Source organism: Lentilactobacillus hilgardii DSM 20176 = ATCC 8290 (genome assembly GCF_000159315.1).
Taxonomy (GTDB): Bacteria; Bacillota; Bacilli; order Lactobacillales; family Lactobacillaceae; genus Lentilactobacillus; species Lentilactobacillus hilgardii.
In genome coordinates, this window is the sequence record NZ_GG669996.1 from 3,431 (window position 1) to 48,617 (window position 45,187).

At 38.7% G+C, this 45,187-nt stretch carries 47 protein-coding genes, 3 tRNA genes and 1 other annotated feature; of the genes, 43 read left to right on the top strand and 7 right to left on the bottom strand.

What is annotated here, in order from left to right; genetic code table 11:
* The first annotated feature begins 203 nt into the window (after positions 1-203).
* The 6 genes from HMPREF0519_RS10620 (at position 204) to HMPREF0519_RS10645 (ending at position 3,649) form a co-directional block, all read left to right on the top strand.
* Positions 204-521, top strand: a complete 318-nt coding sequence (locus HMPREF0519_RS10620) for a PTS sugar transporter subunit IIB (protein ID WP_003561132.1) — start codon at positions 204-206, stop codon at positions 519-521.
* Between the two features lie 55 nt (positions 522-576).
* On the top strand, positions 577-834 hold the full coding sequence (locus HMPREF0519_RS10625; protein WP_003636126.1) for a PTS lactose/cellobiose transporter subunit IIA: 258 nt from the start codon (positions 577-579) through the stop codon (positions 832-834).
* A gap of 203 nt (positions 835-1,037) precedes the next feature.
* The gene (locus tag HMPREF0519_RS10630) at positions 1,038-2,528 is read left to right on the top strand and encodes a peptide MFS transporter (RefSeq protein ID WP_003636128.1); all 1,491 of its coding nucleotides are present in this window, start codon (positions 1,038-1,040) and stop codon (positions 2,526-2,528) included.
* Between the two features lie 64 nt (positions 2,529-2,592).
* The gene (locus HMPREF0519_RS10635) at positions 2,593-3,414 is read left to right on the top strand and encodes a metallophosphoesterase (protein ID WP_003561126.1); all 822 of its coding nucleotides are present in this window, start codon (positions 2,593-2,595) and stop codon (positions 3,412-3,414) included.
* Positions 3,415-3,485: 71 nt separating this feature from the next.
* Positions 3,486-3,568, top strand: a tRNA-Tyr gene (locus HMPREF0519_RS10640).
* A gap of 9 nt (positions 3,569-3,577) precedes the next feature.
* Positions 3,578-3,649: transfer RNA gene (locus HMPREF0519_RS10645), tRNA-Gln, on the top strand.
* Positions 3,650-4,235: 586 nt separating this feature from the next.
* On the opposite strand, the gene HMPREF0519_RS10650 is transcribed toward HMPREF0519_RS10645, so the two are convergent.
* Complete coding sequence (locus HMPREF0519_RS10650; RefSeq protein WP_003554768.1) at positions 4,236-4,607, bottom strand: DUF805 domain-containing protein; 372 nt, start codon at positions 4,605-4,607, stop codon at positions 4,236-4,238.
* 662 nt (positions 4,608-5,269) lie between these two features.
* Between HMPREF0519_RS10650 and HMPREF0519_RS10660 the strand changes: the two genes are divergently transcribed.
* The 4 genes from HMPREF0519_RS10660 to HMPREF0519_RS10675 all read left to right on the top strand — a co-directional run bounded on the left by HMPREF0519_RS10660 (position 5,270) and on the right by HMPREF0519_RS10675 (position 8,659).
* Positions 5,270-5,827, top strand: coding sequence for a VanZ family protein (locus HMPREF0519_RS10660; RefSeq protein ID WP_003636130.1), 558 nt, complete (start codon positions 5,270-5,272; stop codon positions 5,825-5,827).
* 156 nt (positions 5,828-5,983) lie between these two features.
* Positions 5,984-6,784, top strand: a complete 801-nt coding sequence (gene proC, locus HMPREF0519_RS10665; protein ID WP_225428953.1) for a pyrroline-5-carboxylate reductase — start codon at positions 5,984-5,986, stop codon at positions 6,782-6,784.
* A 22-nt stretch (positions 6,785-6,806) separates the two neighbouring features.
* Positions 6,807-7,925: an N-acetylglucosamine-6-phosphate deacetylase gene (gene nagA, locus HMPREF0519_RS10670; RefSeq protein WP_003636132.1), complete on the top strand. Its 1,119-nt coding sequence runs from the start codon at positions 6,807-6,809 to the stop codon at positions 7,923-7,925.
* Positions 7,926-7,954: 29 nt separating this feature from the next.
* Positions 7,955-8,659: a GntR family transcriptional regulator gene (locus HMPREF0519_RS10675; protein ID WP_003554758.1), complete on the top strand. Its 705-nt coding sequence runs from the start codon at positions 7,955-7,957 to the stop codon at positions 8,657-8,659.
* 246 nt (positions 8,660-8,905) lie between these two features.
* On the opposite strand, the gene HMPREF0519_RS10680 is transcribed toward HMPREF0519_RS10675, so the two are convergent.
* Positions 8,906-9,646 (bottom strand): WecB/TagA/CpsF family glycosyltransferase, encoded by a 741-nt coding sequence (locus HMPREF0519_RS10680; protein WP_003636134.1) that lies wholly within the window; start codon positions 9,644-9,646, stop codon positions 8,906-8,908.
* Between the two features lie 121 nt (positions 9,647-9,767).
* Here HMPREF0519_RS10680 and HMPREF0519_RS10685 point away from each other — a divergent pair, with 121 nt between their 5' ends.
* The 13 genes from HMPREF0519_RS10685 to HMPREF0519_RS10745 all read left to right on the top strand — a co-directional run bounded on the left by HMPREF0519_RS10685 (position 9,768) and on the right by HMPREF0519_RS10745 (position 23,174).
* Positions 9,768-11,225: a nicotinate phosphoribosyltransferase gene (locus HMPREF0519_RS10685; RefSeq protein ID WP_003561112.1), complete on the top strand. Its 1,458-nt coding sequence runs from the start codon at positions 9,768-9,770 to the stop codon at positions 11,223-11,225.
* A gap of 18 nt (positions 11,226-11,243) precedes the next feature.
* Entirely contained in the window at positions 11,244-12,071 is an 828-nt protein-coding gene (nadE, locus tag HMPREF0519_RS10690; protein WP_040472803.1) for an NAD(+) synthase, read from the top strand.
* A 189-nt stretch (positions 12,072-12,260) separates the two neighbouring features.
* Complete coding sequence (locus HMPREF0519_RS10695) at positions 12,261-14,927, top strand: calcium-translocating P-type ATPase, PMCA-type (protein ID WP_040472804.1); 2,667 nt, start codon at positions 12,261-12,263, stop codon at positions 14,925-14,927.
* A 23-nt stretch (positions 14,928-14,950) separates the two neighbouring features.
* Positions 14,951-15,382 (top strand): hypothetical protein, encoded by a 432-nt coding sequence (locus HMPREF0519_RS10700; RefSeq protein ID WP_003561105.1) that lies wholly within the window; start codon positions 14,951-14,953, stop codon positions 15,380-15,382.
* A 443-nt stretch (positions 15,383-15,825) separates the two neighbouring features.
* Positions 15,826-17,994, top strand: coding sequence for a Tex family protein (locus tag HMPREF0519_RS10705; RefSeq protein ID WP_003636139.1), 2,169 nt, complete (start codon positions 15,826-15,828; stop codon positions 17,992-17,994).
* A 27-nt stretch (positions 17,995-18,021) separates the two neighbouring features.
* On the top strand, positions 18,022-18,483 hold the full coding sequence (locus HMPREF0519_RS10710) for a SprT family protein (RefSeq protein WP_003636141.1): 462 nt from the start codon (positions 18,022-18,024) through the stop codon (positions 18,481-18,483).
* A gap of 64 nt (positions 18,484-18,547) precedes the next feature.
* A complete protein-coding gene (gene thrB, locus HMPREF0519_RS10715; RefSeq protein ID WP_003636143.1) occupies positions 18,548-19,426 on the top strand; it encodes a homoserine kinase in 879 nt (292 codons plus the stop codon).
* A 104-nt stretch (positions 19,427-19,530) separates the two neighbouring features.
* A tRNA-Leu gene (locus tag HMPREF0519_RS10720) sits at positions 19,531-19,616 on the top strand.
* A gap of 235 nt (positions 19,617-19,851) precedes the next feature.
* The gene (locus HMPREF0519_RS10725) at positions 19,852-20,481 is read left to right on the top strand and encodes an HAD family hydrolase (protein ID WP_003561097.1); all 630 of its coding nucleotides are present in this window, start codon (positions 19,852-19,854) and stop codon (positions 20,479-20,481) included.
* A gap of 98 nt (positions 20,482-20,579) precedes the next feature.
* A complete protein-coding gene (locus tag HMPREF0519_RS10730; protein WP_003636145.1) occupies positions 20,580-20,999 on the top strand; it encodes a PTS sugar transporter subunit IIA in 420 nt (139 codons plus the stop codon).
* Positions 20,996-21,508 carry a PTS sugar transporter subunit IIB gene (locus HMPREF0519_RS10735; protein WP_003554733.1) on the top strand — a complete coding sequence of 171 codons (513 nt, stop codon included), beginning with the start codon at positions 20,996-20,998 and terminating at the stop codon, positions 21,506-21,508. The genes HMPREF0519_RS10730 and HMPREF0519_RS10735 overlap by 4 nt, the downstream gene beginning before the upstream one ends.
* A gap of 11 nt (positions 21,509-21,519) precedes the next feature.
* Positions 21,520-22,320, top strand: a complete 801-nt coding sequence (locus HMPREF0519_RS10740; RefSeq protein ID WP_003561093.1) for a PTS sugar transporter subunit IIC — start codon at positions 21,520-21,522, stop codon at positions 22,318-22,320.
* A 17-nt stretch (positions 22,321-22,337) separates the two neighbouring features.
* Positions 22,338-23,174 carry a PTS system mannose/fructose/sorbose family transporter subunit IID gene (locus HMPREF0519_RS10745; protein WP_003636147.1) on the top strand — a complete coding sequence of 279 codons (837 nt, stop codon included), beginning with the start codon at positions 22,338-22,340 and terminating at the stop codon, positions 23,172-23,174.
* Positions 23,175-23,240: 66 nt separating this feature from the next.
* Here HMPREF0519_RS10745 and HMPREF0519_RS10750 read toward each other — a convergent pair whose 3' ends face one another.
* Complete coding sequence (locus HMPREF0519_RS10750) at positions 23,241-24,353, bottom strand: LCP family protein (RefSeq protein WP_003636149.1); 1,113 nt, start codon at positions 24,351-24,353, stop codon at positions 23,241-23,243.
* Positions 24,354-24,648: 295 nt separating this feature from the next.
* Between HMPREF0519_RS10750 and HMPREF0519_RS10755 the strand changes: the two genes are divergently transcribed.
* The 3 genes from HMPREF0519_RS10755 (at position 24,649) to HMPREF0519_RS10765 (ending at position 27,442) form a co-directional block, all read left to right on the top strand.
* The gene (locus HMPREF0519_RS10755; protein WP_003554726.1) at positions 24,649-25,596 is read left to right on the top strand and encodes an AEC family transporter; all 948 of its coding nucleotides are present in this window, start codon (positions 24,649-24,651) and stop codon (positions 25,594-25,596) included.
* 10 nt (positions 25,597-25,606) lie between these two features.
* Positions 25,607-26,650 carry a DMT family transporter gene (locus HMPREF0519_RS10760; RefSeq protein ID WP_003561089.1) on the top strand — a complete coding sequence of 348 codons (1,044 nt, stop codon included), beginning with the start codon at positions 25,607-25,609 and terminating at the stop codon, positions 26,648-26,650.
* A 114-nt stretch (positions 26,651-26,764) separates the two neighbouring features.
* Entirely contained in the window at positions 26,765-27,442 is a 678-nt protein-coding gene (locus tag HMPREF0519_RS10765; protein WP_035462914.1) for a 2,3-bisphosphoglycerate-dependent phosphoglycerate mutase, read from the top strand.
* Positions 27,443-27,625: 183 nt separating this feature from the next.
* Here HMPREF0519_RS10765 and HMPREF0519_RS10770 read toward each other — a convergent pair whose 3' ends face one another.
* Both HMPREF0519_RS10770 and rpiA read right to left on the bottom strand, forming a co-directional pair.
* Positions 27,626-28,960 carry a C1 family peptidase gene (locus tag HMPREF0519_RS10770; RefSeq protein WP_040472809.1) on the bottom strand — a complete coding sequence of 445 codons (1,335 nt, stop codon included), beginning with the start codon at positions 28,958-28,960 and terminating at the stop codon, positions 27,626-27,628.
* Between the two features lie 251 nt (positions 28,961-29,211).
* On the bottom strand, positions 29,212-29,895 hold the full coding sequence (rpiA, locus tag HMPREF0519_RS10775; protein ID WP_003561082.1) for a ribose-5-phosphate isomerase RpiA: 684 nt from the start codon (positions 29,893-29,895) through the stop codon (positions 29,212-29,214).
* Positions 29,896-30,043: 148 nt separating this feature from the next.
* Here rpiA and HMPREF0519_RS10780 point away from each other — a divergent pair, with 148 nt between their 5' ends.
* The 17 genes from HMPREF0519_RS10780 (at position 30,044) to rplL (ending at position 43,382) form a co-directional block, all read left to right on the top strand.
* Positions 30,044-30,583 carry a dCTP deaminase/dUTPase family protein gene (locus HMPREF0519_RS10780; protein WP_003561080.1) on the top strand — a complete coding sequence of 180 codons (540 nt, stop codon included), beginning with the start codon at positions 30,044-30,046 and terminating at the stop codon, positions 30,581-30,583.
* A 107-nt stretch (positions 30,584-30,690) separates the two neighbouring features.
* Positions 30,691-32,064, top strand: a complete 1,374-nt coding sequence (gene radA / locus HMPREF0519_RS10785) for a DNA repair protein RadA (protein ID WP_003554714.1) — start codon at positions 30,691-30,693, stop codon at positions 32,062-32,064.
* A 24-nt stretch (positions 32,065-32,088) separates the two neighbouring features.
* Positions 32,089-33,282: a PIN/TRAM domain-containing protein gene (locus HMPREF0519_RS10790; RefSeq protein ID WP_003636158.1), complete on the top strand. Its 1,194-nt coding sequence runs from the start codon at positions 32,089-32,091 to the stop codon at positions 33,280-33,282.
* A 197-nt stretch (positions 33,283-33,479) separates the two neighbouring features.
* On the top strand, positions 33,480-34,970 hold the full coding sequence (gene gltX / locus HMPREF0519_RS10795; protein WP_003636159.1) for a glutamate--tRNA ligase: 1,491 nt from the start codon (positions 33,480-33,482) through the stop codon (positions 34,968-34,970).
* Between the two features lie 148 nt (positions 34,971-35,118).
* Positions 35,119-36,525 carry a cysteine--tRNA ligase gene (gene cysS, locus HMPREF0519_RS10800; RefSeq protein ID WP_003561074.1) on the top strand — a complete coding sequence of 469 codons (1,407 nt, stop codon included), beginning with the start codon at positions 35,119-35,121 and terminating at the stop codon, positions 36,523-36,525.
* A gap of 8 nt (positions 36,526-36,533) precedes the next feature.
* Positions 36,534-36,944, top strand: coding sequence for a Mini-ribonuclease 3 (locus HMPREF0519_RS10805; protein WP_003636161.1), 411 nt, complete (start codon positions 36,534-36,536; stop codon positions 36,942-36,944).
* Entirely contained in the window at positions 36,934-37,701 is a 768-nt protein-coding gene (rlmB, locus tag HMPREF0519_RS10810) for a 23S rRNA (guanosine(2251)-2'-O)-methyltransferase RlmB (protein ID WP_003636162.1), read from the top strand. Before HMPREF0519_RS10805 ends, rlmB begins: the two co-directional genes overlap by 11 nt.
* Before the next feature lie 15 nt (positions 37,702-37,716).
* The gene (locus tag HMPREF0519_RS10815; RefSeq protein WP_003554700.1) at positions 37,717-38,253 is read left to right on the top strand and encodes an NYN domain-containing protein; all 537 of its coding nucleotides are present in this window, start codon (positions 37,717-37,719) and stop codon (positions 38,251-38,253) included.
* Positions 38,254-38,388: 135 nt separating this feature from the next.
* Entirely contained in the window at positions 38,389-38,952 is a 564-nt protein-coding gene (locus HMPREF0519_RS10820; RefSeq protein ID WP_003561068.1) for an RNA polymerase sigma factor, read from the top strand.
* Positions 38,953-38,989: 37 nt separating this feature from the next.
* On the top strand, positions 38,990-39,139 hold the full coding sequence (gene rpmG, locus HMPREF0519_RS10825; RefSeq protein WP_003561067.1) for a 50S ribosomal protein L33: 150 nt from the start codon (positions 38,990-38,992) through the stop codon (positions 39,137-39,139).
* A gap of 25 nt (positions 39,140-39,164) precedes the next feature.
* Positions 39,165-39,341: a preprotein translocase subunit SecE gene (gene secE, locus HMPREF0519_RS10830; protein WP_003561065.1), complete on the top strand. Its 177-nt coding sequence runs from the start codon at positions 39,165-39,167 to the stop codon at positions 39,339-39,341.
* 110 nt (positions 39,342-39,451) lie between these two features.
* Positions 39,452-40,003, top strand: coding sequence for a transcription termination/antitermination protein NusG (gene nusG, locus HMPREF0519_RS10835; RefSeq protein ID WP_003636165.1), 552 nt, complete (start codon positions 39,452-39,454; stop codon positions 40,001-40,003).
* 54 nt (positions 40,004-40,057) lie between these two features.
* On the top strand, positions 40,058-40,906 hold the full coding sequence (locus tag HMPREF0519_RS10840) for an alpha/beta hydrolase (protein WP_225429193.1): 849 nt from the start codon (positions 40,058-40,060) through the stop codon (positions 40,904-40,906).
* Between the two features lie 130 nt (positions 40,907-41,036).
* Complete coding sequence (gene rplK / locus HMPREF0519_RS10845; protein WP_003554687.1) at positions 41,037-41,462, top strand: 50S ribosomal protein L11; 426 nt, start codon at positions 41,037-41,039, stop codon at positions 41,460-41,462.
* A 106-nt stretch (positions 41,463-41,568) separates the two neighbouring features.
* Positions 41,569-42,264 carry a 50S ribosomal protein L1 gene (gene rplA / locus HMPREF0519_RS10850; protein WP_003561059.1) on the top strand — a complete coding sequence of 232 codons (696 nt, stop codon included), beginning with the start codon at positions 41,569-41,571 and terminating at the stop codon, positions 42,262-42,264.
* 58 nt (positions 42,265-42,322) lie between these two features.
* Positions 42,323-42,434, top strand: a sequence feature (ribosomal protein L10 leader region).
* 27 nt (positions 42,435-42,461) lie between these two features.
* Positions 42,462-42,977: a 50S ribosomal protein L10 gene (gene rplJ, locus HMPREF0519_RS10855; protein WP_190870467.1), complete on the top strand. Its 516-nt coding sequence runs from the start codon at positions 42,462-42,464 to the stop codon at positions 42,975-42,977.
* A 39-nt stretch (positions 42,978-43,016) separates the two neighbouring features.
* Positions 43,017-43,382 carry a 50S ribosomal protein L7/L12 gene (rplL, locus tag HMPREF0519_RS10860; RefSeq protein ID WP_003554682.1) on the top strand — a complete coding sequence of 122 codons (366 nt, stop codon included), beginning with the start codon at positions 43,017-43,019 and terminating at the stop codon, positions 43,380-43,382.
* Positions 43,383-43,565: 183 nt separating this feature from the next.
* On the opposite strand, the gene HMPREF0519_RS13100 is transcribed toward rplL, so the two are convergent.
* Complete coding sequence (locus tag HMPREF0519_RS13100; RefSeq protein ID WP_225428952.1) at positions 43,566-43,931, bottom strand: tyrosine-type recombinase/integrase; 366 nt, start codon at positions 43,929-43,931, stop codon at positions 43,566-43,568.
* A gap of 79 nt (positions 43,932-44,010) precedes the next feature.
* Complete coding sequence (locus HMPREF0519_RS13105) at positions 44,011-44,775, bottom strand: tyrosine-type recombinase/integrase (protein ID WP_003636172.1); 765 nt, start codon at positions 44,773-44,775, stop codon at positions 44,011-44,013.
* Between the last annotated feature and the right edge of the window lie 412 nt (positions 44,776-45,187).

The window sequence follows — 45,187 nt, forward strand, 5'->3', positions numbered from 1 at the left end:
ATAAATGAACATATTCTTCTGGGATAAGTCTTTAAAAATAAATTGGTATAGATTGGTAATAAAAATTGGTATATACATTAATATGAAATTAAACGCCTATATAAAGGGATTACTAACGGATTTACTTATATTGGTACTTGCCAAAAATTGGACGATGTGATAATCTGTATAAGCAAGATAAATAGTTAAAGGGGATCTTTTAAATGAAAAATGTATTATTAATTTGTGAAAACGGTATTTCAAGTAACTTCCTTTTAAAATCTGCTAAGTCATTTATGGAAGTCTATGACGTTCAATTTAACCTGATTTCTACAGATTATACCAAAGCAGATACATATTTGGATAGCAATATTGATTTAGTTTTAATTGCTCCTCAGGCGTCATATCATGATAAAGAAATCAAAATGATTGATGGCAGAGCCAAGGTGAAGACAATTCCAGATGATGTTTATGGATGGGCCAATGGAGAAAAGTTAGTTAAATTTATTATGAATGAGTTCACACCAGCAGAGGCAATGTAAGTGAATGATGATGAACTTAATCAAATTGCAATGTCGATGTTAATGTATTCGGGACATGCAAAGAAAATATTATCTGAGATATTGGATCAATTATCAAATTCAGTTAGAAAAACAAGATCATACTGAAAATTTATCAACGGCTTATAATTGGCTTAAAAAAGCGCACATTGAACAAAATAAAATAATGCAGCATGCGCAACAACTACAATATTCAGTTTTATTAACGCATGCTCAGGATACATTAATGAACACTGAGACTATCTATTTTATAGTCAAGCGTTTCATTCCGATAATCTTAAATTCCAAAAAATAAATTACTAAAGAAAAATCAGCGATGTAAAGGCATTTGCCTGTCTAGACAGCTTTATTAGAGGATAGGGTTTGTTGAATTCGTTGTGTATCTAGCTTATAATTATTTTTATGATTTATTCTTTAAACGAGAGTAATTTTAAATAAAGATCTAATCCCACTAACAATCTGTTAAACGGATTAGATTTATTTTTTGGAGGGTGTCACATGCAACAACAAGGTCAAAGTGACCAGGAGAAGCGTGCAGATACGTCATTCTTCGGCCAACCTCGTGGGCTTTCTACATTGTTCTTTACAGAAATGTGGGAGCGGTTCAGTTACTACGGGATGCGCGCAATTCTTCTTTACTACATGTATTGGAGTGTGGCTAAGGGTGGACTTGGTTTTGAGCCCGGCTTGGCTGCGTCAATCATGTCAATTTACGGGTCACTTGTTTATTTGTCATCAGTTGTCGGCGGATTTATTAGTGACCGAATTTTAGGTAGTCGAAGAACTGTTTTTTATGGTGGTATATTGATCATGTTTGGTCATATTGCACTATCAATGCCACTAGGTTCGATTGCTTTGTTTGTCTCAATCGTTTTAATCACGTTGGGAACCGGTTTATTAAAACCTAATATCTCTGAAATGGTTGGCGATTTATATACTGAATACGACAATCGACGAGATTCTGGTTTTACAATTTTCGTCTTTGGTATTAACTTTGGTTCCTTTATTTCACCAATTCTTGTTGGGTATCTCGGGCAGCATGTTAATTTCCATTTAGGCTTTTCACTAGCTGCTATTGGTATGTTTTTTGGATTACTTCAGTATATCCGTGGTGGAAAGAAGCATCTTCCAAGCTCAAGTTTGTACGCTTCCGATCCATTGGAACCTGAAGATGTCAAAAAATTGTCCGTCAAGGTTGGACTTGGTGTCGTTGTCTTTGCGTTGATATTACTCTTAATGAACGTTATGGGTGCTTTAAACATTGGTAACTTTATCACCTTGTTAAGTGTTATTGCCGTTGCAACACCAATTATCTATTTCATTATCATCATCACCAGCAAGAAGATCACCAGTACAGAACGCTCGCGTGTCATTGCTTACATTCCATTATTTATTGCTGCTGCTATTTTTTGGGCAATTGAGGAGCAAGGATCAAGTGTTTTAGCGCTTTTTGCAGCTAACCAAACTAATAATAGTTTATTTGGTTTCCAGATTCCCGCAAGCTGGTATCAGTCATTGAACCCATTCTTTATTATGCTTTATACGCCATTCTTTGCATGGCTTTGGATTAAGCTGGGTAAGAAACAGCCAAGTTCGCCAAGTAAATTTTCACTTGGTCTTATGATAGCAGGACTTTCATACCTCTTTATGGTCATTCCCGTTGCGTTGTTTGGCAGCTCTGCCAAAGTAAGTCCATTTTGGTTAATCGGAAGCTGGGCAATCGTCGAAGTTGCTGAATTGCTTATTTCACCAATTGGGCTTTCTGTGACAACCAAGTTGGCGCCGAAATCGTTTGAATCGCAAATGATGAGCATGTGGTTCCTAGCTGATTCCGCAGCTCAAGCTGTTAATTCTCAAATCGTTAAATACTATACGCCAGACAATGAAGTCAGGTACTTTACGATGGTTGCAATTGCTGCAGTTATCGTGGGTATTCTATTAGCCTTTTTAATTAAACCAATTAAGAAATTAATGGAAGGCGTCAATTAGTTTTAAATCGCATAAAATGTGTTATCCTACTTGGGATAGCACATTTTTTATGAGGAGATAAAAGATGATTCGAATAGCAGCCTCTAGTGACAACCACTTGGATTTGAATAAAGTACCAACTGACGGTATCATTCATCAGCAAGCTCAATATTTAACTGAAAATAAAATTGATTATTATTTAGTAGCAGGTGATTTGTTTAACGATTTCCACGAAACTGTCAGTTATATTCAGCAATTGTCAGGACAACTATCTATTACTCAAGTGTTGTTTATCGCAGGCAATCACGATATGATACGAAACGTGACCTATGATCAATTGGAAAATGGACATTGGCCGGGTTATTTAAATAATCACTATTTTGATATTCCGGAGACAAATTATCGAATTATAGGGCTAAATGGTTGGTATGACTATTCATTTGCAAAGAACACCGGCAAAACAGAAGTACAATTTCACCAATGGAAAATGGCCTATTGGATAGATAGCCTTATTAAGCAGCCTATGAGCGATCCACAACGAGAGGGAATAGTTATTGACAAATTAAAAGAGCAGCTTGAGATGGCCCAAAAGGCGCAAAAAAAGGTTATTTTAATGACACACTTTGTACCAAACCAATTGTTTATTCGATATACAGGTGATAATCGATTTTGGAACATGGCTAATGCAATGCTCGGTAGTGTGAAAGTCGGGCAACTGATTGACGAATATGCTGTTCCCATTGTTATTTTTGGACACATTCATGATCATATGAATCCCAGGAAAATTGGAAACACATGGTATTATAACGGTGCAGTTGGATACCATAATCATCACCATAATGAATGGCAGACCAATACCTTTTATAGTGAGTGGCTAAAGCAGTTAAAAACAATTCAACTTTTTTAATAATTTTGCTTGACGAAATAGCGATAATTTTGTATTATTATATTCGTTGGTTTGATACCGACACAGATTGCGGAGGGGTAGCGAAGTCTGGCTAAACGCGGCGGACTGTAAATCCGCTCCTTCGGGTTCGGTGGTTCGAATCCACTCCCCTCCATTTTATTCTTGGGCTATAGCCAAGAGGTAAGGCAACGGGTTTTGATCCCGTGATGCGCTGGTTCGAACCCAGCTAGCCCAATAATTGATTATTTCCCGTTTTCATAGGTTATTAAAGGCCTGTGGAGACGGGATTTTTTGTGTCTCCCATTTCTTTGACTATCACTCATGGGTCAGCAAAAAGCTAGCCATTCTTAGATTAAAGGGTTTAGAAGCTAAAATACCTTCTTGCTTTTTTTATCAGTCTGGTAAAATTGGGGCTGTTTTGACATCTATACAAGCCGTTCGACGGTTTCGGGCGAGTCCTGAGCCCCTTGGTCATCCAACGGTTCCCAACACCCTATGATGACGCTGTTTGACGCTGAAAAAGTTGTTTTTTAAAATAGTATCGTTCCATTTTAAGACCAACAGTTCCGATTCTTGCATGCAGAAAGAATAGTTGAAGGGCTTGATTATCATCTTTGAGGTATCCAATGAAATGCCGCAATTTTTCTCTATCATAAATAGTTTTTAATATTTTGGCCTATATGTCGTCTATTTGTTTGGAGGAGACGATTTTCACTTCTTTTTATCTGAATCAATAGCTAATTCATTTAGTCAGATGATGTTTTGTTTAGATACAAAAAAGGTTGATATCTTACGGCATCAACCCCTAAAATAAAAAACGATTATCTCTTATCCCAACGGTTAGCCTTGCTGGGAAATACCATTAAAATAAAGAACCAGATTGTTCCAATTAATGGTACTAAATCAATTAAAATCCACCAACCAACATGATCAGAATCATGTAATCGACGTATCTTAACTGTAAATGTAGCAATCCAAACGATCAAGCCGACTGTTCGAACGGTGGAATCCACTGCTAAATCTTTCAAATTTCTGATCGAATCAAATGAGTACCCAGTGACATGGCTAATAATAATGACAGCGATAATACCTAAAACGTAATTGATAATAATAGGCCACCAATAATCTGAACGACTGGCGGTACCAGAAACGTTAAAAATATTTTTCCAAAAACGTTTATACGATGTAATCATAGTCAAGACCCTCTCTCTTAAATATCAGCTTTTAATGACATCAGTGTTTGGTCAAAATAAATTCTGATCGATTAAAATCTCTACTGTGTTACTGGTATTACTTTTTTCATCGTGATGTCCAATATGAGCTGTTTTATAACCAATTCATAGCGATATCGGCCTAAAAATAAGAATTGCATCATCTTTTGTTTAAACCTAAAACTCCTTTTTCTTTGGATGATGTAGGGGCTCATTCTCTGTAGATTGAGTTTACGTTTTTTACATATTTTTATTTCGTCACTTGTTGACAATACAAGCCTTTCCAAAACATAACGAAGAAATATAACAAGCATGCTTTAAAAACAATTTTAGAATGACATCACACAAATGATTATAAACTTATCAAGTAATTCTGTAATTGAAAACATCGTAAACACAACGATGCTTTGGTTCCGAATAAACATGATGAACGCCAATGTGCATTAATTTGTGCTTAGGCAGAAACTACATCTATTATTTCTTAGATCGCCACGGTAAATTAAGTCTCTTTTTTGATCAGAAGTTATGTTTTTTTAAAACCTTTCGTCGTTATAAAAAGATTTAAGCTTCACTTAACCCACCATCTTTAAGCTTATTGCAACAATCAAAAACAGTAATAGTTAAATTAAGGGAAGGTGAGCGTTATGGTTAAATGGATTCCGTATTTTATTGATGTGACCAGTGTTCTAATCTGGCTGAAAATTCAATCAAGTCAGATTGCGAAACTTTCACGGTGGCAGTTAACAACAATTTTATCAGCAGTTATTTACGTGATCACTGTCAGTTATCTAACACTGGCACCTACTTCATATGCATTTGTCGGGACACAACAAGTTGCACCGTTAATGGTTGGTAATGTCCCTGTGAATCTAATTCCTTTTTGGAGTACAACATCGGACTTTTATCAAAATGTATTAATGATGTTACCTATGGGTGTTTACATTGCGTTGTTAAGACCGGATTTTAAAGCCAAGCGCACGGTTCTTTTAGGGTTGGTCGTAAGCGTTGGCATTGAAACATTACAATTTATTTTGGATTGGAGTGTTGGGTTATCCAGATGGGTAGATATTAACGATGTTTTAACAAATACATTTGGTGTCCTTGTCGGATGGGTACTGGTCATTAGTCTACAACATACTTTTTTAAAACGTTTAATCAAGAAGTTTACGATTGATTTTTCATTTATTTATCATCATAAATAGAGTGAATCAACGTAATCATGTTATATATAATGACAATGGATTAATATGTTTTTTTGCTATTCTACAAATTTAGTAGTTGCAATCTGCTTAAAATTCCGCTATTGTCGAATTAAAGAAAGATTGGAATAGTCCGATATAACTGTTAGGAGAATGAATATGAAAATTGGCTTTATTGGTGTTGGCGCAATGGCCCAAGCAATTATTCAGGGCTTACTTAGAGCAAAATTTGTGCCAGCAAAAGACATTTTGGTCCATAGTGCACACCAGGCTCGTTATGAACAATATGCAGACCAATATGGATTAACGGCACAGAAAACAAATGCGGAACTCACCCAGAACAGTGATTTGGTTGTATTAGCTGTTGTTCCTGGAATTGTGGCAGACGTTTTAAATGAAATAAACGGTGAATTAAAATCTAACAAAACGCTTATTTCGATTGTATCTGGCATTGGTCTCAATCGACTGGAAGAGTTAACCGATTATAATCTGCCAATTTTACGAAGTCTGCCAAACATTAACTCGGAATACGGACAGGGCATGACGGCTATTGCTACTAATGAAAATTTAGTAGGCGAGCAAAAGAAGACAGCGGTCTCGCTGTTTGAGGCAACGGGTGAGATTAGTGAACTTCCTGAAGACCAATTTGCCATTTTTAGTGCTATTTCCGGTAGCGCGGTGGCTTATGTGGATTTCTTTATCGATTGTTTAAGTCGCGCCGGTGTGAAATATGGATTCAATAAAGAAACTGCTACTAAAATTGCTGCCCAAACCGCACTTGGATCCGCACAATCTTTATTAGCTTCTAAACAAACACCTGCTGAGATGATTGACAAAGTTTGTTCTCCGGGTGGTGATACCATTGCCGGCATTCTCGCGATGGAACAGGCTGGCCTTTTGAACTCTGTTATTAAAGGAATTGATGCAACAATTGATAAATCAATCGGAAATTCAAAATAAAAGGAATTGAAATTTTACTGAGATGTCAAAAGTTTTGACGAATGGTCATATTTATACTGGTCGGCGTGAAATCAAGTGTGGATTTATCAGATTTTCCGATAAGGTTAATGCAATTGGCTCCATGCAGGATTTTCATCTTCAACGGGATGATGATGTTAATGATTTGAAAGGGAAGTTAGTTGTTCCCGGGTTTATAGATGTGCATGTTCATGGCGGTTATGGGATCGACTCGATGACAGGAGATAGCAGTCACATTAGCCAGATGGTATCTAAAATGAAATCTGAGGGTGTTACAGCGCTTTTACTAACAACGATGACTCAATCTCCCTCAAAGATCTCACATGCTATGGTGGCGATTAGAGAGGCTACTCTAATCAACCCAGTAATTGTTGGTATTCATTTGGAAGGCCCGTTTGTGTCAAAAAAATTTAATGGTGCCCAGCCAATTGATCAGATTCAATCAGTCAATGTCAGCGACTTATCACGCTGGAATCAATTATCCGGTGGGTTGGTTCGTCTGATAACCTACGCGCCAGAGGTAAATGATCATCGATCTCTGGAGGCATATTGTAATGCCCACCAAATTAGAATTTCTGTGGGGCATAGTGATGCTACGTACAAAAAATTGCAACAATGTCAGGTTGACCACATAACCCATCTTTTCAATGCTCAGCGAGGACTTCATCAAAGAGAACCGGGCGTCGTTGGTTTTTCAATGCTATCTGACATGCCAGTGGAACTTATCTGTGACGGGTATCATGTTGTTTCTCCGGTTGTAAAATTAGCTTATCGAATCATCGGATCAGATCGACTTGAACTTGTAACGGATGCAATGGAAGCAAAAGGGATGGTTGATGGAGATTATCAGCTTGGCGGTCAGCACGTTTTGGTTACAAAAAACCGGGCAATTCTTGGAAACGGGAAACTTGCAGGTTCTGTGCTCAAGTTTGATCAGGCATTTAGGAATGTGATTCAATTTACCGGCTGCTCGATTGGTGATGCGGTAAAAATGAGCTCGACCAATCAAGCCAAAGAATTCAATTTGAAAGGGAAGGGATCCCTTGAAATTGGAAGCGATGCGGACATCAATGTGTTTGACAACCAACTAGACCTTATGGCAACGTATAGTTATGGTAAATAATTTACACAAATTTAAAGTAGGTGGTAACAATGGGTTTACCAATATATATTCAAATTCATAATGATATTAAGCGAAATATTGAAGCCGAGAAATGGAAAATCGGTGATCGAATTCCTTCAGAGCGGGAATTATCAACGGAGTTTGGCGTTAGTCGAATGACACTTCGCCAAGCAATCCAAACATTAGTTGATGAAGGGATCTTGGAACGACGGGTTGGTTCTGGAACGTTTGTTGCCAACCAAAAGGTTCAGGAACGAATGTCGGGGGTAACCGGTTTTACCGATTTAATGTTGGCGCAAGGCAAGAAACCTTCCAGCAAAACAATTTCATATCATACGATGGAACCGTCTTTGAGTGAAATGGAGAAATTAAAGATTACCCAAGATCAATCGGTGTTGCGAATGGAACGAATTCGATACGGGGATAATATTCCAATTTGTTTTGAAGTCGCAACCGTTCCGGAAAATATCGTTGCCGGTTTGGAAAAGTCCGAAGTCACGAGTTCGCTATACAGGGCCTTGGAGCAAAAAAAGAATTTAAGCCTTGGAAAGGCACAGCAGACTGTTTCTGCGATGCTGGCTTCTGAAAGAATTGCAGAATATCTTGATATTAAGCGTGGAGACGCAATTTTAAGACTTCGACAGATTACATATTTGCAGGATGGTCGACCGTTTGAGTACGTTAGAACACAGTACGTTGGTGATCGTTTTGAATTTTATCTGGAAAAGGGTTAGTAGGTTGAACTCAAATTAAATAAACCGGATACCCACATTTAAGGTGTGAGTACCCGGTTTATTGTTTATTTAGATTATTTCTTGACGGAATTGTCGACAGAAAGGGCACCTTATCGAATAAAAATTAGTTTGTCATCATAATTTTAAGACAATCATCCCTAATAAAAGCACGAGGGATCAGATCATTCACAAAACGAGCTGAAGTCGTTTTAAATGATGCCCACATTTCATGATGGATCCTTCTAATTATCTTCCCGACAAGCGTTCCTTTAGAACCGCCATCAAATATCTTGGCAATACCGATAGTCGGGAAATCCGGCTTGGTTCTTTCACAACTCGATATAACCATTCTAGATGCATTTTTTGCCAGCTCTTTGGCGCACGTTTAACTGTTCCGGTTAGAACATCGAAAGAACCACCAATGCCCATCCAAAGACTATCAGATATTTGTCGATTCTTATCGATAAACGCTTCCTGTTTTGGAAATCCGGTTGCCACAAATACCATGTCGGGTTGTGTTCTGGCAATGTCGCCGACAATATTGCGATCATCACCAAAATAACCGTTATGAGTACCGGCAATTTTTAGGCCGGTATATTTTTGAGTCACGATTTCTCTTAGTTTGTTGATAACCTCGGTTTTGGCACCAACAAAATAAGCTGACTTATGATTTTGACTTCCCCATTCCAAGAGGCTCACAAATAAATCATAGCCTGCAATTCTTTCTTGAAGGGGATCCTTCAACAGTTTTGCGCCAATGATAATGCCAATGCCATCTGCAATGATATAGTCCGCCTTTTTTATTAAGACCTCGTATGGTCTGTTCTGCCGAGCATACATCACAATTTCAGGGTTTGCAGTAACAACAAACGTATTTTTATGATGATCAATGCGTTGCTTTAGCAGGCTTTCAAATTGTTCTTGGTTGGTGTTTTCAAAAGGAATGCCCAGAATTGAAACGGGCTTTTTTTGACTTTGCTTCTCCATAAAATCTCCCTGTTTCTAATTGTATTAATTTGAAATAATTGCATAATTCTTTTCAATATTCAGAATAATGATAGAATTAAACTAATTATATAACATTTATCTGGGAGGATAATTTAATAAAATGCCAAAATTTGACAACTTAACCCTCCATACTGATTTCTATGAAATTAATATGATGGCCACTTACTTTGAAAAACACATGCAAAATCGGCATGCGGTCTTTGAGGTGTTCTTTCGTAAACTGCCTTTTGGAAACGGATACGCTGTTTTTGCCGGCCTTCAACATGTCATTGAGTACATTCAAGACTTGAATTTTACTGATGACGATATTGATTATTTAAAAGAAGTGACCAACTATCCAACAGATTTTTTAGACTATCTTCGTCATTTTAAATTCAAAGGAACCATTAGATCTGCTCTTGAAGGTGATTTGGTATTTGCTAATGAACCCATCCTTCAAGTTGAAGGAACGCTTTGTGAGTGCCAACTTGTTGAGACAGCTATTTTAAACATGGTCAATTATCAAACGTTAATTGCAACCAAGGCTTCGCGAATTCGAACGGTTGTTGGCGATGATCCACTAATGGAATTTGGAACCAGAAGAGCTCAAGAAGTTTCTGCTGCTTTGTGGGGAACCCGTGCCGCAATTATTGGCGGTTTTGATTCAACCTCAAATGTTTTAGCCGGTAAGGCGTTTGGAATTCCCATCAGCGGCACGCATGCCCATTCATTGGTTGAATCCTTTGGAAATGACTATGATGCCTTTAAAGCATACGCCCAAACCCATCATGATTGTGTTTTTTTGGTCGACACTTACGATACACTTAAGAGTGGTGTGCCGAGTGCAATCAAAGTTGCTGACGAAATGGGAGATAAAATCAAATTTGCCGGTGTTCGGTTGGATTCGGGCGATATGGCTTATTTGTCCAAGCGGGTTCGAGAATTACTTGATAATGCCGGCTATGAGGATACAAAGATTTTTGCTTCAAATGATATGGACGAAACAACAATTGCCAGCTTGAAAATGCAACATGCCAAGATAGATGTTTGGGGTATTGGTACAAAAGTGATTACCGCCTTTGATCAACCCGCGTTGGGTGCGGTTTACAAGATGGTGTCAGTTGAGCATTCTGACGGTAGGATGAAAGATACAATCAAGATTTCAGGAAATGCAGAAAAAGTGTCAACGCCTGGCAAAAAGCAGGTGTGGCGAATTACAGATGCTCGGGATGGTAAATCGGAAGGCGATTATATTACCTTGTCTGATGAGGATCCCCGTCAGGAAAAATCAATTTTTATGTTTCACCCGAATTACACGTATATTAACAAAACGGTTGAAAACTTTAATGCACAACCGCTTCTTCAACCGATTTTTGAAAAGGGAAAATTGGTCTACCAAGTACCTGATTTAAAAGAAATTTCTCATTATGCTAAAAAGCAGGTCGCGTCATTGTGGCCTGAATATAAGCGTGAACTTAATCCGCAAAAATATCCTGTTGACCTATCGCAAAAGTGCTGGGACAATAAACGTGACATTATTGAAAAGGTCCGTAACTACGTACAGCAAATTAATTTTTAAGTTAAAGGATGGATGACCATGCGAGAAAAGCAACAAGAAATTATTGATGCGTTAAGGGTTCAACCAACGATTGATCCAAAAGTGGAAATTAGAAGAAGTGTTGATTTTTTAAAATCTTATTTGAAAAAATACGATTTTTTTAAATCACTCGTTTTGGGAATTTCCGGTGGTCAGGATTCGACATTAGCCGGGAAGTTGTCACAGATGGCAGTTTCAGAGTTACGCGATGAGACGGGTGACAATCGTTATCAATTTATTGCTGTTCGATTACCGTATGGTGTGCAGGCAGACGAATCTGACGCATTGGCAGCAATTAAGTATATTCAGGCGGATCAGACGTTTAGAGTTGATATTCAATCTGCAGTTGATGCGGCTGTTGAATCCGTGGAAGCAAATGACGTCAACGTCAGTGATTTTAATAAGGGCAATATTAAAGCCCGCCAACGAATGATCGCCCAATATGCAATTGCCGGTAGTACAAATGGCGTTGTGGTCGGTACAGATCATGCGGCAGAAGCTGTGACCGGTTTTTACACAAAGTTTGGTGATGGTGCCGCTGATATCACACCGCTTTGGCGGCTGGATAAACGTCAGGAAAAGCAGTTGCTTGAAGTGTTGGATGCTCCTAAGCATCTGTACCAAAAGACGCCTACAGCCGATTTGGAAGATAATCGACCAGCGTTGCCTGATGAAGTTGCACTTGGGGTGACCTATCAAGATATTGATGATTATCTGGAAGGCAGAGAAGTTTCTCAAAAGTCAGCTGAAACGATTGAAAGCTGGTATCGAAAGACTGAGCATAAGCGTCACACACCAATTAATGTTTATGATACATTTTGGAAGTAGTATTAGGTGACAAAACATGAATATTTAGGTATAATATTCTCAAATAAAGGGAGTAACCAGCAATAGTAATTGCGAATATCTCGTCAACGTGTAATCTTGTATTTCCGGGATATTTCTTAAATGGTGAGACTTATGAATTCTTTTCACAAGAGTTTATGGGTCTCTTTTTCTTTAAAAAGGAGGAAATTAATGAAGCAGCAGGGAAAATTATTTTATCAACAATCCGTTAATGACGTCATGCAGCAAATGAAAGCGAATCCTGAAGGGTTATCGGACCAGTCTGTTGAACAGCGGCGGGCACAATTTGGTTATAATCGACTTCAGGCAAAGCGTCGGACAACGTTATTTGAAAAATTTATCGCACAATTTAAAGATTTAATGATTATCATTTTGATTATTGCAGCAATTATTGCGGGGATTGCCGGAGAACATATTGATGCTGCAATTATTATTGCTGTGGTCATTTTAAATGCGGTCTTCGGCGTCTTTCAAGAGTCAAAGGCAGAAAATGCAATTGATTCGTTGAAACAGATGTCGGCTCCAATGGCTACAGTGCTGAGAAATGGCCGTGAGACAACGGTTAAAAGTGAAGAGATTGTTCCTGGAGATATTGTTCTTCTTGAAGCAGGAGATGTTGTGCCTGCTGATATTCGATTGATCGAAACAAATACTTTAAAAATTGAAGAAGCAGCTTTAACAGGGGAATCGGTGCCGGTTAATAAGCAGGTTGAGACAATTAATGACACAGATCTGCCACTTGGTGATCGTAAGAATCTTGGCTTTATGAACAGCAATGTAACCTCCGGACGCGGAGTCGGGGTGGTTACCGGCACCGGGATGAACACTGAGGTTGGTAAGATTGCCCATATGTTAAACACAACGGAAGAAGCAACAACGCCTCTTCAAGAAAATCTCAATAAGCTTGGTAAGGTATTAACAATTCTGATTTTAGTTATTGCAGTTATTGTCTTTGGTGTTGGTATGTGGCGAGGCGAGGAAAGCCTGATTAATATGCTGTTAACAGCCATTTCTTTAGCGGTTGCGGCTATTCCGGAAGGCCTGCCTGCTATTGTGACTGTTACTTTGGCAATTGGTACGCAACAAATGGCCCGCCACCGTGCGCTGATTCGAAAATTACAAGCTGTGGAAACATTGGGAAGTACGGATATTATTGCATCGGATAAAACCGGAACGTTGACCCAGAATAAGATGACCGTTGAAAAAGTTTATTTGGATGGTCAACTAAAAGACTCTGGCGAAACGAAGCAGTTATTATCAGACAAATTACCACAGATTATGATTTTAAATAACGATACAAAATTTTTGGAAGACGGATTAGGTGGTGATCCAACCGAAACAGCTTTGATTTCGTTTTATTTAAATCATGATTTGCCGGTTCAGGAATTCATTAAAAAGTATCAGCGTGTGGCTGAGATTCCGTTTGATTCTGAACGAAAATTGATGTCAACCTATAACAAAGTTGATGACGGCCAAATCATGATGACGATGAAAGGTGCACCGGACCAACTACTGGCTCGCGTTACCCAAATTCTTGATCATGGTCAAGTTCGGCAAATCACAGATGAAGATAAGCAAAAGATCAGCGAAACAAATCATGAGTTAGCTACGCAAGCATTAAGGGTACTGGCTTTTGCATATCGAATGGTTGATAAAGTACCAACAGAATTAACGAGTGATGCCCAGGAACATGACATGATCTTTACAGGGTTGATCGGCATGATTGATCCCGAGAGGCCTGAAGTAGCGCAAGCAGTTGCAGAAGCAAAGACTGCGGGAATTAAATCTGTCATGATTACCGGAGACCATCAGGATACGGCTCAGGCGATTGCCAAGCGACTCGGAATTCTAGAGAGATCCGATCATTCAACTGATAGGGTCATTAACGGGGCGCAACTGGATGAATTATCAGACAGCCAGTTTGAGAACCAGGTTGAAAACATTGCCGTTTATGCCAGAGTTGCACCGGAACACAAGGTTAGAATTGTGAATGCCTGGCAAAAGAAGGGTAAAGTCGTTGCGATGACCGGTGACGGTGTTAATGATGCACCGGCGTTAAAAGCGGCTGACATTGGTGTCGGAATGGGAATTACAGGTACTGAAGTTTCGAAAGAAGCCAGCGATATGGTTCTGGCCGATGACAATTTTGCAACAATTGTAACGGCAGTTAAAGCAGGGCGAAAAGTATTTGCCAATATTCAAAAGTCACTTCAATATCTGTTGTCTGCCAACCTAGGGGAGGTTTTGACATTGTTTGTCATGACCATGATGGGTTGGGAGATTTTGGCACCGGTTCAAATTCTTTGGATTAATCTGGTGACAGATACTTTTCCAGCTATTGCATTAGGTGTTGAACTGGCAGAGCCGGGAATTATGAAACGTAAACCGCGTGGACGCTCGTCAAATTTCCTGTCGGGCGGAATTATGAGTAATATTCTTTATCAAGGATTCTTTGAAGGCTTTATTACTTTAAGTGTATACGCGTTTGCCATCTTGAATCCAGTTCATTCGTCAGAAGCATTAATTCATGCGGATGCATTGACAATGGCCTATGCAACTCTTGGGTTGATTCAATTATTCCACGCATTTAATTCGAAAACGATCCATCAATCCATTTTCAAGGTGGGGCTTTTCAAGAATAAATTCTTTAATTGGGCACTTTTGGGTTCTACATTACTACTGGTGCTCACAATTGTTGTACCTGGATTTAATGATATGTTCCATGTCACTGAATTAGGCCCTTCACAATGGATTGTTGTGATTATTGGCGGATTTATGATCGTTGTTATCTCAGAAGTAGTAAAATATGTACAGCGTCATTTCTTCAATCAACAATAATTTTTAGATGGGGGTCATTCTTTTTGAAACCACAAGACTTAAGAAGATATGCCAAAATTGTTTCCGATATTATCGATTCAACACAATCAAACGGTGAAGATTTAAATGCAGACTACGAAGTGTTGAGAAAATCAATTGATGATAAGACCGTTTCTGACCTTGGTTCAGATAGATTAACACAAATTAAAACGCATTTTCAGTCTGGAACTGATAAGTATCAAGACAATGTAAATAAGCTTGAACAGGCGCCGGTACCGGTTAAAATACTGGGTAAACATAAAATATTAGTCAGAGCCTATGCGGATTATGCGAATGCATGTCAGGATATGACAGACAGCTTAAATCCTGAAGATGCATCGATTGATGCCAAAAAATTCAATCGATCTGAAAAAGACCAGGAAAATCACATTGCAAAAGTTTCTGACGTTACGACAAGAATTATGGGAATGTTATAAAAAGTGTGAAAATCTAGTCTGGGATAACTCGGAATGTAAGCCAGCGGGAAGCAAATTCCTGTTTTGGGGATTTGACGGTTGTTGGTTTACATGCAGGTTTATGATTAGAGGAACAGTCCTAAAAAAGTGTGCGAATCAAAGCGGTTAACATCTGGAGCATAAGGCGTCAAATTGGGAAATCCCGAACTTGGATTTTTTAATTTGATCCCTTATGAGGAGCGATGTTGCTTTGAGGAACAGTCCTAAAAAAGTGTGCGAATCAAAGCGGTTAGTAGTCGATTTTAGGCCGTAATGAGCATTTCTTTATAGTACCGTCTGATTTTGAGAACCTTTTTCTTCTCCCAAATATGGGGCTTGAAGAAGGTTCTCTTTTTGGTTCAACTTATTTTGACCATTTGGCATGATATAATGAAAGCTAGATTAATAATGAGGTGGGTTATTTCATGGACATAACGCTTGCTGAGAAAATACAGCATGATTTACCGAAGATTCGCGTAAAACAAATAGCTGAAACGCTGAAAATGCTTGAAGAAGGGGATACGGTTCCTTTTATTGCCCGTTATCGAAAAGAACGGACATCAAACTTGGATGAAGTTGAAATTCGAGATATTCAAGCCTCGGCTCATAGAATCCAAACGTTGGATAAACGTAAGGATGAGGTTATTAAGATTATTGAAGAGCAAAAGGCATTAACGCCTAAACTCAAAAAACAAATTGAGACGGCAACCGTTCTTCAACAGGTTGAAGATCTTTATTTGCCGTACAAGCAGAAACGGCGTACAAAAGCGACCATTGCCAAAGAAAAGGGACTTTTACCCTTGGCAAAGGCGGCAACTAGTTTTGACAATGAACTTGATAACAAAATTAGTCAGGCAATTGATCCTGATAAAGACCTTTCCGATCGAGAAACGGTTATTTCTGGAATCCATGAAATCATTGCCGAAGAAGTTGGGGACAGCGCTAATTTTCGAAAGTGGATTCGGCAAAACACAAATCGTTATGGGGTCATGACAACGAAAGTTAAGCGTGGCGCTAAAGAAAAGGATGAGACCGGCACTTACCAACAGTATTATGATTTTACCCAGTCTGTCAGAGAAATACCGTCCTATCGAACGTTAGCAATTAACCGTGGTGAAAAAGAAGGTATTTTAAATGTCAAAATCACAGTTAACGAAACACCGATTAATTGGTATCTGACATCAAACATGATTGGAAAGCATTCGGGATTGGCAGCTGACATTGTTAAAGATGCAACCTTGGACGGGTATCAGCGATTCATTGGACCCGCAATTGAACGTGAGATTCGAAGGGAATTGAGCGAAAAAGCGGCTGAGCATGCCATTGATATTTTTGGTAAAAATTTATATAACCTGCTGATGCAGGCACCCTTAAAAGGACGGGTCGTAATGGGATTTGATCCTGCGTATCGTACTGGATGCAAATTGGCTGTCGTTGATTCAAATGGCAAATATCTGGATAAGACAGTGATCTACCCGCATAAGCCAGCCAGTGAGGCAAAACGAAAGGCTGCTGAAGGGTTATTTATTGATTTCATTAATAAAAACCACGTTGAAATGATTGCAATCGGAAACGGGACTGCCAGCCGGGAGTCGGAACAATTTGTAGCGAATGCAATTAAGAAACTAGATACACCGGTTTATTACGTCATTGTTAATGAAGCGGGTGCATCCGTATATTCTGCCAGCAGGGTTGCTCGTGAGGAGTTTCCGGATTTCAGTGTTGAACAGCGGTCTGCTGTCAGCATTGCTAGAAGAATTCAGGATCCATTGGCAGAACTGGTTAAAATTGATCCCCAAGCAATTGGAGTTGGTCAATATCAACACGATGTCCCTCAAAAACAACTTGGTGAAAAACTGGATCAGGTTGTTGAAACCGCGGTTAATCAAGTTGGTGTTAATTTGAACACCGCAAGTCCGGACCTTTTGGTTCATATTTCAGGATTAACTAAGTCAACGGCTAATAATATCGTGAAATTTCGGAACGAATCAGGAAAGTTTAGCAATCGAACGGATTTAAAAAAGGTTCCAAGATTAGGTCCTAAAGCATTTGAACAATCAGTTGGATTTTTAAGGATTATTAATGGCAGTAATCCGCTTGATAATACGGATATTCATCCTGAGAGTTATTCAGCTGCAACAAAATTACTTTCACAATATGACCTAACAATTAATGATTTAGGGAAACCGATTGTGGCTGAAAAATTAGTCCATTTGGATTTACCTGTGGTTGCGCAAACAATTGATGTTGGAGAAGAAACTTTAAGGGACATCGTTAAAGGAATTGAGACACCAGGCAGGGATTTACGGGATGATATGCCGACACCCCTGTTAAAAAAAGATGTTTTGACCATGGAAGACCTCAAGCCCGGAATGAAGCTTCAGGGAACGGTTCGAAACGTTGTCGACTTTGGTGCTTTTGTGGATATTGGCGTTAAGCAGGATGGCTTGGTGCATATTTCGAAAATGAGCAAAACATTTGTTAGAGATCCCAGTAAGCTGGTTTCAGTAGGTGATATTGTAACGGTTTGGATAGATTCAGTAGATGTTAATCGGCATCGAATTCAATTGTCAATGATTGAACCTGCTGATTAGGTTCAGAGGTTTAGAAAGGATTTTCTCGTGACAGATCAACAATTACAGCGTTTAGTGGAAAAAGTATCACTTCAATTTTTTGCTAAACCTTTTAATCACCACGCTTATTTTAATCATCGCTTGAAAACAACGGGCGGTCGGTATCACTTGGACTCGCATGATATTGATATTAATCCTAAAATGGGTGATCACAGCACCCATGATGTTTTAATCGGGATCATTAAGCATGAGTTATGCCACTACCACCTACATTTAGCAGGCTATTCAGGAAAACATAACACAAAAGAGTTCAAACAATTGTTAAAAGCGGTCGGGGGATCCAGATATGCACCTAGGCTGTCGGAAAATGAAAGAAGAACCCCGTTTAGGTACTTTTATCGATGCCCTCATTGTGGCTTAGAGTATCATAGAAAGAGAAAGATTGACTTGAAGCGGTATGTTTGTGGAAGATGTCGAAGTCAGTTACGCTTGATTTCAGAAAGTGCTTAGTCATTAATAGGTAATAGATAAGATTCTGTTTGGATAAATCATTGTGATTAGGGAGATGTGTTCGATGGCAAAAATTATTATTCGAGTTCCGGCCACTTCTGCTAATGTCGGTTCAGGAATGGATTCTGTTGGAATTGCACTTCATATGTACTATACCGTTATCGTGGAGGAAGAAACCGATCACTGGAAAGTCAATCATGCATTGGGGAGCGATATCCCCACTGATGAGCGTAATTTAATTGTGCAAACTGTTTTGAAAGTTGACCCTGATATTCATCCTCATCAGTTAACTGTTATTTCTGATGTTCCGATTGCTCATGGATTGGGATCAAGTACGACAGCTGTGGTTGCCGGAATAAAGATTGCAAACGCGCTGGGAAGTTTAGAGTTACCACTGGACGATCAGATAACGATGGGGGCAAAATTTGAAACTCATCCTGAAAACGTTGCTGCCGCAATGTTGGGTGGGCTAGCTGTCTCAACATTTGATGGAAAGCACGCGGTTGCAACAAAGCTGGAATTACCCGACCTTTATGCATTAGTTTATATCCGACCGGATGGTTTAAGTGAAGCTCAAAGTCGCAAGAAACTTCCTCAAACAATTGATTACCAAACTGCGGTTAGGGCAAGCAGTAAGGAAAATGTATTTATTGCACTGGTAGGGCAAGGGAAATTTGATAAGGCGGTCTCTTTAATTGAAGATGACCAGTTCCACGAACCCTATCGTAAAGACTTAGTTCCCGAAATGGCTGTGATTAAAGAGACAGCTCATGAGTTGGGCATTCACAGCACCTATTTATCTGGAGCAGGGCCGACAGTTGCAACACTTGGCGAAAAATCAGCATTAACGCAATTGAGAATTGAATTACAGGAAAAAAATTTAAATGGCAGTTTGAGATTATTGGAAGTCGATGAACAAGGTGCAACTGTTCGCGGCGAATAGGGTTTGTGTGACTTGAAAAGCGAATAAAATGAGGTTAATCGTGAATATTTTTTAAAAATAGATTGTCATCCTACGAAATCTTTGTTATAATTTTATTCGTTGATGCGGCCATGGCGGAATTGGCAGACGCGCAAGATTAAGGATCTTGTCGGGAATTATCCCGGTGGAAGTTCGAATCTTCTTGGCCGCATATCTAAGTTCGAGTCATTACTTTTAGTAGTGGTTCGGACTTTTTTCATGCAAAATTTTGTGAGAAAATTTCAAGATGGTTCATGTTAATCCGATCTTTCAGAAAGTAAGCGATAAAGTATTGTGAAGAAAAATGGGATTAGTTACTGAATATGATTGCCGATTTGACAGGATCGAGTTATGTTGGAAGTAGAAGAAGCAAAAGATAATGAGTCTTAAAGGAGATCTGAACAAAGATGAATGATTATATTTTTGATGTTGATGGCACATTAATTGATACAGAAAAAATGTACTTGTTGCCGCTTCACAAAACGTTACGGGCCAATGGCTATAACGTTAGTTATGATGATGTCAAAAAGGTATTTGGGATTACGGCTTCGGATGCACTTAAAATCTTAGGCGTTAAAGACGTTGAAGCTGTGCGAAAACAATGGTTTGATCAAATTAAAAATTATAAGGATGATGCTAAGGTATACGATGGCATTATCGATAGCTTGGCGAAACTTCATGCTGATAAAAATAATCGTCTTGCAATTGCAACTTCAAAAATAGAAGATGAGTTTCATCGCGATGTGACAAGATTTGGATTGGATGATTATTTTGACGCATTTGTCTTTTCAAATGAAATCAAACACGGCAAACCGGCTCCCGATTTAATTCTTAAGGGCATTGAAAAGTTAAACGCAGATCCTAAAGCAACCATTTATATTGGTGATACGATCTATGATCTGCAGGCAGCACATGCAGCTCACGTTGCTTTTGGACTTGCAGGCTGGCGAACCAAAAAAACCGCTGATTTTGCTAACAGTGATTATTATTTTGAAACACCGGCGGATTTGTTAACGATTGGAACTTTGGCTGAATGAGCTTTAATGGTAGCCGTGTTATATTTGATTTAACAATTGATGAAGGTTCAGTAGTGTTCAACTGTTTTTAAGTTGATTTGGAAGGGACAGTGAAATAAGTGATTTCAATTATCGTTGCCAGCCATGGCGAATTTGCAGAAGCACTAATTCATACTTCAGAAATGATTGCCGGCAAACAGCAGAATGTAGCCGCGGTAACATTGGTACCAAGTGATGGCATTGATGCGCTGGAAAGTAAATTTAAGGATGTTTTTAAAAAGTTGCCAAGAAATGATATATTGATTCTAACCGATTTATGGGGCGGCTCACCTTTTAATGCTGCCTCCAAGTTCGTGGCTGAAGATCCGGCACACAATGCTTTAATTGCCGGTGTGAATTTACCTTTATTATTGGAAGCTTATATGATCAAAGATCAGAGCTTATCAAAGGTAGTTGATCATTTAACCAACGTTGCTGCAAGTTCTATTAAACAGTTTGAATTGCCGGATCAAAGTGATGGAGAGGATGACTTGCTATGACAATGGATATTCGTTTAGCCAGAGTTGACAGCCGACTTCTGCATGGTCAGGTTGCAACTTTCTGGACGAGATATGTAAAGCCTAATCGGATTATGGTTGTTTCGGACACTGTTGCAAAAGACAATCTGAGGAAAACATTGATTACGCAGGTGGCACCGCCTGGTGTTCGGGCAAATGTTGTTTCCGTGAATAAAATGATTCGAGCCTATTTTGATGCTCGGTTTGATTCATTTAATACATTGCTTCTAACAGAAAATGTCAAAGACATGCTACGATTAGCTGAAGGTGGAGTAAATTTCAGTAAAATTGGTATCAACGTTGGTAGTATTGCTTACGAAGACGGGATGACAATGATTACCGATGCAGTTGCCATGAATGATGATATTGCAAAACAGATCCAGACACTGACAAATGACTTTCACTTGGAAGTAACGGCTCAAAAAATCCCCGCTGATAAAAAAATTAATTTAGTGAATTTAATCAAAAAAAAGAATTTTAAGGTCGATTAGAAGGTAAAATAATGGGAATCATTTCTGGGGTACTTGTCTTATTAGTAGCTTTTTTTGTGGGAATGGATGATATTTTGGATGAATGGCAACTTTTTCAACCAATGGTTGCCTGTACATTAGTCGGAGCGGCAACTGGGAACATAAGCGTGGGAATTTTTCTTGGCGCAACCTTGCAGATGATTACGATTGGCTGGATGAATGTTGGTGCTGCGGTAGCGCCTGATATAGGACTGCCTGCTGTCATTTCCGCTTTGCTGGTTTGTGGACCGGCAGCTATTAGTATTAAACACGGGATTGCTTTTACGATTCCATTTGCCGTTGTCGGACAACTATTAAATGTCTTCATTCGTAAGCGAATGGCAATGTTGATTCATCGAGCAGATCAAGCGGCCGAAGAGGGTAATTTGGCTTGGCTGGATCGAATTCATCTTTTGAGTTTGGGCCTTCAAGGACTAAGAGTTGTTGTACCAACATTTTTAGTCATGTTGATCAGTCCTCGTTATCTTCATTCTCTTACCAATCGAATTCCTAGTGTCATTACCAACGGAATTGACGTTTCGATAGGGATGATTGCAGCAGTTGGATTCGCTATTATTATGAATATGACTATTGATAAAAATCTTTGGTGGTGGTTATTGGCCGGCTTTTTATTAGCGGTTTTATCTGGTCTTAATATTTTTATTCTGACTATAGTCGGAATTATCTTAACGATTATTTATATTTGGTTTTCCAATCAACATCCCAATTCGTCCGAGGATAGCAGTGATATTGACGAGCAGGATAATTTTGATAAGGAATTAGATGATTTATAGAGGATTGGTAATTAACGATGGGTCAGGATTTTAATAATAAGCAAAATAAATTAAATAATCAGCCTAAACTTCAAACCAAAGACTTTATCAGTATTTTTTGGCGTTCAGGGTTCGAGCAGGCTTCGTGGAATTATGAACGCATGCAAAACCTTGGCTTTGCCTTTATCTTATCGCCGGCAATAAAACGGCTATATCCAGAAAAAAAAGATCGGGTTGCGGCAATGAAACGCCACCTGCTCTTTTTCAATACGTCACCTATTATGCAATCGCTGGTTACTGGAGTTGTGTTGAACATGGAAGAGAAAAAGGCTGATGGTCAGCCAATCAGTGCAAATGAAATCACTTCTGTTAAAACGGCAATGATGGGTCCACTGGGTGGCATTGGAGATCCTGTATGGAATGGGACAATTCGACCTGTTTTATCTGCATTAGCATCAAGTGTTGTGATGAGTGGCTTTGGTATTTGGGGACCTATTCTTTTTTTTGCAGCTTGGAATGTGTTGCGGCTAGGGTTCCGTTATAAGGCTCAACAGATAGGTTATCGTCACGGAACAGATATTATAGACCTATTTGGGTCAGGCATTTTAAAGACTGTTACAAGAGCTTCTGCGGTCTTTGGCATGTTTATGACAGGTATTTTTATTGCCAAGTGGGTAAAAGTTGATTTTGACTTAACAAGGATAGTGATATTTCGACATATTGAATGGATCAATTCTCTATTTTCAGCGATTGCTGCGTTATTGCTGACAATCAGTTGTATTTGGTTGATTCGTCACCGGATATCTCCAATTTGGGTGATTTTGCTTTTATTTCTTTTAGGCATTTTAGGATATGCCGGTGGCGTATTTGTGTGACCGGAATAAAAAGGCAGTTTAGACAACATCAATTAGATGTTATCCAAACTGCCTTTTTTGAATAAATTAGTAACCGTTATAAGCTGATGACTGACCAGTTGTGCTTGAGTAACCGCCCGTTGAGTATCCGGTAGTTGAATCGGTTTGGGACTGTTGTGCTTTAAGTTTACTTGATTCAGACAATCCGAGTGTTTTTCGAATATCATTAGAAACACGGAGTAATTCATTGTCCGGTACGACCTGATATGACAGCCCGTCAATCATTGCATTTTGACCTTGTAAGGTCTGGGATTTGATATGATGGGTTGCATCTCCGTACTTTGCTCTGACAGCAATCATATCATCAAAAGTCATATCAGTTTTTAGATTACCGTTTAGTGATGAAAGAATGGACTTATATCTCGGCAGGGAAGTAATTCCCAGTCCTTTCATGACCAAATGCTTGATAACCTGTCTTTGGCGAGCTTGACGGCCATAATCCCCCAACGGGTCATCATCTCTCATTCGTGAATAATCTAAGGCTTGGCGACCGTTTAAATGAGTCTTACGCCCCTTTACGACATGAGCATAGCCATAATTAAAGGTAAGGGGGGGCTTCGCATCGACACCGCCAACGGCATTGACCATTTTTTCCAAACCACCCATGTTAATAATGGCGTAGAAATCAATTGGAATGTCCAAGAGATTCTGAACAGTTTTGACCGCTGTTCCAGCACCACCAATTGTGTAGGCAGCGTTAATCTTTTCATATGGTTGGGTATCACCAGGGACAACAACCTTTGTATCCCGAGCAATACTGGTTAAATGAATCGTTTTCTTCTTGGCATTAACGGTGGCAACGATCATTGTATCAGTTCGCCCGGTATCATGACGTCCCAGCGCACCGGTATCGGTGCCAAGTAACAGAATTGAAAGTGGCTTTCCTTGTTTGATAACGGATGAAACATTTCGCTCTTTTTGAACGTTGGTAGAGTCATAGGTTTGCTTAAAAGTTTTTTTGGCGCTCTTATACGCATCATAACCCCAAAGTAGTCCTCCTCCAACAATCAGCAGCAGTACTGCAAAAATGCTCCAGCCGACAATCCGTCGCCTTCGTCGATTCTTTTTCTTATAATGTGGCTTTTTATCAGCCCTACGTGAATATACGGGTTCAAAATCCCGTTTCTTGTCTGATGGCATATTGACTCCTCATTTACAAAAAATTCTTACAAAAGTATATTGCACTTTACAGGTTGATTGCACAAATACTTCGTTATTTAAACATAATTTAACAATTCTTGTCTAGTTTGAAGCAAAAGTTAGTGATTACCAACTTTTGTTCTTAAGATAACGAACCATTCTTAAAACTGACAACTTCAATATTAACGCAAAATTGATCTTTTTTCTGCTGTATAAAATTACAGAAGAATGTGGATTCTAATTGTGCTATAATAATAACTCGTTACAGTTTTAAAAATTGAGGTGAGAAATTAATATGGGTGTTTTTGTTTCAGCAATTTCTGGGGTGCTGATCATTTTAATTATGATTGCATTGGGATTCATTTTAGCCAGAAATGACTGGTTTGATAGCAAGATGACGAGCATGATTGCTAGGCTTGTTACCCAGATAGCGTTGCCTGCTTACATGGTATCGACCATAATGGAAAAGTTTACAGCCAAGAAGCTTTTAACAACACTTCCTGACATTTTATTTCCCTTTGTTTCAATGTTTTTACTATACATAGTGTCGATAGTAATCGTCAAATTATTTAAGATCCCGAAGATTCATTCTGGGTTGTTCCAGTCAATGTTTTCTAACTCCAATACAGTTTTTGTTGGGCTTCCAGTGAACATGGCATTGTTTCATAGTCCCAGTCTACCGTTTGTTTTGGTCTATTACATGGTTAACACAACTTTCTTTTGGACGTTAGGTGTATATTTGATTCAAAAGGACGGTGTAGGCAGCGAGGCTGCTGTTAATTGGAAAAAAACGTTAAAAAAGGTTTTTTCTCCACCACTTCTGGGGTTTGTGGTAGGCGTTATTTTGGTACTATTACATGCCAAGCTACCAAACTTTATTATGCAGGATTTAAATTACGTTGGTGGCCTAACAATTCCGTTATCAATGATTTTTATTGGGATTTCAATTAATAGCGTTGATTTGAGTAATATTCATTTTGATCGAAGCAATTTTTTGATTTTATTTGGCCGGTTTTTGCTTGCACCTGCAGTGATGTCACTTTTGGTTATTCCAACGGGGATGCCAACTCTTATGAAACAGGTCTTCATTATGCAGTCCGCTATGCCGATCATGACCAATGCACCAGTTGTTTCCCGGTTGTATCATGCTGATTCGGAATATGCATCAATTATGGTTGCAGAGACCACTTTACTTAGTTTGATTGTTATTCCGATTTTGATGGTTTTGGTTCAAAAAATATAGGGAGGCAAAAATGAGAAAATCATTATTGTGTGTGTTGATTTCAACTTTAATGTTTAGTTCTATGGAAATTGTGCTAAAAGCGGTTAGCAATCAATTTAGTCCCATTCAATTAAATTTGATTCGTTTCTTTATTGGCGGATTAGTATTGTTGCCGTTGGCGAATCATCATCTTAAGCGGGCAGGTCAAAAATTAATGCTTTCGGATTGGCTGGTTTTTGCCTTGACGGGTTTTCTTTGTATTATTGTCAGCATGACACTTTATCAGTTAGCAATTGTTTACGGTAAACCTGCTACAATAGCTGTTTTGTTTAGTTGCAATCCCGTGTTTGCCTTGATTTTTGCCTTTCTGATTCTTCATGAAAAGTTGAATCGGGCATCGATGATTTCGCTGGTTATTTCCGTTATCGGTCTATTGATTATCGTTAATCCAGCTAATTTGACAAATCCGGTGGGCACCGTTCTTGGCATTTTATCAGCTTTAACGTTCGGTCTCTACAGTATTATTTCTCGATGGGGATCGATTCTTGAGGGCTTTGACGGTATCACAATGACAGCTTATACATTCATAGCCGGGGCTGCAGAGTTGTTTGTTTTAGTTTTACTGACACATGTTCGTTTTATTTCGAATGCTATGAATTCAATCAGTTGGATGAAACAATTTGCGAATATTCCAGTTTTAACAAATGTTAATTTAGCACATTTCGGGGTTCTCTTTTTCATTGGAGTATGTGTAACCGGTGGGGGATTTGCTTTTTATTTCTTAGCGATGGAGCTTGATGGTGTTTCGATTGCCTCTTTGGTGTTTTTTATCAAACCGGCTTTAGCACCTATCCTTGCGATGATAACCATTCATGAAAAAATGACAACACCAATGTTGGTTGGAATTGTTGTTATTTTGATAGGGTCCGTTGTAACATTTATTGGTAACCGTGTTTCTGATAAGGAACTTAAAAATTCGGGAGCAGTTCCCGAACCATTGATTGAAAATGATAAAGCCGTTAAGAATGATAAAGTACAATCCGATTCATCTTTTAAAAGAGTTGAGAAAATTTGATCATTTTTTCACTATCATCTGGTGTTTAACTTTGAGGATATGTTAGACTAACATTATTAACTGTTTTCATTGTTTTTCAGTACTCTTGAATATTTTGCAAAAGAAGATGAAATTGTGCCAACTTTGGTAATTATGCGCCATGGCGAAAGTCAGGCAAACCGCGATAATATTTTTACAGGTTGGTCTGATGTTGCCCTGACGGAAAAGGGGATTTCTCAGGCACATCAGGCTGGAAAAATTATTTCTAAATCGGACATTCAGTTCAATGATGTCCACACGTCATTTTTAAAGCGAGCCATCATTACAACAAACATTGTCTTAAATGAAATTAACCAGAACTTTATTCCTGAACATAAGTCTTGGCGTCTGAACGAGCGTCATTATGGCGGATTACGTGGAAAAAACAAATTGGCTGTCAAAGCAAAGGTCGGTGCCAAACAACTAAAAGTTTGGCGGAGGAGCTTTTCGGTTGTACCACCTTTGCTGAAAAATCGGGATGAAGATCCCAGGTATGATCGATATGGTGTTAAAATCCCACTTGGTGAAAGTCTCCAGATGGCACAGGAACGGTTGATCCCATATTGGGTTGATCAAGTTGCGCCACGCCTTCTTGACGGAAAGAATCAATTAATTGTGGCTCACGGGAGCACATTAAGGGCATTAATTAAATACTTGGAGGATATTTCTGACGAAGAAATTCCGAATGTAGAAGTACCAAACGGTAAGCCAATTCGTTATGATTTTGATGACCACTTAAATATCGTTCATAAGCAGTTCATGACTGATAAATAAGCGAAAAGACTTTTATAATATGGAACAATGGTTAAAATGAAACAATTTTAGTATTGCGGAAATTAATCACGTAATCTATGGATACATCATAAAGTAATGATGTGATAAAACGGATTAAACAAAAATACGACAAACCGAGAAGAAACATCTTGGTTTGTCGTATTTATTAATATAGATAATTAATTAAGCCAAAGCACCCATTGGATCCCATGGATTTAAAACGGTTGGTTCCTGCTTTTGCGCAGTAAGCTGGTCCGTGGTTAAGTAGGCTTTGTTAATGACAAATTGGTAAACAAATTGGTCCATCCACTCATCGCTCATGACGAAGTAGCCTTTAGTACCAACCTTTTCACCCCAGCTATTTTCAACTTTCCATTTAGTTGGTTTACCGTCAACAAGATCTACACCGGTGATAACCATTGCATGAGTCATTAAACTCTCACCGTAGTCTAGTCGTTCTGCTTTTGATAGTGATAAATCGGCATCGAAAAGTTCATCTGGAACGTAAAGACTAGTGTCCATGATGCCCTTCTTGGTGTTGGAACTTTGGCCAACATCACTACCAAACCAAACTGATTCGCCATTTTGAAGCTGTTTAATGGCAAGTTTCTTCAGTTCTGACATTTCAAGATTTAAATGTTTAACTTGGCGACCATTTACAACATTACCCAACATTTCGATGGTATAAGTTTTATTAAAAGGCTTATCAGCGGTCGGTGAATTGATTAAAGACACGTAATCTTCCAAGTTAAGGTTAATGTATTTCTTAAAGAAATCCTGAGGTGTAATGTCTTTATCGATATGATAGTTATTATCTTTGTCCCGATACTCAAAGTTAAATGAAGTGGTTGGTTCACCCAGTGCATAAACCAGCATTCGATAAATTTCATTTAACATGGTTTCCTTTGTTTCAGCAATTTTGGCGTCGGAAGCTTTATCGGCAACCAGTTCACGTAAGGCAACAGCATCATGACGAAGTTTCAAATTAAGGAACTTGTTAATCTGAGCTGATTTTTCACTATTAAAAGTTTCTGGCATTGCATATTTAGGAACAATGCCGTATTTTTCAATAAGTGCGCAAAGCATGTCCCATTGACCGCCATCCTGTTGAGGGGTGGTCATTAACCAGGAAACTTTTCTAGAATCAAGAGGCTGATCGGCTGTCTTAAGAACATTTTCTAAAAAGTAATTAGACTTTTCAAACTTATCCCAAAAGTTGGTGTAATTTTGAGAAAGTTCGAAACCGTCTGATACTTTAAAGGTGTTCATTAAGCGAATTCGCATGGTATTGAGTGCGGCAAACATCCAACAACGTCCGCTTTGCTTTTGATCGGCAACATTTCCAGTTGAGAGATCAATTGAAAATACCGGGTGCATTTTACTTTCTGCAGTGAAATCTTCACTGCTTGCTAAAATGCCTTGATGTGAAACGGCTCGTTCAACAACTTTTGAATCCTTTCGGTTATCAAGATTCTGTTGAAACTTGTTGATTTGGTTTAATTTAATTTCTGATGTCAACAAAAATCACTCTCCTTAATAATTTAATAGTTTACTCTCATCGACTAAAAAGAGCTAGTGAAGAGGTGATGTTGGGATGAATGTACATCCATTAAAAATATTAATTGCGTTTTGCTTTATCTGTACCTAAACAAAAAAGTGAGACAAGTGGCGATTAACTTTGAGAGCGTAATAGTCGTGATGAAATTAAAAGGGACTGGACAAAATGACTTTTGTCTCGGTCCCTTACAAATAAAAGTTGTATTTAGATATTACCTAGCTTGAAGTACCTTTGGCCCATCGTCTTCTCCAACAATGACAGTGTTCACAATGTTCAAGAAAAGACCATGTTCCACAATTCCGGTCATTTGGTCAAGTGTAAGTGCCAATTCCTTGGGATTATCGATTTTGTGAAGATGTAGGTCAATAAGATAATTGTTGGAATCGGTCGTGACATAATTATTATTTTTCATTCGAAAAACCGGATTAAATCCTTGTTTTTCCAAGCGCTTAAATAATTGTTGACTGCCGTACGGGATGACTTCAAGTGGTAATGGAAAAGAACCGAGTTGGTCAACCATTTTGCTTTTATCAACGATCCACATATTTTTTGTAGAATTAATTGCAACAATTTTCTCCCAAAGATGAGCGGCACCGCCGCCTTTAATACCTTGAAAATTTTTATCAATTTGATCGGCGCCGTCAATCGTTAAGTCGATGTGATCCACTTCATCGAGCCCTTTTGTTGGAATGCCAAGGCCGGCAGCTTGTTCTTTAGTTCTCTGGGAAGTTGGGACACCAACGATTGATAGTTGTTCGTCAGCGACTCGTTTACCGAGTGCGTCAACCATGAATTTAACAGTAGAACCTGTTCCCAGGCCAACAATCATCCCATCTTCAATAAACTTAACTGCTTCTTGGCCAACTAGTTGTTTAAGTTCATCTTGTTTTGTCATCACAAATTTCCTTTCATCTTTTTACTGCTTAAAGGTTTTACTAACACATATTTTGGCTTTTTTTTGTTAATTTGTCAATCTATCGTTTTAGCGCTAAATATAGTTTATGCTGTAACAAGCAAATTTTGTAAAAGGAGTTTTTTTTATTATGAAACGTGGATTCGAAATTGTGTCAAAGTACAAGGACCAAAAACTAACAGTTCCTTACCGAACGACTGTGAATGCGGCGGGTTATGATTTTGAAAGTGCTGTTGATATGACAATCCCGTCTATTTGGAAGTTAAATTTTTTAAAGATTTTGTGGGCCATTAAGCATGGAAAAGAAGCATCCCCTGAAAAAATTGATCATGCAAAGAAAATTTTAAAACCATTTTTGATTCCAACCGGGATTAAAGCGTATATGCAACCTGATGAAGTTTTAATTATTGCCAATCGTTCGAGTAATCCGTTGAAAAGAGGATTAGCAGTTCCGAATGGGATTGGTGTTATTGATGCTGATTATTACAATAATAGTGGTAACGAAGGTGAAATTTTTGTTCAAATCATTAATTTTGGAATAACCGACATTAAAATTTCTAAGGGTGAAAGAATTGCTCAGGGAATCTTTATGCCATATCTTTTAGCCGATCAGGATGATCATTCGAAGCAGAAAACCCGTCATGGTGGTTTCGGTTCTTCGGGTCGTTAATTCGCTTTGTAAAGTATAAGAAGCGTTTAAACCCGGTGTTTGTTTAGTAAATGAATGGTATTAAGTGATAAAATTAATTGATAACTTAGGTAAAGAGGAGAATTCGATTGGCGAAAGTTAAAACCCAATTTGTATGTCAAAACTGCGGTTATATTTCACCGCGATATCTTGGACGGTGTCCTAACTGTAACGAATGGAATACTTTGGTTGAAGAAACGATTGCGCCAAAGTCCAATTCAACCCGAACTGCCGGACTAAGAAGGACGGGTGTCGATGAGGTTAAGCCCGAACCACTCAGTAGTGTCACATTTCAAAGTGAGCCCCGTTTTAAGACTGGCATGGAAGAACTCAATCGGGTGCTTGGCGGTGGTGTTGTTCCCGGATCATTAATCTTAATTGGCGGGGATCCTGGAATCGGCAAATCAACGTTGATGCTTCAAGTGTCAGGCCAATTGAGCAGATCGGGTAAAATTTTATATGTTTCCGGTGAGGAAAGTGCCAGCCAGATAAAAATGCGTGCAGATCGATTAGATGTTGACAGTAAACAGCTGTACGTCTTTCCTGAGACCGATATGAATGTCATTAAAAGTACAATCAGCGATATGAAACCGGATGCCGTTGTCATTGATTCTGTTCAAACGATGCAGATTCCTGAGTTGCAGTCGGCAACTGGTTCGGTTGCCCAAATTCGGGAAGTAACAGCTGATCTTATGAATATTGCAAAGGGTCAAGGAATTACGGTTTTTGTTGTCGGTCATGTAACCAAGGGTGGCGCCATTGCCGGTCCTAAAATCTTGGAGCATATGGTTGACACGGTTCTTTATTTCGAAGGAGATCTCCATCACTCATATAGAATTTTGAGAACGGTTAAAAATCGGTTTGGGTCTACAAATGAGCTGGGCGTTTTTGAAATGATGACGGATGGCCTTCACGAAGTGACAAACCCTTCCGAAATCTTTTTGGAAGAGCGTCTTAAAGATGCCACCGGATCTGCAATCGTGGTGTCTATGGAGGGTACCCGTCCTATACTGGTTGAAATTCAAGCCCTGGTGACAGCTTCTGTTTTTGGAAATGCGACTAGGACTGCTACTGGATTAGATCGGAACCGGGTGTCATTAATTATGGCGGTTCTTGAAAAACGTGCCGGTCTTCTTTTGCAAAATCAGGATGCCTATTTGAAAGCAGCTGGCGGTGTAAAACTGGATGAACCCGCCATCGATCTTGCGATTGCTGTTAGTATTGCTTCATCATATAAAAATCGTGGTACAAGTCCAACCGAATGTTACGTTGGGGAATTGGGACTAACTGGAGAGGTTCGCCGAGTTACTCGGATTGAGCAACGTGTTTCCGAAGCCCAAAAGTTAGGCTTTAAACGGGTTTTAGTTCCTGCAAATAACTTGCAGGGATGGACACCGCCAAAAGGAATTGACGTTGTTGGTGTATCAACCTTATCGCAGGCGCTTAAGCTGGCATTGGGTTAAAATAATAAATGTAAAGAGGGTGAGATGTTGAAAAGAAAGAGAATAGTCCGAATTGTTTTGACACTTGCAGGAGCGGCAATCGGTGCGAGTTACTTCCCGCTCCTATGGCTTATTTTTCAAATTGCGTATGGAACACTTTTCAATAATGTTATTACCAATGCAATTTTAGGTGCAATTATTTTTTATATTATTTCGTTACTTACTGGAAATTATGTTCTAAAGGCCATTGATCGTGTTGAATCCCGGTTGACAAGCCAGAGTCCAATCTCGCTGCTTTTTGGTACTTTAGGGCTGATTGTTGGGTTAGTACTTGCTGTGTTAATTTCAATTGTTTTTTTCAAGGCAGATACGTTTTTCCTAAATACCATGATCCCAATTATTTTAATGTTGGTACTTGGTTATTTCGGCTTCAGACTTGGGAACACACAAAGTGATCGATGGCGTAAGGTATTTCAATTCCGACGTAAGACTGAGACACCCAGGACACCGGGTGAAAAAATCATTGACAAGCCCGTTGACGATAATTACAGTCATTATAAAATTTTGGATACCAACATCCTGATCGATGGACGAATTTATGACGTGATTAAGACGGGGTTTGTTGAAGGGACATTACTAGTTCCTAAATTTGTATTGTACGAGTTACAATACATTGCTGATTCCAGTGACAGCGTTAAGCGTGTTCGGGGACGCAGAGGCCTAGATATTCTGAATAAACTTCAGAAGGAAAAAATGATTCCAATTGAAATTTATGAAAAAGATTATGAAGATATTGATGAGGTTGATACGAAATTAATTCAACTTGCCAAAGACGTTAATGGGGTTATCATTACAAATGATTATAATCTGAACAAAGTCATTCAATTTCAACATGTAAAAGTATTAAACATTAATGCCTTGGCAACAGCCTTAAGACAAAAGATTTTGCCGGGGCAACAGCTTAATGTCATGGTTGTTAAAAACGGGACAGAACGGCAACAGGGTGTTGCCTATTTGGACGACGGTACGATGGTGGTTGTTGAAGATGGTCGATACTTCTTTAACCAGCATATCGATGTTGTTGTTACAAGTGCTATTCAAACCGATGCTGGGAAAATGATTTTTGCACGACCGGAGCATTCAACAAAAAATATTACCGATAAGATCGATGATAATGATAAGAATGCAAGAAAGAATTCCAAGCAGCAAAATGGTAAGAAAAACGCAGCAAAGAAATAATTGATTGTTTAGTGTAAAAAACAGATGGACAAAGATCAATGCCTTGGTACCATCTCTTTTTTTGCTATAATGAAAGATAAGTTTAGTGTAATTATTTAAACTGCATGCCTTAGCCACTTTATTTTTTCGACACTTCATTGTAAACTTAAAATGCTGACAAAATTTTGAAATAAACTTAAGAAAGAGGCGCTTATACATTGGCAAACAATGCAATTCGAGTTCGCTATGCTCCAAGCCCAACTGGTCATCTGCATATTGGGAACGCACGAACGGCCATTTTTAATTATTTATTTGCCCGCCACAACAAGGGTAAGTTTATTATTCGAATCGAAGATACTGATACTAAGCGAAATGTCGCTGATGGTGAAAAAAGCCAACTTGAAAACCTCAAGTGGTTAGGCCTGGATTGGGATGAAGGTCCTGATGTTGGTGGTGATTTTGGTCCTTATCGTCAATCCGAACGAAATGATATTTACAAGCCACTGCTTCAACAACTTTTGGATGAAGGCAAGGCTTATGAATCATACCGAACAGAAGAGCAATTGACAGCCGACCGTGAGGCTCAAAAAGCTCGTGGTGAAATGCCTCATTATGAGTACGAATATGAAGGAATGACTGATGAGCAAAAGCAACAAGCTATTGCAGATGCAAAGGCAAAGGGCCTTAAACCGGTTATTCGCTTCAGAGTACCTAAGGATCATGACTATGCATGGGATGATATCGTAAAGGGAAACGTTTCCTTTAATTCCGATACAATTGGCGGTGATTTTGTCATCGCAAAGCGTGATGGTACACCGACCTATAATTTTGCGGTTGTTGTAGATGATCATATGATGAGAATCAGTCACGTTTTTCGAGGCGATGACCATGTTGCCAATACACCAAAACAGTTAATGATTTATGAAGCGTTCGGATGGAAAGCACCTATGTTTGGCCATATGAGTTTAATTATCAGTGCCGATACTGGTAAAAAGCTCAGCAAACGTGATGAGTCTGTTCTACAATTTATCGAGCAATATCGTAATTTAGGCTATTTACCAGATGCGATGTTCAATTTTATTTTGCTTTTGGGATGGTCGCCGGTTGGTGAAGATGAAATCTTTAATAAAAAACAATTCATCAAAATGTATGATGAAAAGCGTTTGAGTAAGTCACCGGCTAAATTTGATTCCAAGAAGCTTGAGTGGATTAACAATCAGTACGTTAAGGAAGCCGACGACAGCACAATTATGGACTTGGCACTTCGTCAATTGATTAAGGGCGGCAATATTCCTGAAAATCCGGATACCAAGACGATTGAATGGGCACGTCAATTAATTAGCTTATATAAGCGTGAGATGAGTTATATGGCACAAATTAATGACATGGCATCCGTATTTTTCCAAGAACCTGAGGAAGTTAGTGGCGACGCATTGGATGAAATTTCAAATGACACGGCACCAGTTGTTTTGAAGGAATTTTTGGATAGAATTCAAAAACTCAATCCGTTTGATTCTGTTGAAGTCTTCCATACAATTAAGGCTATTCAGAAGGATACCGGTATTAAGGGGCGTAAGCTTTGGATGCCGATTAGAATTGCCGTTACGCATGAAATGCACGGACCGGAACTACCGGAATCAGTTGAACTGGTCGGAAGAGATAAAGCCATTCAGCACATTAAACAAACGTTGAATCAGATTAATAAATAATAATTTATAAAAAATATTTTTAAATTAATTGGTCTCGTTGAAAATTCGACGAGACCTTTTATTATAGTTATTAGGCAATAGTGAAAAAATTATTGAAAACTATGCTATCATTTCTTATATAACCAATGTACAAAGAAAGGACTTAGACATGTTGCAGATTTTTAATACGCTCACTCGTAAAAAAGAAAAATTTGAACCCGTTACCCCAGGCGTTGTTAACATGTATGTCTGTGGCCCAACTGTCTACAACTATATTCATATTGGGAATGCCAGAAGCGCAATTGCGTTTGATACCATTAGAAGATACCTTGAGTATCGCGGATACAAGGTCAATTACGTTTCCAACTTTACCGATGTTGATGACAAGATGATCAATGCTGCCAGAGAAAATCATACGACCGTTGGCGCAATCGCTGAAAAATATATTAATGCTTTTATGCAGGATACAGCCGCACTTAACATTTCCAAAGATGTGACTCATCCAAGGGCAACTCAAAATATTCCCGAGATCATTGCTTTTGTGAAGAATTTGGAAGATCAGGGATATGCTTATAATGTTGATGGTAACGTTTATTTCCGTGCTCGCAAATTTCCAACATATGGGGAGCTTCCTCATATTAACGTTGATCAATTGGAAGTTGGTGCCAGCCAACATGTTGAAAAGGGCGAATTTGAACAAAAGGAAGATCCAATTGACTTTGCACTATGGAAAAAGTCAAAAGGTGACGAGATTTCCTGGGATTCTCCTTGGGGAAAGGGACGTCCAGGGTGGCACATTGAATGCTCGGTTATGTCAATGAAGTACCTTGGTAAAACCCTTGATATTCACGGTGGTGGTGAAGATTTGATTTTTCCCCATCATGAGAATGAACGTGCTCAAAGTGAAGCCGAAACTCATCAAACCTTTGTAAAGTATTGGATGCATAATGGGTTCGTGACGATTGGTGAAGACAATGAAAAGATGAGCAAATCTTTAGGGAACTTCATTACGGTGCACGATTTATTGAAGAAAATCGATGGTCAAGTGATCCGGTTGCTAATGTCAACAACTCACTATCGTCGTCCTATTCAATATAGTGATGCGAGTGTTCAAGAGGCTAAAAGTAATCTGAAGAAGCTCCAAACAGCCTTTAACAATTCGACCTATCGTTTGCATAACGCCGAAGCGGGGAGTGATCCTAAGACTGAGCAGGAAGTTCGTCAGATTGTTGCTGATTTTATCGATGCCATGGACGATGATTTTAACGTTCAGAATGGGATTGCTGCTGTTTATGAATTGGCTAAGTTTTCAAATATGTACAGTGAACGCAATGTTGTTTTTCAAAACAGCCTGCAGTTTATTATCAATACCTTGAAACAATTAGCAGCCATTTTTGGTATTAAATTAGAGCAAAGCGAACTTAAAGATGATGAAATTTGGGCGTTAATCCATGAACGGCAACAGGCGAGAGCCAATAAAGATTTCATTCGCAGTGACGAAATTCGTGAAGAATTAAAAGCACGGGGGATTGTGCTTGAGGATACCCCTCAAGGAACCCGTTTTAGAAAGGAATAAATGGTTTTATGGCAGACAATTTTTCACAGCTTAATGGCATTGCATTGGCCTATATGGGGGATGCAGCGTATGAAGTCTTTATTCGTCGTCATTTAATTGAGGATGGCATTGCAAAGCCTACCAAGCTTCAGCATGCTGCGACCAACTATGTTTCAGCTAAAGCCCAAGCGGCATTAATTGATTTAATGACAAAAGATAAACTGTTAACGGATGATGAATGGGATTATTTTAAACGTGGTAGAAATGCGAAGAGTCACACTCATGCTAAGAACACTGACGTGATTACTTACCGAATTTCCACAGGCTTCGAGGCAGTTTTCGGCTATCTCTGTTTAAGTGATCAGAATGATCGAATGAAACAAATTGCAACTTGGTGTATCAAACAGGTAGAAAGCGGGAACTTAAAATATGAAGCATGATCAAGAAAATGAAGAATTTGTTATGGGCAGACACCCTGTTGTTGCGGCATTAAAGAGCGATAGCCCAGTTAATAAGGTATTTATCCAAACCGGTATTAAAAAAGATGAAAATATTATTTCTGAAATTTTGAAATTGGCACGGAAAAAGCGACTTGTTATTTCAGAAGTACCTAAGCAAAAATTGGATCGACTTTCTGCCAGCCAAAATCATCAAGGGGTCGTTTTATCAGTAGCAGCATTTGAATATGCAACAGTCGATGATTTATTTGCTAATGCCAAGAAGCAAGGAATCAAACCTTTTTTTGTTATCTTAGATAATATTGAAGATCCGCATAATCTGGGTTCTATTATTCGAACGGCAGATGCTGCCGGTGTTTCAGGAATTATTATTCCCAAACATCGTGCAGTTGGTTTAACAGCTGTTGTGGCAAAAACCTCTGCAGGCGCCATTGAGCGGGTGCCAGTGGCTCGGGTAACCAATTTGGCTGCAACAATTAAGGAACTCAAGGGCCGGGGTATGTGGGTCTTTGGAACAGATATTGAGGGTACCGATTATCGTCGCTGGGATGCGAGGGGGTCGGTTGCTATTATTATTGGCAACGAGGGTAAGGGAATTTCACCATTAATAAAAAAGCAGGTTGATGAAATGCTGACCATTCCGATGGTTGGTGATATTCAAAGCTTAAATGCCAGCGTGGCCGCGAGTGTTCTAATCTATCAGGGCTTCAATTCCCGCCATCCTTTGACTATTAAATAAAGTTGGTGGAAAGTAATGAAAGAGGACCTTTTAATTGTTGATGCGTATAATATGATTGGTAATTGGCCGCATTTAAATAAATTAAAGCAGGCTGACAGACTAGCCGATGCACGTGATCAATTGTTGGCAGAATTATCTGAATATAAAAAGTATCGTGACATCAATATGATCGTGGTTTTTGATGCAATGTATGTTCCTGGAAATTCAAAGAGTTTCCGAAAATTCGATATGGAAATTGTTTGGACCAGTAAGGACCAAACTGCCGATAGTTACATTGAGGCATTGTCTCGAAAAAAACAGAATCGTTTTACACAAGTTATTGTTGCGACAAGTGATCAGGCGGAGCAGTGGACAATTTTTGCGGCTGGCGCGCTTCGAATTCCTGCAAGGGAGCTTTTACGTGACGTTCAGCGGGCAAAGCAGGAAGTTGATATGGAAGCCCGAAAAATGACTGACAAATCTCATGCGCTTCGACAAACACCTTGGAATCCCAAGCAATTGATGGCATTAGAAAAACTTCGTGATAATCTTACTGATAAAGATAATAAATAATAATATTAACGATTTAATATTATTTAATTGGTATAGTTTATAAAAAAATATATGAACTTTTGTTCGCTTGAGGCTGCTTAAATCCTTCTGTAGTGTAATTTGCGTTAATTAATACAGAAGAAGGAGAACAATATTGTGGTTAGTGAAAAAGAGTTTAATATGATTAGATTAGTTGCCAAGGGTGATGAACAAGCATTTTCGAGGCTTTTTCATAAGTATTATCCGATTGTTAGAAAACTTAGACGGCTTTGTTTTATTGAAGGAATGGATGCCGATGACTTAGATCAGGAAGCCAGTTTGGTTTTGATAAGAACCGCGCAACGATACAAATGGGAGCGTAGTGTTAGCTTCGGTACTTTTTATAGTCATAATTTAAGAAATCGGATATATGATTTGATTAGAAAATACAAAGCTAAAAAAAGAGCACCACAACAACCAGTGCAGAGATTGGATGAAAACCCGGATTTTTATTCGACGACCCTTAGTGATCCTTCAGCAATCAATCCAGAACGGTTAACATTATTAAAAGAACGGCTAGCTCAGTTGTATATCAAATGTTCGCCACTTGAAAAAGATGTACTCTATGTCATTCTTAATTTGGATATTGAAAAACGAATTGATGCGCGAACATTTATTAATGCATTCGAGAGGTGTAAATATAAATATATATCACTGGATAAATTGACTGAATTGATTTAGAATGCTAGAATTACTATGCTTGTTAGGAGGTGCCGCAATGGCACAAAAGAAAGTTGCTCTGGCATGTTCTGTTTGTGGATCGAGAAATTATACGATCCCCGCAAACCCTAATCGAACAAAGAGGTTAGAGCTCAATAAGTTTTGCAAGTACTGTGGTAAATACACATTACACAAAGAAACTCGTTAGACAAACTATGTAAGGGGATACGAATTTGAGACTTTGGAACTTTTGTAAAAATGTCGTTAAAGAAATGAAAGTTGTTACTTGGCCTAATGTTAAGCAAACCAGAACCGATACAACGACTGTTATCGGGACATCAATTATTATGGCTATCTTTTTAGGCCTCGTTGATTTGATTGTTCAGTGGGGACTTTCATTTCTTGCATAGCCATTTTGGCGAAATTTTGATATAGTTATGTTGTTAAAACCTGCGGAATGTGTCAGGTTTTTTTGTTTGAATTTCTTTATTTGGATTAATCGAAAAGAGGAGCTAAAAAAATGGTGGAGTCAGCAGAGAAAAAATGGTATGTATTGCATACTTATTCCGGATACGAAAATAAGGTTAAAATGAACTTGGATAGTCGTAAGCAATCAATGGGGATGGCAGATTTGATTTTTCGGATTGTTGTTCCCGAAACCGAAGAACATGAAGTAGATAAAAAGGGAAAAGATAAGGTTAAGATGGATAAAACTTTTCCCGGTTACGTGTTGGTTGAAATGATTATGACCGATCAAGCGTGGTATGTGGTACGTAACACACCTGGTGTAACAGGATTTGTTGGCTCTCACGGACAAGGTAGTAAGCCAACACCACTTCTTCCCGATGAGGTTGATTTGGTATTGAAACGAATTGGCATGAGTTCACGACATGAGGATCTTGATGTAAATGTTGGCGACAGTGTCAAAATTGTTGATGGTGCCTTTACCGGTTTGAAAGGAAAAGTTACTGAAATCGACAATGAAAAGATGCGATTAAAAGTTAATATTGAAATGTTTGGTCGAGAAACCAGTACTGAGTTGGAATTTAACCAGGTTGATACAGAAATATAGAAATTAACTAACAATTTTAACCTGATTAATGACTAAAAGATGGTGATGGCGTTGATGAATCCACGTTTATTGATTATTATATTTGTAATCCTTTTTGGCTTAATTTTATTTTTGATAATTTGGAGTATCCATATAGGACGTCCATTTAACAACCGAAAGGAAAGCCAGCCCTTTTTTGACAACGTGCCGACTTTGTTTATTCCCGGATACTTCGGGAATCGTTTTTCGTTCGGCTTTTTACTCAAAAGGCTTGTAAGAAGATATGATGCAAATAAATCGATGGTTATTATTGTTAAAAGAAATGGATGTCTCAGACTGTATGGCAATATTAAAAATCAAAGGTGTGTCATCCAGGTTTTATTTGAAAATAAGACATCCCGACCTAAGCAACAAGCAGCGTGGCTTAACGATATTTGCCAGATGCTTGAAACTGATTATCAAATTCACCATCTTAACTTGGTCGGACACTCAATGGGGTGCATTACAATCTTTTGGTATTTAACCCACCAGCATCGAAAAGCAGCTATTATGATTGACAGAGTTGTTGCGATTGCAGGACCGTTTAATGACTCTGAAATCGCGCGAAACACACCGATTGTTGACTCTGTTCCGTTAACCGCAACTGGCCCGATTCACAGAAGACCGATTTTTTCGGCTTTGTCTGCTAATATTTCAACGTTACCTACAACTATTAAAGTTTTAAATATCGCCGGCAGGATTAGTGATCGGCAAAAGGATGACGGTCAGGTTTCTGTTAACAGTGCTTTCTCTCTGCGCTTTTTATTAAAACGGCCGTTGGGATATTATCGTGAATTAATTATCAGGGGACGTCGTGCAAGCCATCGGTTGTTACACGAAAATCAAATTGTTGATGAAAGTATTGTAAATTTTTTGTGGAAGTAATAATTCGTATTGTTTCCGTTATGTGTTTGTGGTATATTGTATTGGTATGTTTGCTTAGGTGAATGTACTGACGTGGGAGGAGAAATTTTGATCTCCAATTACCACACACGGACTTAAGGAGGTATGTCTCGTGGCTAAAAAAGTAGCTAACATCGTTAAATTGCAAATTCCTGCGGGCAAAGCAACACCTGCCCCTCCAGTTGGTCCTGCTTTAGGTCAAGCAGGTATCAACATTATGGGCTTCACAAAGGAATTTAATGCTCGTACTGCTGATCAAGCAGGAATGATTATTCCTGTTGTTATTACTGTGTATGAAGATCGTTCATTTGACTTCATCACAAAGACTCCACCTGCTGCTGTGTTACTCAAGAAAGCTGCTGGTGTTCAAAAGGGTTCCGGTGAACCAAACACTAACAAGGTTGCTAAGGTTACAAAAGACCAAGTTAAGCAAATTGCCGAAACAAAGATGAAAGACTTAAACGCAGCTGACGTTGAAGCAGCAATGCGAATGGTTGAAGGTACTGCACGTAGTATGGGCTTTACTGTTGAAGACTAATTTCAACAAAAAACTTATGACGAAGTAGACTAATATCGTTTAAAGCGTTGTTTGAACGTTGCGTGGGAGGTTAATCCGTTAGAACCACAAACAAGGAGGAAAACACATGGCTCGTAAAAGAGGTAAACAATATAAAGCAGCTCTTGAACAAGTAGATCCCGCTAAGGTATATCCGGTTCAAGATGCCGTTGAACTTGTAAAGAAAATTGATTATGCAAAATTCGACGCAACTGTTGAAATTGTATTTAAATTAAACGTTGATACTAAGCAAGCTGACCAACAATTGCGTGGTGCGGTTGTTCTACCTAATGGTACTGGTAAGGAACAAACTGTGATCGTATTTGCAAAGGGTGACAAGGCTAAAGATGCCGAAGCAGCCGGTGCGGATTTTGTTGGTGAAGCCGACTTAGTTGAAAAAATTCAGGGAGGCTGGCTTGACTTTGATGTTGCCATTGCAACACCTGATATGATGGCTCAAGTTGGTCGTTTAGGTCGAGTTCTTGGACCTAAAGGATTAATGCCAAACCCTAAGACTGGTACTGTAACAATGGATGTTGCAAAAGCAGTCCAAGAATCAAAAGCCGGTAAAGTAACTTATCGGACTGACCGTGACGGTAACGTTGCTGTGCCAGTTGGTAAGGTATCATTCGATAGTGAAAAACTGATCGGCAATTTGAAGACAATTGAAGACGTCATCGTAAAGGCTCGTCCAGCTTCTGTACGTGGTATTTACGTTAAAAATGTTTCAATTTCTTCAACCTTTGGCCCTGGTGTCAAAGTTGATCTTGAATCATTTGAATAATGATTTTCGATTTAAATTAAATCCCGGATTGACGTGCAGTCACATTATGTGATATGCTGTTAAATGCTGATATATGCCTAAGACTCAGGTGGCAATTGCCTTAATATCCTGCCGAGGAAACGAATCTTTTTCCTATGTCTAGGTTGGCATAGGGATTTTTTATTAAATCCCATAAAAATTTTTGGGAGGTGAAACTCGTGAGTGAACAAACTGTTGCGGTTAAAGCAAAGAAGGTTGAAGAGGCTACTGAAAGTATCAAGGCTGCTTCATCAATTGTTGTTGTTGACTATCGTGGTTTAACTGTTGCTGAAGTGACGGATTTGCGTAAGCAATTGCGTGACGAAGGCGTAAAGATGCAAGTTATCAAGAACAAGGTTTTAGTACGTGCTGCTGAAAAGGCTGGTTTGGATGATTTGAAAGATACATTTGCTGGTCCTACAGCTGTTGTATTTTCATCAGAAGATCCAGTTGCAGGTCCTAAGATCGTTCATAACTTTGCTAAGATTAACGATGCTCTTGAACTCAAGGGTGGCGTTATTGATGGTAAAGTTGCAACTCTTGACGAAATCAATGCTTATGCTGCATTGCCAAGTCGTGAAGAATTGTTGTCAACTCTTTCTAATATTCTTCAAGCACCTGTACGAAACTTTGCATATGGTGTTAAAGCTATTGCTGACAAGAAACAGGAAGATGGCGACGGAGACGCTGCTTAATAATTAAAAATAATTCCAATTAAACTGGAGGAAAATATAATGGCTTTCGATAAAGACAATATTATTGATCAATTAAAAGATGCTTCAATTAGCGACCTTAACGACTTAGTTAAGTCAATTGAAGATGAATTTGGTGTTTCTGCAGCTGCTCCTGTAGCCGCTGCTGGTGCTGCTGGTGGGGAAGCTGCCACAAAGGATTCATACGATGTCGAATTAACTGAATCTGGTGACCAAAAGGTTAAAGCAATTAAGGCTGTCCGTGAAATCACTGGTCTTGGTTTGAAGGATGCTAAGGGTCTTGTTGACAAGGTACCTTCAACTATCAAGGAAGGCGTTTCAGAAGACGAAGCTAACAAGATCAAGGAAACTCTTGAGGCTGTTGGTGGCGTTGTAACTCTTAAGTAAGAGAGTTATAAGTAGTTCAAATCAGATCGCTCTGTATCGGTAATAAATACCGATATGGAGCGATTTTTTTGTATATTAAATTTGATTGAGCATGAATTAGAATGAAAACTTTATGGTACATCTGTGGAACATGACCAAATTTAGGAGATCATGTTCCATAAAATTGCTTGGAATGCATCCATATCAGTCAGTTGACGCATCCTTTTTAAAGAGGACATCTTGCATGCCGTTGATCACTTTTAAGCTGCCTTGTTGAGTAGGACGAGTATATGAATCAGTCATATCAAGTGAGGAGTGACCGAGCCAGTGCATCACGTCGGTTGGTGAAAGATTTAGTGAACGGGCCATAGTTGCAAAATAATGTCGGAGCAAGTGAGGATAAATATGAATGTGGCATGAGCTTTCGACCTTCTTGAATAGGCGGTTAGGATATTGGATGTAAACCGGCATACCAGATTGTTCGTTTAAAAATAAGAAGCCGTCTTCTTTTAAAATATGTCCGGTTCGTTGACAAATATTTTTGGAATACTGAATTGAAAATTTTAACATGTCTGCCATTTCACCAGTTACATAATTTTGCCGATAGCTTGATTCATTTTTTAAAGGACCACCAAGTGTTTCTAATCGGTTATCGGTTACGACCTAAGTTATAAGTAATCTCACAAATTTCTTGATTATTTTGTTTAAGGAATTTGAATGAATTGTATCGTAAACCGATTACCTCTTCCCGTCTAGCACCCATTGCACACAGATAAATTAAAGTTAGTTGATACTTGTTAAGTACTTTACGAGCAGTATCAATAAAGGTTTGGTATTGTTCAGGCTCTAGCTTTGCAGTCTTCTTTGCCGATGCTCCTTCGATAATAATAGATTTCAATCGATTCTTATCAATAACATCATTTAGCAAGGCACGATTCATGAGTAGCTGAACAATTGAATTTATGGATTTGATTGTGGTATACGCATATTTCTTTTTAACTAAATTATCAATGAAATTTTGATAGTTGGATCGAGTGATTTCCGACATTTTCATATTTCCAAAAATTGGTTCAATTTGATTTTTCCAATAAGTGTCTTTCTGATCGACAGTTTCAGGGCGCCATTTACCGATTTCGATCGATCTTTTTCTAGTCTGGGCATAGTACTGACCTAACGTTATTTTACGTTTAGCAAGCACGTCTTGATTGCCAACGTCCAGATCTGTTTGTGCTCTTCGCAGAATTACCTCTGCGTCTTGCCAGTTATTAAATCCGCTCTTGGTGAATTCCTTCCTCTTGTGTTCACTATCATAGTAGGACCAACGAACCCGATAACGTTTCCCGTTTTCCGTCTCATACTCGTAAATGTAGGGGTGTCGCTTCAGCTTCTTATAAACTCGCTTAGGTTTTGTCATATTTTCATTTCCTCTCAAATGTGTAATTTAGTCTATCTTTTTCACAAAACTACGTACGTATGTTCTTTTGTTGTCCTAAATAAAAGCCCATATTGATGAGCTAATGAAAAAATCTTAGGATCAGGCTAATAATGCCAATGGCAACAAGGACTCTAATTTATATATATATTAATGAATTTTATGGCGTGTTTACAAATGCTCTCTTCCTATTGAGCTAAGGGGCCGGCTTTTCATAAACTGAACAATTAAATCATTTAGCGCGTCTACCATTGAAGTATGGTGTTAGATAATTTAATGGGGCAAGTTTAGGGTTGAGCGGCTTAAATTTTCCTGACCATTTTGCTTTAACTGGAGTATCAGCATTTTGCTTTAAGCATGTATACTGAACGCCATTTTTATGTTTAATATTAAA

Excerpts from the sequence above, each read along its gene's own strand:
- HMPREF0519_RS10760 (WP_003561089.1), top strand. The coding sequence starts at position 25,607 with ATGAGAAAATCATTATTGTGTGTGTTGATTTCAACTTTAATGTTTAGT.
- HMPREF0519_RS10780 (WP_003561080.1), top strand. The coding sequence starts at position 30,044 with ATGAAACGTGGATTCGAAATTGTGTCAAAGTACAAGGACCAAAAACTA.
- HMPREF0519_RS10680 (WP_003636134.1), bottom strand. The coding sequence starts at position 9,646 with ATGGAGAAGCAAAGTCAAAAAAAGCCCGTTTCAATTCTGGGCATTCCT.
- nusG (WP_003636165.1), top strand. The coding sequence starts at position 39,452 with ATGGTGGAGTCAGCAGAGAAAAAATGGTATGTATTGCATACTTATTCC.
- HMPREF0519_RS10840 (WP_225429193.1), top strand. The coding sequence starts at position 40,058 with ATGAATCCACGTTTATTGATTATTATATTTGTAATCCTTTTTGGCTTA.
- HMPREF0519_RS10620 (WP_003561132.1), top strand. The coding sequence starts at position 204 with ATGAAAAATGTATTATTAATTTGTGAAAACGGTATTTCAAGTAACTTC.
- nagA (WP_003636132.1), top strand. The coding sequence starts at position 6,807 with ATGTCAAAAGTTTTGACGAATGGTCATATTTATACTGGTCGGCGTGAA.
- HMPREF0519_RS10740 (WP_003561093.1), top strand. The coding sequence starts at position 21,520 with ATGGGAATCATTTCTGGGGTACTTGTCTTATTAGTAGCTTTTTTTGTG.
- HMPREF0519_RS10625 (WP_003636126.1), top strand. The coding sequence starts at position 577 with ATGCAAAGAAAATATTATCTGAGATATTGGATCAATTATCAAATTCAG.
- HMPREF0519_RS10660 (WP_003636130.1), top strand. The coding sequence starts at position 5,270 with ATGGTTAAATGGATTCCGTATTTTATTGATGTGACCAGTGTTCTAATC.
- HMPREF0519_RS13105 (WP_003636172.1), bottom strand. The coding sequence starts at position 44,775 with ATGACAAAACCTAAGCGAGTTTATAAGAAGCTGAAGCGACACCCCTAC.
- HMPREF0519_RS10750 (WP_003636149.1), bottom strand. The coding sequence starts at position 24,353 with ATGCCATCAGACAAGAAACGGGATTTTGAACCCGTATATTCACGTAGG.
- HMPREF0519_RS10685 (WP_003561112.1), top strand. The coding sequence starts at position 9,768 with ATGCCAAAATTTGACAACTTAACCCTCCATACTGATTTCTATGAAATT.
- HMPREF0519_RS10745 (WP_003636147.1), top strand. The coding sequence starts at position 22,338 with ATGGGTCAGGATTTTAATAATAAGCAAAATAAATTAAATAATCAGCCT.
- HMPREF0519_RS10725 (WP_003561097.1), top strand. The coding sequence starts at position 19,852 with ATGAATGATTATATTTTTGATGTTGATGGCACATTAATTGATACAGAA.
- HMPREF0519_RS10630 (WP_003636128.1), top strand. The coding sequence starts at position 1,038 with ATGCAACAACAAGGTCAAAGTGACCAGGAGAAGCGTGCAGATACGTCA.
- HMPREF0519_RS10705 (WP_003636139.1), top strand. The coding sequence starts at position 15,826 with ATGGACATAACGCTTGCTGAGAAAATACAGCATGATTTACCGAAGATT.
- HMPREF0519_RS10790 (WP_003636158.1), top strand. The coding sequence starts at position 32,089 with ATGTTGAAAAGAAAGAGAATAGTCCGAATTGTTTTGACACTTGCAGGA.
- proC (WP_225428953.1), top strand. The coding sequence starts at position 5,984 with ATGAAAATTGGCTTTATTGGTGTTGGCGCAATGGCCCAAGCAATTATT.
- HMPREF0519_RS10635 (WP_003561126.1), top strand. The coding sequence starts at position 2,593 with ATGATTCGAATAGCAGCCTCTAGTGACAACCACTTGGATTTGAATAAA.
- HMPREF0519_RS13100 (WP_225428952.1), bottom strand. The coding sequence starts at position 43,931 with ATGTTAAAATTTTCAATTCAGTATTCCAAAAATATTTGTCAACGAACC.
- rpiA (WP_003561082.1), bottom strand. The coding sequence starts at position 29,895 with ATGACAAAACAAGATGAACTTAAACAACTAGTTGGCCAAGAAGCAGTT.
- HMPREF0519_RS10815 (WP_003554700.1), top strand. The coding sequence starts at position 37,717 with ATGAAAGAGGACCTTTTAATTGTTGATGCGTATAATATGATTGGTAAT.
- HMPREF0519_RS10650 (WP_003554768.1), bottom strand. The coding sequence starts at position 4,607 with ATGATTACATCGTATAAACGTTTTTGGAAAAATATTTTTAACGTTTCT.
- rplA (WP_003561059.1), top strand. The coding sequence starts at position 41,569 with ATGGCTCGTAAAAGAGGTAAACAATATAAAGCAGCTCTTGAACAAGTA.
- HMPREF0519_RS10675 (WP_003554758.1), top strand. The coding sequence starts at position 7,955 with ATGGGTTTACCAATATATATTCAAATTCATAATGATATTAAGCGAAAT.
- rlmB (WP_003636162.1), top strand. The coding sequence starts at position 36,934 with ATGAAGCATGATCAAGAAAATGAAGAATTTGTTATGGGCAGACACCCT.
- HMPREF0519_RS10755 (WP_003554726.1), top strand. The coding sequence starts at position 24,649 with ATGGGTGTTTTTGTTTCAGCAATTTCTGGGGTGCTGATCATTTTAATT.
- HMPREF0519_RS10805 (WP_003636161.1), top strand. The coding sequence starts at position 36,534 with ATGGCAGACAATTTTTCACAGCTTAATGGCATTGCATTGGCCTATATG.
- rpmG (WP_003561067.1), top strand. The coding sequence starts at position 38,990 with ATGGCACAAAAGAAAGTTGCTCTGGCATGTTCTGTTTGTGGATCGAGA.
- cysS (WP_003561074.1), top strand. The coding sequence starts at position 35,119 with ATGTTGCAGATTTTTAATACGCTCACTCGTAAAAAAGAAAAATTTGAA.
- HMPREF0519_RS10735 (WP_003554733.1), top strand. The coding sequence starts at position 20,996 with ATGACAATGGATATTCGTTTAGCCAGAGTTGACAGCCGACTTCTGCAT.
- thrB (WP_003636143.1), top strand. The coding sequence starts at position 18,548 with ATGGCAAAAATTATTATTCGAGTTCCGGCCACTTCTGCTAATGTCGGT.
- nadE (WP_040472803.1), top strand. The coding sequence starts at position 11,244 with ATGCGAGAAAAGCAACAAGAAATTATTGATGCGTTAAGGGTTCAACCA.
- HMPREF0519_RS10695 (WP_040472804.1), top strand. The coding sequence starts at position 12,261 with ATGAAGCAGCAGGGAAAATTATTTTATCAACAATCCGTTAATGACGTC.
- rplL (WP_003554682.1), top strand. The coding sequence starts at position 43,017 with ATGGCTTTCGATAAAGACAATATTATTGATCAATTAAAAGATGCTTCA.